This is a genomic window from Paenarthrobacter sp. RAF54_2, assembly GCF_052113945.1.
GTDB lineage: Bacteria > Actinomycetota > Actinomycetes > Actinomycetales > Micrococcaceae > Arthrobacter.
Genome location: NZ_JBFRDV010000006.1, coordinates 397925 through 455595 on the forward strand (window position 1 = coordinate 397925; position 57671 = coordinate 455595).

Annotated in this window: 48 protein-coding genes, 2 tRNA genes and 1 riboswitch (2 of these 51 running past the window's edge); of the genes, 37 read left to right on the forward strand and 13 right to left on the reverse strand. The window is 62.0% G+C overall.

What is annotated here, in order from left to right:
- The 4 genes from AB4Y87_RS08390 to AB4Y87_RS08405 all read right to left on the reverse strand — a co-directional run.
- Positions 1–286: the start of an ABC transporter permease gene (locus tag AB4Y87_RS08390; RefSeq protein WP_442003916.1), read on the reverse strand. The gene continues 800 nt to the left of window position 1, outside the view; only the first 286 of its 1086 coding nucleotides appear in the window; the start codon lies at positions 284–286; its stop codon lies beyond the left edge, outside the window.
- A gap of 3 nt (positions 287–289) precedes the next feature.
- A complete protein-coding gene (locus AB4Y87_RS08395) occupies positions 290–1084 on the reverse strand; it encodes an ABC transporter ATP-binding protein (protein WP_442003917.1) in 795 nt (264 codons plus the stop codon).
- Between the two features lie 105 nt (positions 1085–1189).
- Positions 1190–1903, reverse strand: coding sequence for a response regulator (locus AB4Y87_RS08400; protein WP_442003918.1), 714 nt, complete (start codon positions 1901–1903; stop codon positions 1190–1192).
- A 3-nt stretch (positions 1904–1906) separates the two neighbouring features.
- A complete protein-coding gene (locus AB4Y87_RS08405) occupies positions 1907–3091 on the reverse strand; it encodes a sensor histidine kinase (protein WP_442003919.1) in 1185 nt (394 codons plus the stop codon).
- A 123-nt stretch (positions 3092–3214) separates the two neighbouring features.
- Here AB4Y87_RS08405 and AB4Y87_RS08410 point away from each other — a divergent pair, with 123 nt between their 5' ends.
- The 10 genes from AB4Y87_RS08410 (at position 3215) to AB4Y87_RS08455 (ending at position 13789) form a co-directional block, all read left to right on the forward strand.
- Positions 3215–4267: a 3-isopropylmalate dehydrogenase gene (locus AB4Y87_RS08410; protein WP_442003920.1), complete on the forward strand. Its 1053-nt coding sequence runs from the start codon at positions 3215–3217 to the stop codon at positions 4265–4267.
- A gap of 117 nt (positions 4268–4384) precedes the next feature.
- On the forward strand, positions 4385–5497 hold the full coding sequence (locus AB4Y87_RS08415) for a branched-chain amino acid aminotransferase (RefSeq protein WP_442003921.1): 1113 nt from the start codon (positions 4385–4387) through the stop codon (positions 5495–5497).
- Between the two features lie 299 nt (positions 5498–5796).
- The gene (locus AB4Y87_RS08420; RefSeq protein ID WP_442003922.1) at positions 5797–6633 is read left to right on the forward strand and encodes an MBL fold metallo-hydrolase; all 837 of its coding nucleotides are present in this window, start codon (positions 5797–5799) and stop codon (positions 6631–6633) included.
- 39 nt (positions 6634–6672) lie between these two features.
- On the forward strand, positions 6673–7449 hold the full coding sequence (locus AB4Y87_RS08425) for a fumarylacetoacetate hydrolase family protein (protein WP_442003923.1): 777 nt from the start codon (positions 6673–6675) through the stop codon (positions 7447–7449).
- A 120-nt stretch (positions 7450–7569) separates the two neighbouring features.
- A complete protein-coding gene (gene gltX / locus AB4Y87_RS08430) occupies positions 7570–9090 on the forward strand; it encodes a glutamate--tRNA ligase (protein ID WP_442003924.1) in 1521 nt (506 codons plus the stop codon).
- 12 nt (positions 9091–9102) lie between these two features.
- On the forward strand, positions 9103–9831 hold the full coding sequence (locus AB4Y87_RS08435; RefSeq protein WP_442003925.1) for an HAD family hydrolase: 729 nt from the start codon (positions 9103–9105) through the stop codon (positions 9829–9831).
- A gap of 137 nt (positions 9832–9968) precedes the next feature.
- A tRNA-Gln gene (locus AB4Y87_RS08440) sits at positions 9969–10040 on the forward strand.
- A gap of 127 nt (positions 10041–10167) precedes the next feature.
- Positions 10168–10240, forward strand: a tRNA-Glu gene (locus AB4Y87_RS08445).
- 133 nt (positions 10241–10373) lie between these two features.
- On the forward strand, positions 10374–12173 hold the full coding sequence (locus AB4Y87_RS08450) for a dynamin family protein (RefSeq protein ID WP_442003926.1): 1800 nt from the start codon (positions 10374–10376) through the stop codon (positions 12171–12173).
- Positions 12170–13789 carry a GTPase gene (locus tag AB4Y87_RS08455; protein ID WP_442003927.1) on the forward strand — a complete coding sequence of 540 codons (1620 nt, stop codon included), beginning with the start codon at positions 12170–12172 and terminating at the stop codon, positions 13787–13789. The genes AB4Y87_RS08450 and AB4Y87_RS08455 overlap by 4 nt, the downstream gene beginning before the upstream one ends.
- An 8-nt stretch (positions 13790–13797) precedes the next feature.
- Here AB4Y87_RS08455 and AB4Y87_RS08460 read toward each other — a convergent pair whose 3' ends face one another.
- Both AB4Y87_RS08460 and AB4Y87_RS08465 read right to left on the reverse strand, forming a co-directional pair.
- A complete protein-coding gene (locus AB4Y87_RS08460) occupies positions 13798–14334 on the reverse strand; it encodes a DUF1697 domain-containing protein (RefSeq protein WP_442003928.1) in 537 nt (178 codons plus the stop codon).
- Positions 14335–14361: 27 nt separating this feature from the next.
- On the reverse strand, positions 14362–15081 hold the full coding sequence (locus AB4Y87_RS08465) for an IclR family transcriptional regulator (RefSeq protein ID WP_014922101.1): 720 nt from the start codon (positions 15079–15081) through the stop codon (positions 14362–14364).
- 166 nt (positions 15082–15247) lie between these two features.
- Between AB4Y87_RS08465 and leuC the strand changes: the two genes are divergently transcribed.
- The 6 genes from leuC (at position 15248) to AB4Y87_RS08495 (ending at position 21873) form a co-directional block, all read left to right on the forward strand.
- Positions 15248–16699, forward strand: a complete 1452-nt coding sequence (gene leuC / locus AB4Y87_RS08470) for a 3-isopropylmalate dehydratase large subunit (RefSeq protein ID WP_442003929.1) — start codon at positions 15248–15250, stop codon at positions 16697–16699.
- A gap of 9 nt (positions 16700–16708) precedes the next feature.
- Positions 16709–17308 (forward strand): 3-isopropylmalate dehydratase small subunit, encoded by a 600-nt coding sequence (leuD, locus tag AB4Y87_RS08475; protein WP_431115552.1) that lies wholly within the window; start codon positions 16709–16711, stop codon positions 17306–17308.
- Between the two features lie 206 nt (positions 17309–17514).
- The gene (gene murA / locus AB4Y87_RS08480) at positions 17515–18840 is read left to right on the forward strand and encodes a UDP-N-acetylglucosamine 1-carboxyvinyltransferase (protein WP_216923873.1); all 1326 of its coding nucleotides are present in this window, start codon (positions 17515–17517) and stop codon (positions 18838–18840) included.
- Positions 18841–18851: 11 nt separating this feature from the next.
- Positions 18852–19685 carry a lysophospholipid acyltransferase family protein gene (locus AB4Y87_RS08485; protein WP_442003930.1) on the forward strand — a complete coding sequence of 278 codons (834 nt, stop codon included), beginning with the start codon at positions 18852–18854 and terminating at the stop codon, positions 19683–19685.
- Positions 19682–20734 carry an NAD(P)H-dependent glycerol-3-phosphate dehydrogenase gene (locus AB4Y87_RS08490; RefSeq protein ID WP_442003931.1) on the forward strand — a complete coding sequence of 351 codons (1053 nt, stop codon included), beginning with the start codon at positions 19682–19684 and terminating at the stop codon, positions 20732–20734. The genes AB4Y87_RS08485 and AB4Y87_RS08490 overlap by 4 nt, the downstream gene beginning before the upstream one ends.
- Positions 20734–21873 carry a D-alanine--D-alanine ligase family protein gene (locus tag AB4Y87_RS08495; protein ID WP_442003991.1) on the forward strand — a complete coding sequence of 380 codons (1140 nt, stop codon included), beginning with the start codon at positions 20734–20736 and terminating at the stop codon, positions 21871–21873. Before AB4Y87_RS08490 ends, AB4Y87_RS08495 begins: the two co-directional genes overlap by 1 nt.
- A gap of 27 nt (positions 21874–21900) precedes the next feature.
- On the opposite strand, the gene AB4Y87_RS08500 is transcribed toward AB4Y87_RS08495, so the two are convergent.
- Positions 21901–22410 carry a DUF3515 family protein gene (locus AB4Y87_RS08500; protein ID WP_442003932.1) on the reverse strand — a complete coding sequence of 170 codons (510 nt, stop codon included), beginning with the start codon at positions 22408–22410 and terminating at the stop codon, positions 21901–21903.
- 134 nt (positions 22411–22544) lie between these two features.
- On the opposite strand from AB4Y87_RS08500, the gene thiL reads away from it, so the two are divergent.
- The 4 genes from thiL to rsmD are packed head-to-tail and all read left to right on the forward strand — an operon-like array spanning position 22545 to position 27583.
- Positions 22545–23591, forward strand: coding sequence for a thiamine-phosphate kinase (gene thiL, locus AB4Y87_RS08505; RefSeq protein WP_442003933.1), 1047 nt, complete (start codon positions 22545–22547; stop codon positions 23589–23591).
- Positions 23592–23613: 22 nt separating this feature from the next.
- The gene (locus tag AB4Y87_RS08510; protein WP_442003934.1) at positions 23614–24717 is read left to right on the forward strand and encodes a DAK2 domain-containing protein; all 1104 of its coding nucleotides are present in this window, start codon (positions 23614–23616) and stop codon (positions 24715–24717) included.
- Positions 24707–26962, forward strand: coding sequence for an ATP-dependent DNA helicase RecG (locus AB4Y87_RS08515; protein ID WP_442003935.1), 2256 nt, complete (start codon positions 24707–24709; stop codon positions 26960–26962). The genes AB4Y87_RS08510 and AB4Y87_RS08515 overlap by 11 nt, the downstream gene beginning before the upstream one ends.
- Positions 26963–27016: 54 nt before the next feature.
- Entirely contained in the window at positions 27017–27583 is a 567-nt protein-coding gene (rsmD, locus tag AB4Y87_RS08520) for a 16S rRNA (guanine(966)-N(2))-methyltransferase RsmD (protein ID WP_442003936.1), read from the forward strand.
- Here the strand turns inward: rsmD and AB4Y87_RS08525 are convergent.
- Together AB4Y87_RS08525 and AB4Y87_RS08530 are read right to left on the reverse strand one after the other, a co-directional pair.
- Entirely contained in the window at positions 27580–28389 is an 810-nt protein-coding gene (locus AB4Y87_RS08525) for a spermidine synthase (protein ID WP_442003992.1), read from the reverse strand. The genes rsmD and AB4Y87_RS08525 overlap by 4 nt on opposite strands.
- A complete protein-coding gene (locus AB4Y87_RS08530) occupies positions 28386–29636 on the reverse strand; it encodes an aminotransferase class I/II-fold pyridoxal phosphate-dependent enzyme (RefSeq protein WP_442003937.1) in 1251 nt (416 codons plus the stop codon). Before AB4Y87_RS08530 ends, AB4Y87_RS08525 begins: the two co-directional genes overlap by 4 nt.
- A 35-nt stretch (positions 29637–29671) precedes the next feature.
- On the opposite strand from AB4Y87_RS08530, the gene coaD reads away from it, so the two are divergent.
- The 9 genes from coaD (at position 29672) to AB4Y87_RS08575 (ending at position 36368) form a co-directional block, all read left to right on the forward strand.
- Positions 29672–30154, forward strand: a complete 483-nt coding sequence (gene coaD / locus AB4Y87_RS08535) for a pantetheine-phosphate adenylyltransferase (RefSeq protein WP_442003938.1) — start codon at positions 29672–29674, stop codon at positions 30152–30154.
- A gap of 183 nt (positions 30155–30337) precedes the next feature.
- A complete protein-coding gene (locus AB4Y87_RS08540) occupies positions 30338–30865 on the forward strand; it encodes a YceD family protein (protein WP_224090813.1) in 528 nt (175 codons plus the stop codon).
- A 33-nt stretch (positions 30866–30898) separates the two neighbouring features.
- The gene (gene rpmF, locus AB4Y87_RS08545) at positions 30899–31102 is read left to right on the forward strand and encodes a 50S ribosomal protein L32 (protein ID WP_011775139.1); all 204 of its coding nucleotides are present in this window, start codon (positions 30899–30901) and stop codon (positions 31100–31102) included.
- Positions 31103–31125: 23 nt separating this feature from the next.
- Positions 31126–31836, forward strand: a complete 711-nt coding sequence (gene rnc, locus AB4Y87_RS08550; RefSeq protein ID WP_442003939.1) for a ribonuclease III — start codon at positions 31126–31128, stop codon at positions 31834–31836.
- A gap of 19 nt (positions 31837–31855) precedes the next feature.
- Positions 31856–32812 carry a bifunctional DNA-formamidopyrimidine glycosylase/DNA-(apurinic or apyrimidinic site) lyase gene (gene mutM / locus AB4Y87_RS08555; RefSeq protein WP_442003940.1) on the forward strand — a complete coding sequence of 319 codons (957 nt, stop codon included), beginning with the start codon at positions 31856–31858 and terminating at the stop codon, positions 32810–32812.
- A 46-nt stretch (positions 32813–32858) separates the two neighbouring features.
- Positions 32859–33293 carry a hypothetical protein gene (locus AB4Y87_RS08560; RefSeq protein ID WP_442003941.1) on the forward strand — a complete coding sequence of 145 codons (435 nt, stop codon included), beginning with the start codon at positions 32859–32861 and terminating at the stop codon, positions 33291–33293.
- Entirely contained in the window at positions 33290–34006 is a 717-nt protein-coding gene (locus AB4Y87_RS08565; protein ID WP_442003942.1) for a hypothetical protein, read from the forward strand. The genes AB4Y87_RS08560 and AB4Y87_RS08565 overlap by 4 nt, the downstream gene beginning before the upstream one ends.
- Before the next feature lie 86 nt (positions 34007–34092).
- The gene (locus AB4Y87_RS08570; RefSeq protein ID WP_442003993.1) at positions 34093–35334 is read left to right on the forward strand and encodes an MFS transporter; all 1242 of its coding nucleotides are present in this window, start codon (positions 34093–34095) and stop codon (positions 35332–35334) included.
- Positions 35331–36368 carry a hypothetical protein gene (locus tag AB4Y87_RS08575; RefSeq protein ID WP_442003943.1) on the forward strand — a complete coding sequence of 346 codons (1038 nt, stop codon included), beginning with the start codon at positions 35331–35333 and terminating at the stop codon, positions 36366–36368. Before AB4Y87_RS08570 ends, AB4Y87_RS08575 begins: the two co-directional genes overlap by 4 nt.
- A gap of 139 nt (positions 36369–36507) precedes the next feature.
- Here the strand turns inward: AB4Y87_RS08575 and AB4Y87_RS08580 are convergent, their stop codons facing one another.
- A complete protein-coding gene (locus AB4Y87_RS08580) occupies positions 36508–41394 on the reverse strand; it encodes a DUF4082 domain-containing protein (RefSeq protein ID WP_442003944.1) in 4887 nt (1628 codons plus the stop codon).
- Between the two features lie 366 nt (positions 41395–41760).
- Here AB4Y87_RS08580 and smc point away from each other — a divergent pair, with 366 nt between their 5' ends.
- A complete protein-coding gene (gene smc / locus AB4Y87_RS08585) occupies positions 41761–45342 on the forward strand; it encodes a chromosome segregation protein SMC (RefSeq protein ID WP_442003945.1) in 3582 nt (1193 codons plus the stop codon).
- 20 nt (positions 45343–45362) lie between these two features.
- Positions 45363–46571, forward strand: coding sequence for a signal recognition particle-docking protein FtsY (gene ftsY, locus AB4Y87_RS08590; protein ID WP_442003946.1), 1209 nt, complete (start codon positions 45363–45365; stop codon positions 46569–46571).
- A 65-nt stretch (positions 46572–46636) separates the two neighbouring features.
- Here the strand turns inward: ftsY and AB4Y87_RS08595 are convergent, their stop codons facing one another.
- Positions 46637–47857: an MFS transporter gene (locus AB4Y87_RS08595; protein ID WP_442003947.1), complete on the reverse strand. Its 1221-nt coding sequence runs from the start codon at positions 47855–47857 to the stop codon at positions 46637–46639.
- 224 nt (positions 47858–48081) lie between these two features.
- Here AB4Y87_RS08595 and AB4Y87_RS08600 point away from each other — a divergent pair, with 224 nt between their 5' ends.
- A complete protein-coding gene (locus tag AB4Y87_RS08600) occupies positions 48082–49410 on the forward strand; it encodes an ammonium transporter (protein WP_442003948.1) in 1329 nt (442 codons plus the stop codon).
- Positions 49407–49745 carry a P-II family nitrogen regulator gene (locus tag AB4Y87_RS08605; RefSeq protein ID WP_442003949.1) on the forward strand — a complete coding sequence of 113 codons (339 nt, stop codon included), beginning with the start codon at positions 49407–49409 and terminating at the stop codon, positions 49743–49745. Before AB4Y87_RS08600 ends, AB4Y87_RS08605 begins: the two co-directional genes overlap by 4 nt.
- A gap of 80 nt (positions 49746–49825) precedes the next feature.
- On the opposite strand, the gene AB4Y87_RS08610 is transcribed toward AB4Y87_RS08605, so the two are convergent.
- Positions 49826–51226 (reverse strand): glucose-6-phosphate dehydrogenase, encoded by a 1401-nt coding sequence (locus tag AB4Y87_RS08610; RefSeq protein ID WP_442003950.1) that lies wholly within the window; start codon positions 51224–51226, stop codon positions 49826–49828.
- Between the two features lie 171 nt (positions 51227–51397).
- Between AB4Y87_RS08610 and ffh the strand changes: the two genes are divergently transcribed.
- Complete coding sequence (gene ffh, locus AB4Y87_RS08615) at positions 51398–52975, forward strand: signal recognition particle protein (RefSeq protein WP_442003951.1); 1578 nt, start codon at positions 51398–51400, stop codon at positions 52973–52975.
- Between the two features lie 108 nt (positions 52976–53083).
- A complete protein-coding gene (locus AB4Y87_RS08620) occupies positions 53084–53806 on the forward strand; it encodes an alpha/beta fold hydrolase (protein WP_442003952.1) in 723 nt (240 codons plus the stop codon).
- On the opposite strand, the gene thiC is transcribed toward AB4Y87_RS08620, so the two are convergent.
- Entirely contained in the window at positions 53789–55648 is a 1860-nt protein-coding gene (gene thiC / locus AB4Y87_RS08625) for a phosphomethylpyrimidine synthase ThiC (protein ID WP_442003953.1), read from the reverse strand. The two genes, AB4Y87_RS08620 and thiC, sit on opposite strands and share 18 nt — an antisense overlap.
- Positions 55644–55751, reverse strand: a riboswitch (TPP riboswitch). It overlaps the preceding gene by 5 nt.
- Positions 55752–55826: 75 nt before the next feature.
- On the opposite strand from thiC, the gene AB4Y87_RS08630 reads away from it, so the two are divergent.
- Positions 55827–56921 carry an amidohydrolase family protein gene (locus AB4Y87_RS08630; protein WP_442003954.1) on the forward strand — a complete coding sequence of 365 codons (1095 nt, stop codon included), beginning with the start codon at positions 55827–55829 and terminating at the stop codon, positions 56919–56921.
- Between the two features lie 66 nt (positions 56922–56987).
- Positions 56988–57671, forward strand: the 5' portion of a protein-coding gene (locus AB4Y87_RS08635) for a VOC family protein (protein ID WP_442003955.1). The gene runs 189 nt beyond the window's last position; the window shows 684 of its 873 coding nt (coding positions 1–684); it begins with the start codon at positions 56988–56990; its stop codon lies off the right edge, out of view.

Genomic DNA, 57671 nt, shown 5'->3' on the forward strand with positions numbered 1-57671 from the left:
CCACGAACGTCACGTAGGTGGATCGCTCGGCGTAGTGGTCCTTGACTGCGGGCGCGGACGCCGCGGCATCCACCGCGGCCTGGCTGAAGGCCTTACCGTTCTTGGATGTAGCAATAAGATCCGCGTTACGGTAGGCCTCGCCGATACTGGCGCCAAGTGAAGCATTGGTGCTCGCGCCCACCATAAGCGTGGCGGCGAGGAACATAACAGACAGCATCACGGCGAGCCCGATTGCGACGAATCGGCGGAAGTGCGTCGTCACTTGGGAGAGAGCTACGCGCAGCATGCCCTATGCCCCCAGCTTGCCGAGGGCCGTCAAAACTGAGTCTGCTGTGGGCTCCTGGATCTCGCCTACCAAGCCGCCATCGCTCATCAGCACCACGCGGTCGGCGTAACTTGCGGCGACGGGATCATGGGTCACCATGATGATGGTCTGGCCCATCTCCTGGCTGCTGCGACGCAGGAGCGCAAGCACTTCACCGCCGGCTTTGGAGTCCAGGTTGCCAGTCGGCTCGTCGCCAAATACGACGTCGGGACGCGTCAGCAGCGCTCGGGCTACGGCGACGCGCTGCTGCTGTCCGCCGGACAACTCGTGTGGTCGGTGCTTCAGCCGGTCCTTCAACCCGAGGGTGCTGACCACGGTATCCAGCCACCCGGCGTCGGCGGTTGTTCCCGCCAAAGCGAGCGGCAGCGTGATGTTCTGCTCCGCTGTCAGGGTGGGCACCAGATTGAAGGCCTGGAAGACGAAGCCAATGCGCTCGCGTCGAACGGCGGTGAGCTGGCGGTCGTTGAGCCCGGTGAGCTCTGTGCCGCCCAGGACGATCCGTCCGGAGTCCGCCGTATCAAGGCCGGCGAGGCAATGCATGAGCGTGGATTTGCCCGATCCGGAGGGTCCCATGATTGCGGTGAACTTGCCGGCGTCGAACCCCACCGATACCTCGTTCAGGGCCATGACACGTGTAGCGGCGCGTCCATAGCTCTTTGTCAGTGCGAACGCTTCGACTGCTGTGCGTGGCCTGGCTGCATCGGATTCAGCGGGACGGCCGTTGCCTGTTGGGTGGGGGAGGGGCGTGAAAGTTGTCATGTTTTCACGCTATGTGCCGGGATGCGCTGCTGGATCGGGCCAGGGACCCATTCCAGGCAAGGTCAGCTCATACTGTGGTCTGAGACCGAGGCTTAAAGCGATGCGCTAGCTTCCGGGGGCGACCACACCTGTCTCATAGGCGATGACCACCACCTGCACGCGGTCCCGGGCTCCAAGCTTGGCCAGAATGTGGCCGACGTGGGTCTTCACCGTGGCCTCTGACAGAAACAATCCTGCGGCTATTTCCGGATTGGACTGGCCCTGGGCGATCAGTTGGAAAACCTCGCGTTCACGCGCGGTGAGGCGTTCCACCGCGGCCGCGTGCCCGCTTTGTTCCGACGTCTGCTTTCTAAGCAGCGGAGCCACATGGTCCAACAACCTGCGCGTGGTGGATGGGGCGATCACCGCGTCGCCACGGTAGACCGTCCGGATGGCCTCCAGCAATTCCTCCGGCGGAGCGTCTTTGAGCAGGAACCCGCTGGCGCCTGCTTGGATCGCAGCCAAAGCATATTCGTCAAGGTCGAAGGTGGTGAGGACCACGATTTTGACCTCCGCCCGCTGGGAGCCCGACGGCTGGCCGGCTGCCTGTTCCAAAATGCGTCTCGTGGCTTCAATGCCGTCCATGCCCGGCATGCGCACATCCATCAGGACCACATCCGCCGTGGTGGCACTGAGGGCCTGGACTGCTTCGATTCCGTTGCCTGCCTCTGCGACCACCTGGAGATCGGGTTGGGAATTGATCAGCATGCCGAACCCCGAGCGGACCAAGTGCTGGTCATCGACGAGCACCACCCTGATGGGTGCGGGGTGTTCAAGCATGGCTTAGGCCTCCGAATAGGGAATGAAAGCGGACACACGGAAACCGCCGCCCTGCAAAGGGCCTGCGGTCAAGGAACCATCGTAAAGCGAGATGCGCTCGGCCATGCCCCGGAGGCCGTTTCCCCCACCTGAGGTGGGCGGATCAGCGGCGGCGCCCCGGCCGTCGTCGGCGATGTTCAGCTCTAAGCCGCGACTCTGCCATGTGAGAATCACACTCGCATCCGCCTGCGGTCCGGCATGCTTCACGACATTGGTGAGGGCTTCCTGAATGATCCGGTAGGCCGTGAGTTCGGCACCTGCCGGCAGTGCCCGGCGAGGCGTGCCGAGTTGTTCGAAGGAGACTTTGAGCCGGGCAGCGCGGAAGCCCAGAAGGAGTTCATCAAGATCGGAAAGCCTCGGTTGGGGCCTTGTCGGCGCCTCCTGGTCCGAGCGCAGCACGCCGAGCAGCCGTCGCATCTCACTTAGGGAATCCCGGCCCGTCGCAGCGATCGTGGCCAGCGCTTCGGTGGCCAGTTCCGGCTTTGCGGCGGCAGCGTACCGGGCACCATCGGCCTGGGTGATGATGACGGACAGGGAATGCGCCACGATGTCGTGCATTTCCCGAGCAATATGGGAGCGTTCATCAGCTGCGGCCAATTGGCGCTCTTGTTGCTGCTCGATTTCAAGGCGTCGGGTTCGGTCCTCAAGGGCCTGGAGCTGGAGCCGCCGTACTCGGGTAAGGTCGCCCAGCGTCCAACTGACCAGCACCAGCATCCAGATGAGGACTGTGTAGAGGGCCCCGATCGTTAGGCCCATGATGCCGGACTCCGCGGGGCTCGAGTATTCGCGCGTGGTGAGCATGACGCCGCCCAGCAATCCAAGCAGCAGGACCGTCCGGCTCGCCCACGCCGGTCCATAGGCAGCGGTGGCATAGATGACCAGGGGAACCGCGATTTGGCCGGCCACCGGCTCCGCGCCAACCGCCCACTGGATCAGGCACACCAAAACCACGACGGCGGCCGCGACCACGGGACGCGTGCGTCGCCACGCCAGGGGCAACAGCAGGCCGCAGGAGATGAAAAAGAGCAATGGGCGGTCGGCCACAAGATAGACAGGTCCGAATAAGAGGACCAGCAAGCACATGGCCGTCATGTCTACCTTGAAGCGGTTGATCCGGAACCATTCGTATATCTCGTGCCTTCTATCCACGGTAAGACTCTATGTGCTGGCTATGGGCCCGGGCGTCATGCCCTGGTCTGATTCGCTCCACTAGAATGTTCGAGGAGTGAGACGATTTTGACCAGCATGTGGATTGCTTGGCTAGATAGACCTATGAGTGCATCCTCCATCAATCTCGCTGTCATCCCCGGCGACGGCATTGGCCCCGAGGTCATCGCCGAAGCCGTCAAGGTCCTCGAAAAGGCTGTCGCCGCAGAAGGTGTAGCCCTTGAGCAGACCCACTACAAGCTCGGTGCCCAGCACTGGCTTGAGACGGGCGAGACCCTGCCGGACGAGGTCCTCGCAGACCTCCGCACGCGTGATGCCATTCTCTTTGGTGCAGTGGGAGCCGCTCCGGGTGACACCAGGATTCCCTCCGGCATCATCGAGCGCGAGATGCTGCTCAAGCTCCGCTTCAGCCTGGACCACTACGTGAACCTGCGCCCGTCACGCTTGTACGGAACCGTCGGGAGCCCACTGGCAAACCCCGGCATCATCGATTTCATTGTTGTCCGCGAAGGCACCGAAGGTCCCTACGTCGGCAACGGCGGCACCCTGCGCGGTGGCACGCCGCATGAGGTTGCCACGGAAGTCTCCCTTAACACTGCACACGGCGTGGAGCGCGTGGTGCGGGATGCATTCCGCCGCGCCAGCGAACGACCACGCAAGCACGTCACTCTTGTCCACAAGCACAACGTCCTGGTCTTCGCCGGACACTTGTGGAAGCGAACGGTTGAAGCAGTGGCCCAGGAATTCCCCGAGGTCACGCACGACTACCTGCACATCGATGCTGCAACCATCTTCATGGTTACCGATCCCTCGCGCTTCGATGTCATTGTCACCGACAACCTTTTCGGCGACATCCTGACCGACCTCGCAGCTGCCGTTACGGGCGGCATCGGCTTGGCGGCATCGGGCAACATCAACATGGACCGCACAGCACCGTCCATGTTCGAACCCGTTCACGGCTCAGCACCGGATATCGCCGGACAGCAAAAAGCCGATCCCACCGCGGCCATCCTCTCCGCAGTGCTCCTCCTGGACCACCTTGGCTACACCACGGCGGCCCGCAAGATCGAGGCGGCAGTGGTCGCCGACGTCGAAAGCCGCACCGGCGAGCCGCGCACTACTGCGGCGATCGGCGATGCCATTGCGGCCGCACTTTAGGCCCATTTCTCAGGCGTAAGCTTGTGTTGAATTATTTACCTGCTTCCCTGGTCCACCGCTGAACCGCTTCCTCCGGGACCCGTTTCGCGCCACCAGGTAGCTGACTGTGGAGGAAACATGACTCAGACTGCCCACGGCGTCGAATTCAGCCAGCAGCTTTCGGAAACCCCGAAGTCTGCTGAGGAGCGTGCAGCCGTCCTGGCGAACCCAGGCTTTGGCGATTACTTCACCGACCACACCGCCGTCGTCGACTACAAAGTTGACGCCGATGGCAATGGCGGTTGGCAGAACGCCCGGATCGAGCCCTACGGACCTATCTCCCTGGATCCCTCGGCTGCAGTGCTTCACTATGGCCAGGAGATCTTCGAGGGTCTTAAGGCATACCGCCACGCCGACGGTTCCGTGTGGACCTTCCGGCCGGAAGCGAACGCCGCGCGCCTGAACAAATCGGCCCGCCGGCTGGCCCTCCCGGAACTGCCCGAGGAATACTTCCTGGGTGCTATCCGCGAACTCGTGCAGGCTGACAAGGAATGGGTTCCTTCGGGCGACGGTGAAGCCCTGTACCTGCGCCCGTTCATGATCGCCACCGAGGCCTTCCTCGGTGTGYGGGCGGCCCGGGAAGTATCCTTCCGTGTCATTGCTTCTCCCGCCGGTAATTACTTCGGTGGCGAACTGAAGCCCGTTTCCATCTGGATTTCCCGTGAGTATGCACGCGCGGGCCGCGGTGGAACAGGTGCAGCCAAGTGCGGTGGCAACTACGCCGCCTCCCTCATTGCCCAGCAGGAAGCTGAGGCCAACGGCTGCAAGCAGGTACTTTTCCTGGACCACTTCAACGACGACGCCGTTGAAGAACTCGGTGGTATGAACGTCTTCTTCGTCATGAAGGACGGCTCGCTGGTTACCCCTGCCCTTACCGGTACCATCCTGGAGGGTGTGACCCGTTCTTCCGTGATCCAGGTTGCGAAGGACATGGGCCGCGAGGTTTCCGAGCGCAAGATCACGCTCGATGAGTGGCGCGAGGGAGTTGCTTCAGGCGACATTGCTGAAGTCTTCGCTTGCGGTACGGCAGCTGTGATCACCCCGATCGGTGTCCTCAAGGACGCCACGGAATTCATCGGATCCGAGGACGCAAAGGCTGGCGAAACCACTATGGCCATCCGACAGCAACTCCTGGGAATCCAGACCGGCACAGTGGAGGACACCCACGGCTGGCTGACCCGCCTGGTTTAGTCCGGGACGCAACTTAAGCGAACGACGGCGGCCCTCCTGCTTGGTGACAAGCGGAAGGGCCGCCGTTGTCATGCCCCGATGTTCTCTCACATCCTGACCGTTCCACCGGGATCTTCTCTCACATCCTGACCGTTCCACCGGGATCTTCTCTCACATCCTGATATGGGGACATCAAAGACGCGGCCGCCGTCGAATTCGAACTGACGGGGCATCGGTGGAAAACGGTTCCGATGTGAGAGAACATCGCCGGAAAAGGCCCCGGATGTGAGAGTGGATCGGAAGTGGTGCAAGATGGGACAGTGACTTCAGAATCAATGGAGACTTCCAACGACTCACCTGCCGGCGACTACACCTCTTCACGTGCCGGCACCTCTGCGCTGCAACGGAGCAGCGGCCTCACCCGCTTCCGGCTGGCACCGAATCCTGGCCCGATGAGCCTGGATGGCACCAACTCGTACGTCATCGGCACCGCCGATTCCGGCCACGTTGCGGTGGTGGATCCTGGCCCGGAAGACGAAGGGCACTTGGCCGAGCTGGCAGCGTCAGGCGTGGTGGACGTCGTGCTTATTACGCACCGCCACGCTGACCACACAGCCGCGTCAGCCAGGTTCCATGAACGGACAGGTGCTCCGGTCAGGGCTGCTGCCGCGGAGTACTGCCACGGCGGAGATCCCCTCGTGGACGGCGAAGTCCTCCACGCCGGCGGAGTGGAGATCCGTGTCCTGGCAACGCCTGGCCACACATCGGATTCCCTCTGCTTCCATCTCCCCGCAGACGGTCCCACAGGCTCCGTCCTCACCGGCGACACCATCCTGGGCCGCGGCACCACGGTGCTGGACTACCCCGATGGCCGCCTGGGCGATTACCTCGCCAGTCTGGACCGACTCGAATCGCTGGGCCCGGCTACGCTCCTTCCCGCCCATGGCCCGGTGCTCGCTGCCCTGGACGCCAAATGCCGCGAGTACCGCGAACATCGCCACCAGCGGCTCGACCAGATCCGGGCTGCCCTTGCACAGCTCGGCCAGGACGCGCCGATTGCCGCAGTCACGGATGCGGTGTATCCCGACGTCGACCCTTCCGTCAGATGGGCGGCTGAGACTTCGGTTGCGGCGCAGTTGGATTACCTTCGAAGCTAGCGGGCAAACGCCCAAGCGCTGGACGGTAGGCTTGAGCCCATGCGTATCGCCCGGTTTGTAGTTGATTCTGATCCCCTTTATGGCGTTGTTGAAGGCGAGCCCGGCAGTGAGGAAATCACTGTCATCAACGGCGACCCCTTCTTCAATGGCGTCGAACGTACCCACACGAAGCACAAGCTTGAGGATGTGCGGCTCCTTGCGCCGATCATTCCGCGGAGCAAGGTGATCGGCGTTGGACGTAACTTTGCCGAGCATGCTGCTGAGCTGGGCAACGAGGTTCCGCAGCATCCATTGCTCTTCCTCAAGCCGAACACCTCGGTCATCGGGCCAAACGATCCGATCGTCCTCCCGGAGTTCTCCGATGAAGTCTCCTTCGAAGCGGAGCTTTGCGTCATCATCGGCCGTATCTGCAAGGACGTCCCTGAGGAACGTGCTGACGACGTCATTTTTGGTTACACCTGCGGAAACGACCTCACTGCCCGGGACGTCCAGAAAACGGATCTTCAGTGGGCCCGTGCCAAGGGCTTTGACACTTCCGCTCCGCTGGGCCCGTGGATCGAAACCGATCTCGACCACGAAGACTTGTCCATCCAGGGCCGGCTCAACGGCGAACTCCGACAGGACGGCAGCACCAGCCAGATGATCCGGGGCGTGCGCGAGCTCGTCTCGATTGTTTCGCACGCGTTCACCCTGCTTCCGGGCGACGTCATCATGACGGGAACCCCGGCCGGTGTCGGCCTGGTCAGTGAGGGCGACCGCTTCGAAGTGGAGATTGAAGGCATCGGGCGTTTATCCAACCCGGTGGTTCGCCGCTAGCGGCCGCACCAGAGCATAAGCCCGACGGCGGCACGAGCCTTTCGCACGGAAGGCGCGGGCCGTCGTCGAGCCTTTCCTGCGGGGAACAGGGCCTATATCAAGCGGTAAAGTTGAAGCACTATGACTACTGCTTCTGCGTCCAACGCTGCCTCCAGCGCCATCCCTGCCGTCAACGCCGAGACTCCAGTCCGCGTTCGTTTCTGCCCGTCGCCTACGGGAACGCCGCACGTTGGCCTGATCCGGACCGCCCTGTTCAACTGGGCTTACGCGCGCCACACCGGTGGCAAGCTGATCTTCCGCATCGAGGACACCGACTCTGCCCGCGACAGCGAGGAGAGCTACCACCAGCTGCTGGATGCCCTCAAGTGGCTCGGCATCGACTGGGATGAGGGCGTCGAGGTAGGCGGGCCGCACGAGCCGTACCGCCAGTCACAGCGCGGAGACATCTACCAGGACGTCATCGCCAAGCTCACGGCCGGGGGACACGTCTACGAGTCCTACTCCACGCCGGACGAGATCGAAGCCCGCCACCGGGCAGCTGGCCGCGACCCCAAACTTGGCTATGACGGCTTCGACCGCCACCTGACCGAGGAACAGCTTGCCCAGTTCAAGGCCGAAGGCCGGGAAGCCGTGCTGCGCCTTCGCATGCCGGACGAGGACCTGACCTTCAACGACCTCGTCCGTGGCGAGATTACTTTCAAGGCGGGCTCCGTTCCCGACTTTGCAGTGGTTCGTGCCAATGGTGCTCCGCTGTACACGCTGGTGAACCCGGTTGACGATGCCCTCATGGGCATCACGCACGTGCTTCGCGGGGAGGACCTCCTGAGCTCCACCCCCCGGCAGATCGCGCTGTATCGGGCGCTCTACGCCATCGGAGTGGCGGAGTACATGCCGGAGTTCGGTCACCTGCCCTACGTCATGGGCCAGGGAAACAAGAAGCTTTCCAAGCGGGATCCGGAATCCAGCCTCTTCCTGCACCGCGAGCGTGGCTTCATCCCCGAGGGTCTGCTCAACTACCTTTCCCTGCTGGGCTGGTCCTTGAGTGCGGATGAGGACATCTTCACCGTGGCGGAGCTTGTGGCCAACTTCGACATCCACGATGTCCTGGGTAACCCCGCGCGCTTCGACCTCAAGAAGGCCGAGGCCATCAACGGGACCCATGTGCGCCTGCTCGAGCCGGAGGATTTCAAGCAGCGGCTCGTCCCCTACCTCCGCGCCGCAGGCTTCGTGGGGGAGATCCTTACCACTCGTCAGGAGGAGATCCTCGCAGAGGCGGCTCCGCTGGTTCAGGAGCGCATTACCCTGTTGGGCGAAGCTCCTGAGATGTTGGCCTTCCTTTTCAAGGCCGACGACGCGATCGATGTTGCTGACGACGCCCGCAAGGGGCTCCCGGAGAACCTGCAGGAAGTGCTTGACGCGGCACTTGCTGCGTTGGAGCCCATCGAGGATTGGACCGCTGAGAACATTCAGACGGCACTCAAGCAGGCATTGGTCGAGGACCTTGGCATCAAGCCCCGCGCCGCCTTTGGGCCGGTGCGTACCGCTATTTCAGGCCGACGCATTTCTCCGCCGCTGTTCGAGTCAATGGTGATCCTGGGTAAGGATTCCTCGTTGGCCCGCGTTCGCGCGTTCCGGGGCTAGGCGGCAAAGGTCATGGCTATTGCAAGCTCCTTCGGAACTATCCGCGGTGTTCTGTTCGACATCGACGACACCTTGGTGGACCTTGAGTACGCCATGACAACGGCTCTGCGTGATGTCAGCGAACATCTCCTGCCCGGCCTTGACCAGGCCGGGTGGGTGAAGTTCGGCCGTATCTTCACCCACGAAACAACGCATTTCTATGACCGCTACCTTGCTGGGGAATTGACGTTCAATGAGCAACGCCTTTTGAGGGGCCGGGCAGCCTTGGGCCACTTTGGCGTGGAGCTCGGAGACGGTGAGGAATCGCAGTCGTGGGTTGCTGAGTACCATCAGCGGCAGACTGCCTATGTGCGCGCTTTCGACGACGTCGCTGGCGTGCTCGATGCGCTCGACGATGCGGACATTCCGTATGGCGCTGTCAGCAATAACGTTCATGACTACCAGCGGGCAAAGTTGGATGGGGCGGGCTTGTCCAGGATCAAGATCCTGGTAGGAACGGATACGGTGGGCGTGCCGAAGCCGGATCCTGCCATCTACCTGGAGGGCGTGCGGCTGCTGGGGACAGAACCCGGCGAAACACTCTATGTCGGGGACAACCGGCTTCTTGACGCCGATGGCGCGACGGCGGCCGGCCTGATTGGCGTCTGGCTGAACAGGACCGGCGAAGAGGTCGAAGGGTTCGATGGGCGTCAGGTGGATTCGTTGTCGAGACTGCTCGTTACGGCACCTTCGGCAGCCTGACATCCATGTGATGCAGGTAACGGCCCAGCGATTTGTGCAGGTGACAAGACTCCGGTAGAGTCATTACTCGTGCTGAGGGGCACGGAGGAAAAAGCCAAGGGAAACCACGGCGACGAACTCCGGTCCGAAAGTCACTTTGGGATATGGTGTAATTGGCAACACTACGGTTTCTGGTACCGTCATTCTAGGTTCGAGTCCTGGTATCCCAGCTCTGAAATTCCGCGTTATTGCAGCGGAAAATCGGAATTTCACATCGCATAGTCGATTTGGAAGAGAGCTGAAAGTATGAAATACTCATTCAGCTTGTTCGCCGGAAACGGCGACAAAAAAGTGCAAGGCCCCATCGTATAGCGGCCTAGTACGCCGCCCTCTCACGGCGGTAACGCGGGTTCGAATCCCGCTGGGGTCACAAACAATTCCCCCGGAACTTCGGTTCCGGGGGAATTCTTGGTTTAAGCGCATTTTCTCCTATAACCCGACATTCACGTTAAGTCGAGCCCCGGCTGACCCGCTGACAGTCTGCGGGCTGGCATGATGATGCTGTGACCGCACATGAAGAGCCGCCAAGAGCAGGGGTCAGTCCTGTCACCAGTAAAGCCCAGGCTGATGCTGTCAACACCCTTGAAGCTGCGCGGAAGGAACTTGCCGGCGTTGCGTTGCCCCTCTCCCTGCCCGACGCCGAAGAGGGGCGCCACTGGATCCGGGAGACCCTGGCACAGCTCGACGACTACGTGATTCCCCGGTACCGCAGCCTGGACGCTCCACTGTTGGCCGTCGTCGGCGGTTCCACTGGCGCCGGTAAGTCGACGCTGGTCAATGCCCTTGTGGGTTACCCGGTGACACGCGCCGGGGCCATCAGGCCCACGACGCGCCAGCCCATCCTCCTTCACCACCCGCAGGACGCGGAGTGGTTTGAGGGCCAGCGCATACTTCCCAACCTGGACCGCGTCAGGGGCCGAGTGTCCGCGGATCCGCTGCCTGCACGTCAAGCCGGTGTCACACCGGATGCCCAGTCGATTGCCTCGCTGGTGCTCCTGGCACACGATCAGGTACCTCGGGGCATCGCGATTCTGGATGCGCCCGACGTCGACTCGATTTCAGATGACAACCGAAGGCTCGCAGGCCAGTTGCTGGCCGCGGCCGACCTTTGGGTGTTCGTGACCACGGCCAACAGATACGCCGACGCCGTGCCTTGGCGCCTGCTCGTGGATGCGGCGTCGCGGGACATCACGGTAGCCGTGGTGCTGGACCGCGTGCCACCGGCAGCGGAGGAAGAAGTCACGACGGACCTTAAGGCAATGTTGGACCACCAGGGACTGGCTGGTGCGGAACTCTTCGTGGTGCAGGAAAGCGATTTGGACGATTTGGGAATGCTGCCGGCCGAAGCTGTCAGCGGCTTGCGTCTTTGGCTTGCGAACCTGGCGGCGGATGCCGCCGGGCGGACGGAGGTCGCGCGCCGCACGCTCAATGGTGCCGTTAACGCCGTGAGTAACCGGTTTGAACGTATTGCAGCTGCGGCTGCGGCCCAGGATGCTGCGGCCCGCGAGCTGCGCTCCGTCTGCGTTCACGAATACGACGACGCCCTACTGCGCATTCTGGAAGCAACCAAGGACGGTGCGCTGCTCCGCGGGGAAGTGCTCGCTCGATGGCAGGATTTTGTGGGCACGGGTGAATTCTTCCGTGCGCTGGAGCAAAACATAGGGCGCATGCGGGACCGGATGGGAGCATTCTTCAGAGGTGAACCAGCCCCGGCTGTGAAAGTCGAGACCGCGATCGAAACAGGTTTGCAAGCCGTGATTCTTGATGAGGCCGCCAATGCCGCAGAAAACGTGGACCGGCGCTGGCGCTCGGATACGGCAGGCCGCCAGCTCCTGGGTGTGGCAGACCTTTCCGGCACCAGTCCTGGCTTTGACGCGAAGGCCGCTGCCGCCATCCGTTCCTGGCAGGAGGGACTCATGGAACTGATCCGCACCCAGGGCCAGGAAAAACGCACCCAGGCCCGTTGGCTCTCCTTCGGCGTGAACGGGCTCGGCGCAGCGCTGATGGTGGTGGTTTTCTCCATGACTGCCGGTTTGACCGGATTGGAGCTAGGCATTGCCGGTGGAACGGCCGTTGTTGGACAGAAGCTGCTTGAAGCTGTCTTCGGTGAAGATGCCGTGCGTCGACTGGCCCAGCAGGCCAGGGCCGATCTCCATACGTACTGCCAGCGCCTTCTCGACGAGGAGCGGGGCAGGTTCCTTGGCCGGCTGGAGGCCACTGGTCTGGACGCTGACACCGTGCATAGCGGCATGGACCTCGCCCGCCACGCCAAGTCCCTCCGCCGCTTGGCTGGGGCCGCATGAGCCGGCACAGCCAAATCCGGGAATCGTCTCAACTCCAGCGGCGGCTTGAAGCGCTGAATGCAGCACGCGAACTGGCCGAAGGGGTGCTGCCCGAGCAGGAACTGGATTCGGTGTATGAAGTCCTTGAACGGGCCACGTCCAGACGCTCGTTGTCGGCAGGGCACACTGTGGTGGGCTTTTTCGGGGCCACAGGAAGTGGCAAGTCATCCTTGTTCAATGCCGTTTCCAGCAGCAATCTCGCAACCGCGGCAGCCCGTCGTCCCACGACGTCCGCGCCGTTGGCAGGAATCTGGGGCGAGGAAGGCAGCGGGCCGTTGCTGGACTGGCTCGGTGTGCAGGAGCGGCACAGCCTGCCTGGGATGCCCGGCCTGGCCACTGCGGAGAGCGGCCTGATCCTGCTGGACCTTCCCGACTTTGACTCAACGAAAGTGGAGAACCGGGAGGTAGTCCAGCGAATGGTCGGGATGGTGGACGTCCTGGTCTGGGTGCTGGACCCACAGAAGTATGCAGATGCCGCCGTGCACAACGACTTTCTGCGCCCGATGGCCACCCATGGAGCAGTCACCCTTGTTGTCTTGAACCAAATAGATAAGCTCAATCACGCCGACACCGCTGATGTGCTTCATTCCCTGAAAGGCATCCTGCAGCGCGACGGTCTGGATAATGTTCGGGTCCTGGGCGCCTCAGCACTGACTGGCGACGGCGTCGACGCCGTCCGTAGTGCTATCAGGGACGTCGTGGTCCAGCGGGAGGCCGCGACTAAGCGCCTGGCTGCCGACGTCGCCAAGTCTGCTGCGGAACTGGCCCAGGTGTCAGGCAACGGCGAGGCCCGCGGCGTCAAGGCAAACACCAAAGCCAAACTCGCGAATGAATTGTCGACGGCGGCCAACGTACCTCTGGTGGTTGACGCGGTAGCGCGATCCTTCAAGAGGGAATCGGCGCGCAGGACTGGATGGCCCGTGACGCGCTGGTTGCTGCGCTTCCGGCCTGATCCCCTGCGGAGGCTGAACCTGGGCAGGCAGGACACCAAGCCCGAGCTCAACCGGACTTCCTTGCCGGTAGCGGGTGCACCTGAACGGGCGAGGACAGATGCCGCCGTGCGTGATTTTGTGGATGAGGCTTCCGAAGGCGCACCGTGCCCGTGGCGGGCGTCCATCCGTGCTGTGGCGAGGGAAGGCCGCGAGCACCTGCCGGATGCCCTGGACCAGGCCATCGCCGGGACGAATCTCAAAACGTCGCAGCGCCCGTTCTGGTGGCTGTTGTTCAACACACTTCAATGGCTGGCACTTCTCCTGGCAGTCGGCGGCCTCGGCTGGCTTGGGGTCTTGGCGGCGCTCGGCTATTTCCAAATGCCCGTCCCGGAGGTGCCCCGGACCGAGGGGTGGCCCTGGCCTACGTTGATGGTGGCCTGCGGAGTGGTTCTGGGGATTGTTCTGGCAGTCTTGGGCAGAATCATCGGCGGCTGGGCCGCGCGTCTGCGCGTCAAAGGCGTGGCCAAACGACTGAAGGCAGGAATAGCAGGCGTAGCTGAGCAGCGCATCGTGGAACCGGTAGAGGTGGAGATTGCGCGCTTGGCCGCATTCAACGCGGCATTAAAAACCGCGCGCGCAGGATAGGGATACATCTAGAGATCGGCCGCAGCGTCCCTGACCTTGATAAGGGTCCGAAGGTTCCGCGTAGTGGTGCTGGCCTTGTACCGCGGTTTGGCGGACAGTTTGCTGAAAGGACTTTCCAATGTGCCTCCGGCGGGTGCAAGCCACGCCGAAGCTTCCGGCCCAAGCCGCACCTGTTCCACGCCACCAAGGGCCTCTCCGGACTCAAAGAGTTCGTCCAGCATGGCTTCGTCGGAGGTGAGCGTGATGTAGCTGTGCGTGGCCTTGTCATCGGCGGGGTACGGGCATGCATCCACGAGTTCGGCCACCCGTGAAGAAGTGAGGACAACAACCCAGGCGTCGTAGCCGAAGGATTCACGCAGGCACTTTTCGAACTGGGCCTTTACATCCGTGATGCTCAAATCACTCTTCAGGACAACGTTTCCACTCGCCAGAAGCGTCTTGACGTCAGAGAATGGGTAGGCCTTAAGAGCTGATTTCAGGTCCGCCATCTTGATGTTGATCCCGCTGACGTTGATGYCCCTGAGGAATACGGCATAGGTGTTCATGGATGTCCCCCTTCAAAGACAGAAGCCCTAGTCGTTGTTCTTGCGCAAGGCTTCGGTCAGTACCCGTGCGGCATTGCAGACGACCTCCGCATGCAGGCGTCCCGGCTGACGCGTGAGGCGCTCAATCGGACCTGAAATGGAAACGGCGGCTATGACCCTTCCGGACGGCCCACGGACCGGAGCGGAAACTGAGGCGACCCCAGGCTCGCGTTCGCCCAGGCTCTGACCCCAGCCCCGGCGTCGTACTCCTGCCAGGACGGTGGGCGTAAAGCGGGCGTTCTGGAGTCCTTCCAGCAGCCGGTCGTGGTCTTCCCAAGCGAGGAGGACCTGCGCTGCGGAGCCGGCTTTCATGGACAATTGGGTTCCCACCGGAATGGTGTCGCGCAGGCCGATCGGCCGCTCCGCTGAGGCAACGCACACGCGCCAATCGCCCTGCCTGCGGAAAATCTGGGCGCTCTCGCCGGTAGCGTCCCGCAGCTGGATAAGCACTGGCCCCGCGGAAGCGATGAGCCGGTCTTCACCAGCGGCAGATGCGAGTTCCACGAGCCGGCTGCCCAGGACGAATCGGCCCTGGATGTCACGGCTGACCAGGCGGTGGTGGACCAGGGCCAGCGCGAGCCGGTGAACGGTCGGCCGGGCAAGGCCCGTAGCCGCTACAAGTTGTGCGAGTGTCGTCGGGCCGGCCTCGAGGGCATCGAGTACTTGGGCCGCTTTATCAATGACACCGACTCCACTAGAATTGTCCATGTAATGATATTGCCGTCTCAATATCTGAGATGCAAGTTGTTTCACTGGCTTATTTTGTGGCCCTGCTGCTTCAGTGGTTAGAAGAGCTCAGTGCGTCAGAAGAGTTCAGTGGTTAGAAGAACAGTTCAGTGGATGAACATCCAACTTCAGTGAAGGGAGCAAGGCCGTGGGAAAGACACTGGCCGAGAAAGTCTGGGACGCACACGTAGTGCGCAAGGGTGAAGGCGAAGGAGCCAATGCCCAGCCCGACCTTCTTTTCATTGACTTGCACTTGGTCCACGAAGTGACCTCCCCGCAGGCTTTCGAGGGGCTCCGCCTGGCTGGCCGCAAGCTCCGCCGCACCGACCTCACCATTGCCACGGAGGACCACAACACTCCCACGCTGGACATCGACAAGCCCATTGCGGACCTCACCAGCCGCACCCAGATTGAAACCCTGCGCGCCAACTGCAAGGAGTTCGGCGTCCGCCTGCACTCGCTCGGCGACAAGGAGCAGGGCATCGTGCACGTCGTGGGTCCGCAGTTGGGTCTCACCCAGCCGGGCATGACGGTGGTGTGCGGCGACTCGCACACCTCTACTCACGGCGCCTTCGGTGCGCTGGCCATGGGTATCGGAACCTCTGAAGTCGAGCACGTCATGGCAACCCAGACACTGTCTTTGAAGCCATTCAAGACGATGGCCATCAACGTTGAGGGGACGCTCCGCCCTGGCGTTACGGCAAAGGACATCATCCTGGCCGTCATTGCCAAGATCGGTACCGGTGGGGGACAGGGCTACGTCCTGGAATACCGTGGATCCGCCATCCGGGCGCTATCGATGGATGCCCGCATGACCATCTGCAACATGTCCATCGAAGCCGGCGCTCGTGCAGGCATGGTGGCTCCGGACCAGATCACCTACGACTACATGCAGGGACGTCCGCATGCGCCCGAGGGTGCTGACTGGGACGCCGCCGTCGAGTACTGGAACACGCTGCACACTGACGCCGACGCGACGTTCGACGTCGAAGTGGACCTCGATGCGAACACCCTGGAGCCGTTCGTCACCTGGGGCACCAACCCCGGCCAGGGCGTTTCGCTCTCAGCCAAGGTTCCGTCCCCCGAGGACTTTGGCGACGAAAATGCCAAGGCTGCCGCCGAGCGCGCCCTCCAGTACATGGGTTTGGCAGCCGGCACCCCCATGAAAGACATCCGCGTGGATACGGTGTTCCTGGGCTCCTGCACCAACTCCCGTATTGAGGACCTGCGTGCTGCCGCTGACATCATCCGTGGCCGCGAGAAGGACCCGGATATTCGCATGCTCGTAGTTCCGGGCTCTGCCCGTGTCCGCCTCGAAGCCGAAGCCGAGGGCCTGGATAAAGTCTTCAAGGATTTCGGTGCCGAATGGCGTTTCGCCGGTTGCTCGATGTGCCTGGGCATGAACCCGGACCAACTGGAACCGGGAGAGCGCTGCGCATCGACGTCCAACCGCAACTTTGAGGGCCGCCAAGGCAAGGGTGGCCGTACGCACCTTGTCTCACCCGTGGTGGCTGCCGCGACAGCTGTTCGCGGAACGTTGAGCTCGCCGTCGGACCTTGAGCCGGCTTCTGCTGGCACATTGACCGGAATCGCAGTCTAGGAGGATCCCATGGAAGCATTCACCACCCACACCGGCATCGGTGTTCCGCTGCGCCAGAGCAACGTGGATACCGACCAGATCATCCCCGCGGTCTACCTCAAGCGCATCACGCGCACAGGTTTCGAAGACGCCCTTTTTGCGGCATGGCGCAAGGACGAATCGTTCATCCTCAACCAGGCACCGTTCAAGTCCGGCTCCGTGCTGGTGGCGGGCCCCGATTTTGGGACGGGTTCCTCCCGTGAGCACGCTGTCTGGGCGTTGAAGGACTACGGCTTCAAAGCTGTGTTGTCCTCGCGTTTCGCCGATATTTTCCGCGGTAACTCAGGTAAGCAGGGACTGCTGGCAGCCCAGGTGGCACAGGATGACATCGAGCTCATCTGGAAGGTCCTGGAAAACAGCCCTGGCACTGAGGTCAAGGTAGACCTGGTCTCCAAGACCGTGGAATGCGGCAATGTCGTGGCTCCGTTCGAGATCGACGACTATACCCGCTGGCGCCTCCTGGAAGGCCTGGATGACATCGGGCTGACCTTGCAGCACGAGGAAGACATCACCGCCTATGAGGCCACGCGGCCTTCCTTTAAACCGAAGACACTTCCGGCGAAAAGCTGACAAATTCGTCGGCGGCTGAATGCTGCGGAACCAGGACCGGTGGGCCCCTTAGGGTGGGCTCACCGGTCCTTTTTTAGGAGGATTGATGGGCACCGGATCTGCCCGGCACGCGGTGGCTCCATTTCGGTTAGGTAACCCGAGCTTCTATGCTTAGCTGGAGCCTTTGTAAGTATGGGGGGCGAGTAGTCGTGAGGAAACCGGTATAGATGAGTAGTGTTCTGACAATCCGCGGTGGCGTCCCGTTGACAGGGCGAGTGACCGTTCGCGGTGCCAAGAACCTTGTGCCCAAGGCCATGGTGGCGGCGTTGCTGGGCAGCGAACCATCAGTGCTTCGGAACGTGCCGGAAATCAAGGACGTGGAGGTTGTTACCAGCCTGCTGAAGCTCCACGGGGTGACGGTGGTCAAGGACCCCGCCACGGGCGATCTGACCTTGAATCCCAAAGACGCCAAAACGGCATCCAGTACGGCCATTGACGCGCATGCCGGGGATTCGCGCATTCCGATCCTGCTGTGCGGCCCCCTGATCCACGCGATCGGAGAGGCCTTCATTCCGGACCTTGGTGGCTGCAAAATTGGCGATCGACCTATCGACTACCACCTGAACGTCCTGCGCCAGTTTGGGGCGGTTGTGGAAAAACGACCCGGCGGCATCCACATCTCCGCGCCCAACGGCCTGCATGGCGCTAAGATCTCCCTCCCGTATCCGTCCGTCGGCGCCACCGAGCAAGTATTGCTGAGTGCTACGCGTGCGGAAGGAATCACGGAACTCAGCGGCGCGGCAACGGAACCGGAGATCATAGACCTCATCGCAGTGCTGCAGAAGATGGGCGCCATCATCAGCGTCCAGACTGACCGCACCATCCGCATCGAGGGTGTCAAGGACCTGGGTGGCTACAACCACCGGGCGCTTCCGGACCGGAACGAGACGGCGTCCTGGGCTTCGGCCGCGTTGGTCACGCGTGGCGACATCTTTGTTGAAGGTGCTTCGCAGCGGGACATGATGACTTTCCTGAACACCTACCGCAAGGTGGGGGGCGGCATGGATATTGGAGACGACGGCATCCGTTTCTACCACCCCGGAGGCAAGCTTTCCCCGCTGGTCCTGGAGACGGATGTTCACCCCGGCTTCATGACTGACTGGCAGCAGCCCCTGGTGGTCGCTTTGACCCAGGCGGAGGGCGTGTCGATTGTGCATGAGACGGTCTATGAGAACCGTTTCGGGTTCACCGATGCCCTGGCCCGGATGGGTGCAAACATCCAGGTCCACCGTGAGTGCCTTGGCAGCGTCCCCTGCCGCTTCGGCCAGCGGAACTTCCTACATTCTGCCGTGATCTCCGGTCCCACGCCGCTGCGGGGGACCGAGATTGACATCCCCGATCTTCGTGGCGGCTTCAGCCACCTCATTGCAGCTTTGGCCGCGACCGGCACCTCCAGGGTCACGGGCATCGATATCATCAACCGCGGATATGAGCGCTTTACGGAGAAGCTCGCTGGCCTGGGCGCCGATTTCGACATCATCACCACCAAGTAGCGGGGGACCCTTTGAAGGAATCGGCGAAGAGCCGGGCTACGTTCATGCTCCTGGCGGGCATGGCGCGTCCGTTGATGAACCTCCTGATGGGCAAGAAGTGGGAGGGCACTGGGAAGCTCCCCGCGGGTGGATTCATCGCAGCACCGAACCACTGCACTGAAATTGATCCCGTCGTGATCGGGCACATGCTCTACAACCTGAAGCGTCCTCCGCACTTCCTCGCGAAGGCAGGCCTCTTCAAAGCACCTGTGTTGGGAGCCTTGCTGCGGGCGACGAACCAGATTCCGGTTGAACGCTCGACGGCGGGAGCGAACCGCTCGCTGCAAATCGCCAAAGAGGTGGTGGACGCCGGAGGCGCCATCATTATCTACCCCGAGGGAACCCTGACCCGGGATCCGGACCTGTGGCCGATGAAGGGGCACACCGGCGCTGCCCGCTTGGCATTGCAGACAGGTGCACCGGTTGTTCCGATGGCCCACTGGGGTGCCCATGAGGTTTTTCCCAGGTACGCCAAGCGTTTCCATGTCTTTCCTCGAAAGACCGTCAGGGTTCTGGTAGGTGAGCCCGTGGATCTGAGCGCTTTCGCGGACCGGCCCATGGACCGGGCCACGCTGTCCGAAGCTACAGACGTCATCATGGAGGCGGTCACCGAGCTGCTGGCAACCCTCCGCGGTGAGCAGCCGCCCGCCGAACGCTGGGATCCGGCCGTTCATAAGCAGGCCAAACATGGCCGGTTCGTGGAGCGCGGTTCAAACGCTGCACGGGGTGCCGCGCCTGAAAAGGCTGCAGAACCCGCTGACAAGGAAGCATCTCTTGAGGATCCGGAATCGGAGGGCGGCAAATGACGGTTATTGAAAGCCCTCTCCCCGCTCCGGACACCGTAGCTGTACTTGGCGCAGGTTCTTGGGGAACTACGTTCGCCAAGATCCTTGCCGATGCCGCTGCCACTGCCGGGGTGGAGCGGAGGATTCGGATTTGGGGGCGCCGCGCCCGAGTCGTGGATCAGATCAACGCGGATCACCGCAATGAGCAGTACTTGAAGGACATCGAACTTCCCCACGCAGTCACCGCCTCGACGGATGTTGCTGAGGTTCTGCAGGATGCCGGCCTCGTGGTTCTGGCCGTGCCGGCCCAATCGCTGCGGCCCCAGTTGGGAGAGTGGAAGCGCCTGCTCGCACCGGACGCAATTGTCGTGTCGCTGATGAAGGGCCTGGAACTGGGGACTGACGCACGCATGAGCGAGGTGATCGCCCAGGAGCTTGGCATCCCGGAATCACGTGTGGTGGTGGTCTCCGGACCCAACCTCGCCATGGAGATTGCCAGGGAACAACCCACTGCGTCTGTGGTTGCTTGCAGTGACGCCGATACCGCCGCCGCAATCGCACTCTGCTGCACCGCACCGTACTTCCGTCCTTACACCAGCACCGATGTTGTGGGCGTAGAGATCGGCGGGATCGTCAAGAATGTGATTGCCCTGGCTGTGGGCATTTGTGAGGGACGCCAGATGGGTGACAACACCAAAGCGTCAGTCATCACGCGGGGCCTCGCCGAGACCTCCCGCCTTGCCCTTGCCCTGGGAGGCGAGGCTCACACCATGGCCGGTCTGGCGGGGCTCGGCGACCTCGTTGCGACATGCTCCTCTGCCCTCTCACGAAACCACACAGCTGGAAGGCTGTTGGGCGAGGGGCTGAGCCTGGAGCAGGTGGCCGAACAGATGACGCAAACCGCAGAAGGCATTAAATCCGGCCCTGCCGTGCATGAATTGGCGGGCAAACTGAACGTCGAAATGCCCATTACGGCCGCCGTTGTGGCGGTGCTTGAAGGCAAAATGTCCGTTGATGACCTGGGGCCGCGATTGCTGGCCCGGGCCCTGAAGTCCGAAGGCGACTACTGATTGTGACTGAAGAATCCACCCCCGTAACCGGCCGTCGACCCCGCGTGGCGGTCCTGTTCGGCGGACGTTCCAGCGAGCACGCTGTTAGTTGCGTGACGGCGGCAGGCGTCATGGGTGCCATTGATAAGAGCAAATACGACGTCGTGCCCATTGGTATTGCCAAGTCCGGACAGTGGGTCCTTGCATCGGGGGACACCAGCCAGTGGTCCTTGAGCTCGTCGGCACTTCCTGAAGTATCGCCGTCGGACCGGACTGTCACCTTGGCAGAGGTGGGCGGCGAGCATCAGCTCATCGTGACCGCGCCGAATGCCATTCCCGAGGAACTCGGTTCCGTGGACGTCGTCTTTCCTTTGCTCCATGGCCCTTGGGGCGAGGATGGAACGGTCCAGGGCCTCCTGGAGCTATCCGACACACGCTATGTTGGTGCCGGAGTGCTCGCCTCGGCAGTGGGCATGGACAAGCACTTCATGAAGGTAGTTTTTGAAGCCGCTGGACTGACAGTGGGGCCCTACATCGCCGTCACGGACCGCGAATGGCTCACGGATGCCGAGGCTGTCCGCAAGCGGGTGGACAAGCTCGGTTTCCCGGTCTTCGTCAAGCCTGCCCGCGCTGGCTCTTCCATGGGAATCTCCAAAGTGGATTCCTTGGAGGGCCTGGATACGGCCATCGAGGAAGCCCGCCGCCACGATTTGAAGTTGGTCATCGAAGCCGGCATCGTCGGGCGCGAAATCGAGTGCGCTGTCCTGCAAGGCCGGGGCACAGACGCGCCCCGTACGTCCATGCCCGGCGAAATCGCGGTGGCTATCGGCGAACACCAGTTCTACGACTTTGCTGCCAAATATGTCGACGACGGTGCTGCTGCGCTGAGTTGCCCCGCTGATATGCCGGATGAGGCCATTGCCCGCGTCCGGGAATTGGCCGCTGCCGCCTTCGACGCCGTGGGCGCGGAGGGCCTGAGCCGTGTGGACTTCTTCTACACGCCCGCGGGGGAGCTGATCATTAACGAAATCAACACCATGCCAGGCTTCACCCCCAAGAGCATGTATCCGCAGATGTGGGCGGCTTCCGGCTTGGCGTATTCCGAGCTGATCGACGAACTCATTCACTTGGCCCTGACCCGCAAAACGGGCCTGCGGTAACCCCAACAAGTAGCGGCAGAGTACCCGCTACTTGGTGGTCGGCAGGTTCTGCAGGTCTTCCTGGCCTACGCAGTGGCGCGTGGCTTTGATCTTGCCAGCGGCGGCCGCAAGTTCGGTGAGGACTGTGGCGGAGCTGATGTTGGCGGCTTCCAATTTGACCGGATCCACGAGGATTTCCGTCGCCGGCTCGCGTCCAAAAGTAGTCAGGGTGTAGACGCCATCGTCTTCTTTGATCACCCAGTCGATGTCATTCACGCTGACGCAGCGGTCAGTGGTTGGCCCAGGGACGTTGACACCGCAACGCAGGATGATCTGGGAGGGATCGCCCCACGCAGCAGTGGCCTGGCTGTTGGTCTTGCGGAGTGCGGCATCTCCGATCTTGTCCGGGAGCGCCACCATCATGGGGGCGCAGGCCGGATTGGCGGCGTCGGTTGCCGGCGTGACGTCCACAATGGGGGCGCAGGCTGATACTGCGAGGACGGACGCTGCGGCCAAGCTGAAGGCCACGGCTGTCCGCGGGAGGGTCTTTCGGTGCATCAGTCCAGCCTATCCCGCCCACGCTGCCGCCTGGCGTGCGGTTGGTGCACCAGTTGCGAGGGTCACATTGCCGGTGGTCCGTGCTGTACAGGCTGCGTCACTGTTTTGTCGGTGTGCCGCGATAGCGTAGAGCCGTGCCCCCAAAACAGCCATCCGACGTAAAACATCCATACGAAGAATGTCCAACAGTCGCGGATCTCTCGGAGTCCGAGCTCCTTGCCCGGATCTTCCCTCGCCTGAACAGCAGCCCCAGCGTCCTGCTGGGTCCTGGCGACGACGCCGCCCTGGTTGCCGTCCCGGACGGCCGCGCACTGATTTCGATCGATACCCAGACCCAGGACCAGGACTTCCGGCTGGAGTGGAACAACGGCTATCGAACCACAGGATACGACGTCGGATGGAAGTCTGCGGCGCAGAACCTTAGCGATATCAACGCCATGGGCGGAACGGCAACCTCGCTGGTGGTGAGCCTGACCATGCCGCCCGCTACATCAGTGGAGTGGGTTGAGGACTTTGCGGATGGCCTCACCGCTGGAATTATCGGGCTGGGGGTTCCTGATTGCTCCGTCGCCGGGGGAGACCTGGGCCGTGGCCGGGAGATCGCGGTGACTGTCGCCGTCGTCGGTACTTTGGCTGGACGGGCGCCCGTATTGCGTTCAGGGGCGAAACCGGGAGACGTTGTGGCAGTGGCAGGCACTCTCGGGCGTGCTGCCGCCGGTCTGGCGCTGTTGGAAAGCGATGTCACCTTAACCGACCTCTCAGCTGAACAGCGTGCCCTGTTGGATAGCCAATGCCGGCCCTTGCCGCCGTTGGCCGCCGGGCCGCTTGCCGCACGTTCGGGCGTAACAGCAATGATGGACATTTCGGATGGGTTGCTGCGCGACGGCGGAAGGCTCGCTGCTGCCAGCGACGTCATCCTGGACTTTGACGTCCTTGCTTTGAAGACGCACGCACTTCCGCTGGAACCAGCTGCCGCCTTGCTGGGCGTTGATTCCATGCCGTGGGTTCTGGGCGGGGGAGAAGACCATGGACTGCTGGCTACGTTCCCAGCGGGAATTCAGCTGCCGCAGGGCTTCACTGCGATAGGCTCAGTTCAAGCCGTTGTCCAGTCTCAAGGCAGCGGCGTCCGGATTGCCGGGCAAGCTGCTGACACCGTGGGATGGGATCATTTTGCAGACTAAGATCGCCGCGAATGCGCACGCCATGAAACGTTGGCTCGGCAAGACAGAGGTGGTCCTTGGCAACCATAGCGACCGCCTGAACGCGATCAACATCTTCCCCGTCGCCGACGGCGATACTGGAACCAACCTTTACCTCACCGCGCGCGCGGCTGTGTCCGCGTTGGCCGGCACCGCTCCTGACGCCATCGAGGCCGGTAACGACGTCGGTGCTGTGCTGTCACGCGCTGGTCAGGCCGCCATGGAACAGGCAAGGGGCAACTCCGGCACCCTTTTTGCTGTCTTCCTGTGCGCTGCGGCGGAGCCGCTGGCCGGAAAAGCGCGCCTGAGTGCCCCGCTGCTGGCCACGGCCCTTAATAGGGCCCAGATCCGGGCATGGTCGGCCTTGAGCGAACCGGTCTCCGGAACCATGCTGTCCGTCCTTGAAGCAGCAGCCCATGCAGCCCAAGCGGCGGATTCTGCGCAGAACGGTGATGACAGCAACCACGCACTGGGCCTCGCCTTGGATGCTGTGGTGGAAGCTGCCTTTCAAGCCGTCGTACGCACAGAGGATGAACTCGCACCCCTGCAGGCGGCGCATGTGGTGGACGCCGGCGGTGTAGGTATGTTGCTGGTGCTGGACTGTCTCCGTTCCGCAGTGCTCGGCGAAGAACTGCAGGATGAGCTCCTTGATGGCCTCCACGGCTACCAGTTGCAGGATCCGCACATCCACCAGCAGATGCCGGCCGACGACGGCGTGGAAGTCATGTGTACCATCAGCCTTTCGCCATTGGACGCGGCCGTGCTGCGCCAACGCCTGGACGAGATGGGTGATTCCGTCATCATGAGCCAGGTTGGCAATACAGGCCACCATCCCGACGACGACGACGAATCCACTGCTGAAGCCAGTTATCGTTGGCGGGTTCATGTCCACGTACCTGATCCCGCGCCGGCAGTGGCGCTCATCCGGTCTCTGGGGGAGCCAACGGACATTGCCGTCAGTCAGCTTGCCCTACCTCGTGACTCTGAAGACGGGTCCCGGGATTCTGAAGACGGGCACCGCGATTCTGAAGACGGGCACCGGCATCAGGAAGCAACACAAACTGCAGAACCCAGCAGCATCCCGGGCCAGTCACGGCATGAATACTGAGCTGGAACTGCCTCTGGAACGCAGGATCGGCAAGCGTTCGGCATCCGTCATTGACAAGCACCTTGGCCTCAAGACAACCGGCGCCCTTCTGAACTACTTTCCGCGCAGGTATTTGAGCCGGGGCGAACTTACTCCCATCAGCAACCTTCCCCTGGACGAGGAAGTCACGTTGATTGCGCGGGTTCTGTCCAACAGCACCCGTCAAATGCGTGCCCGGCGGGGTTCCATCACTGACGTCGTGGTGACCGATGAAGCCGGTGGAAGCCACGTTCCTGGCACTTTGAAAGTCAGTTTCTTCAATGGATTCCGGGCCAAGGCGGAGCTCCTTCCGGGACGCCGTGCAATGTTTTCCGGGAAGGTGACCCGATACGGGGGCGCCTTGGGGCTGACTAATCCGGACTTCCTGTTGCTGGATGAGGATCCGGATGCTGACGGCTCCATGGACCCGGAAAAGCTGGCAGCCATGCCTATCCCTGTCTATCCCGCAACGGCAAAGCTGACAAGCTGGTCCATCCACAAAGTGATTACGGCGTTGCTGCAAACTTTGGACCTCGACGCCCTGGCGGACCCGCTCCCGGAGTCAATCGTCAGCAGGGACGGACTGCTCAGCGTGGCTGATGCTTATCGCCTGATCCACTCGCCTGAGACTGCCAAGGACTGGCAGCGGGCGCAGGAACGGTTCCGCTACCAGGAGGCGCTGGTGCTGCAGGCGGCATTGGCGAGACGCCGTGCCCAGCTTGCTGCAGAGGAGGCCACTGCCCGACGTCCGGTCAGCGGCGGCCTGCTGGAAGAGTTTGACCGGAACCTGCCTTTCACGCTCACTGCTGGCCAGACAGCGGTGGGAAAGACGCTTTCCGAAGAACTTGGCCAGGACACCCCCATGAATCGGCTCCTGCAGGGTGAGGTCGGCTCGGGAAAGACTATTGTCGCGCTGCGAGCGATGCTGCAGGTGGTTGATGCAGGAGGACAGGCGGCACTCCTGGCGCCCACTGAGGTTTTGGCCGCACAGCATTTCGATTCCATCCGCAGGACCCTGGGTCCACTGGCCCGCGATCATATGTTCGGTGGTGCCGGCATGCTTGGTGCCGATGCCGGCAAGGCTGGCGTCCAGGTGACCCTGCTGACCGGGTCCATGCCTACGGCGGCGCGAAAGCAGGCCATGCTCGACGCCGCTTCAGGGAACGCCGGCATCGTGATCGGCACCCACGCTCTGTTGAGCGACAAAACCAGTTTCCAGGATCTCGGCTTGATCGTGGTGGACGAGCAGCATCGCTTCGGCGTGGAGCAACGTGACGCCCTGCGCGCCAAGGCCCAACGTCCGCCGCATCTGCTGGTTATGACCGCTACGCCGATTCCCCGCACAGTGGCGATGACCGTGTTCGGCGATCTTGAGACCTCCATCCTCGATGAACTCCCCGCTGGGCGGGCACCCATTTCCACTCATGTTGTGGGGCTTGCGGAGAACCCCGGCTGGGCGGATCGAATCTGGAAACGATCGCGGGAAGAAGTCGACGCCGGTCATCAGGTCTACGTTGTATGTCCCAAAATCGGGTCCGATGACGACGGCGACTTCAGCCCAGGAGAGTCGGAACCAAGTGATGCCGAACTCTCGGACGAAGGTCCGGCCCGCGAGCTCGCTTCGGTGACGGCCGTCGTCGAAAGCCTGATGCAGGAGCCGTCCATGGCCGGGGTGCCCGTGGCGCCCCTCCACGGCCGTCAGGAGCCGCTGCTTAAAACCGAAACCATGGCATCGTTCGCGGCAAACCAGACCAAGGTGCTGGTCTCCACCACGGTCATCGAGGTGGGTGTCGATGTTCATAATGCCACCCTGATGGTCATCCTGGACGCCGATCGTTTTGGTATTTCCCAACTCCACCAGCTTCGCGGCCGGGTTGGCCGTGGCGGCCTGCCAGGGACTTGCCTGCTGGTCACTACTTTGGAGCCGGGGCACCCGAGCCGTCGAAGACTGGACGCTGTTGCGTCCACCACCGACGGGTTCGAGCTCTCCCAGGAAGACCTGAAACTCCGCCGTGAGGGCGATATCCTCGGCGCCTCACAATCAGGTGGGCGGTCCACGCTTAAGCTGCTGCGTGTCCTGGAGCATGAAGATCTGATTGCCCGTGCGCGTGCAGACGCACAGGACATGGTGGCCCAGGACCCGGCATTGGGACACCAACCGGTCCTGGCCGCGGCCATTGAAGAATACTTGAACCCTGAAAAGGAGGCGTTCCTTGAACGCGGTTAGAGAATCCCCAGATGGTATCGGCGACCAGTCGGGCATCGGCAGCGGAGAGGCCCTGTGAGCCGGATTATTGCCGGGGTTGCTGGCGGCAATCCGCTCACGAGCGTGCCCGGGACCGCAACGCGGCCCACGACGGACCGTGTTAAGGAAGCGCTGTTTTCCCGGCTGGAGTCCTTGGCTGTCATCGACGATTCCCGGGTGCTGGATCTCTATGCGGGCTCCGGAGCCCTGGGTGTGGAGAGCGCCAGCCGGGGTGCCCGCAGCGTGGATCTGGTGGAATTCGATGCCAAGGCCAGCGACTCTTGCCAGCGCAACGCGGACTTGGTCAACCAAATCCTGGGCGGCAAGAAAGTGTCAGTCCATCGATCCAAGGTGGAGTCTTTCCTGGAGCGCGCCACAGGGCGCGATGTGTGGGACCTGGTGTTCCTGGATCCGCCATATCCGCTGGACGAACCAGCATTGAGTGCCGTGCTGGCCAAATTGTCGCCCCATCTGGATGAAGGCGCAGTTGTGGTGGTGGAGAGGTCCTCCAGGAGTCCCGAACCGGCCTGGCCTGAAGCGCTTGAATGTTTCGCTGACAAGAAGTACGGCGAGACCAAGCTATGGTTCGCTGAACCGTCCTAGTCCGAAATTCTGTCCAGGTCCACGCCGTGGAGAACTGTTGCCGGGTGCGGGCCTCGCGCGAGTAATGCGCTGCTCCACGCTGCCGGCCATGGCGTTCGGGTGCCCACCAGGATGATGTTGCCGGGGTAGCGCCCGGCGAACATTCCCGTCTCGGCAAATGCGACAACGTCAGCCATGGCCTGCCGAAGTGCTGCTACCTGGCTACGCACCAGCGTTAGCGCCGATTCATCGCCTACGTTCACAATCAGTACGCCGTTGGGCAGGAGGCGGGCTGCAGCCTCTTCATAAAACTCCCTGCACGCGATGTGGGCTGGTGCTTCTGGCCCGGAGAAGATATCAAGGATGACGACGTCGAACCTCAGGTTCGCGGGAAGTTCGGCCAGTGCCTCGCGTGCGTCCCCTATGTGCGTGTGCAGCCGCGTGCCCTCCGGCACGGGGAGCTTTTGCAGGACGAAGTCCAGCAGTTCGCGTTCGAGTTCCACGGCATACTGGTCCGAACCTGGCCGCGTGGCCTGGATGTAACGGGCCAAGGTCAGGGCGCCGGCGCCGAGATGGAGCACGGAGAGTGGCTCACCCGGCTCTGCAGCCAGATCCACCACATGACCGATCCTGCGAAGATATTCGTAGAAGATCTCCCTGGGGTTGGCCAGATTCACATGGGATTGTTCAGCGCCACCGATGCTGAGGATATAGCTGCCTTCAATGAGCGTATCGGCATCAACAGTTGCGTGCTGCCCTGTGGTCCGCAGGAAACGCGTGGCGTGATGGCTGCCGGAGTCCTTGCGGCCGGCGTCGTTGCGGTTCAGAGCAGGTCCTTGAGCGTGGCCAGTCGTTCGGCCGCTTCTTCGAGGACACTGGTTTTTTTGCAGAAGGCGAAACGCAACAGGCTGCGGGTCCGTTCTGCTCCTTCCGGATGGCAAAAAACGGGCACCGGGATCGCGGCGACACCTACCAGGCCGGGTAACCGGCGGGCCAGGTCCACGGAGTCCCTGATGCCCAGGGGTTCTGTGTCGACGTTAACGAAGTACGTACCGTTCGGCGTGAAGACGTCGAATCCTGCAGCGCGAAGGCCCTCGGAGAGGATGTCACGTTTGCGTCGCAGTGTCTGGGCTATATGCGCGTAAAAGGTGTCAGGAAGCGCAAGGCCCACGGCGATGGCACTCTGGAACGGCGTGCCCGAGCTGTATGTCAGGAATTGTTTGACGGTGCGGACCGCTGCAACCAGGTCCTCGGGTCCGCTGAGCCAGCCAATCTTCCACCCTGTGAAGGAAAAGGTCTTTCCTGCAGAAGAAATTGTGAGGGTCCGTTCGGCAGCACCAGGAAGGGAAGAGACAGGAATATGCGTTACGCCGAAGGTGAGGTGCTCGTAGACTTCGTCGCTGACAATGATGGCGCCGTACTTTGTGGCCAGCTCAACCACCTTTGCCAGGACCTCCTGGGGGAAAACGGCGCCGGTGGGATTGTGCGGGTTGTTCAGGAGCACCACCTTGGTGCGTCTGCTGAAGGCCTCTTCCAGTCTGGAGAGGTCCGGAAGGAAGTCCGGAGCGAGCAGGGGAGCGGTGACATGTTGCGCTCCCGTCAATCCGATGATGGCTCCGTAGGAGTCGTAGAACGGTTCGAAGGTGAGGACTTCGTCGCCGGGCTGGATGAAGGCCAGAAGTGACGCAGCTATGGCTTCCGTGGCGCCCGTCGTAATGATGATTTCCGTCTGCGGATCCGGAGCGAGCCCATAAAAGCGGTGTTGGTGTTCCGCGACGGCTTCCCGCAACTCCGTAATGCCCTTGCCGGGCGCGTATTGGTTCGCTCCTGCGGCGATGGCTGCCTGCGCTGCGGCTTTGATCTCCGCGGGGCCGTCCTCGTCGGGGAAGCGCTGTCCGAGGTTGATGGCGCCGGAGGAGATTGCCAAGGTGGTCATCTCCTCGAAGATGGTCACTCCGAGGTTTCCGTCAGGTGAAAGCAGGTTCGCGCCAGTGGCGGCCCGCTGCCATGGTGCGGAGGCATGGGCCGTTGTGTTGAGCGGTAAAGTGCTGCCTGCTGGTGACATGTCAGCCATGGTATCCCGGTGAAGCTATGGGGTAGGTTCGTGTCATGAGACGTGCGGTATGCCCTGGATCCTTTGACCCTATCCACAACGGACATCTCGAAGTCATCGCGAGGGCAGCGGGGCTGTTTGACGAAGTCATCGTGGCCGTGTCCACCAATTACGCCAAGAAGTACCGCTTCAGCCTCGAAGACCGGATGGAGATGGCCCGGGAGACGCTGGCGTCCCTGCGAGGCATCATCGTTGAGCCAATGGGGGAGGGACTGTTGGCCGAGTACTGCCGGCATCGGGGTGTTTCGGCCATCGTCAAGGGCCTCCGCTCGTCCTCGGACTTTGACTACGAATTGCCGATGGCCACCATGAATCGTCAGCTTACCGGCGTCGAAACTGTCTTCCTGCCGGCAGAAGCACACTACGTGCACCTTTCCTCCACCTTAATCAAAGAGGTCAGTGTATTGGGTGGCGACATTTCCGATTTCGTACCGAAATCTGTGTTGAAGCGCCTCCTCGCTGGCGAGTCTGGAACGTAAGCCTCCCGGAAGGGGGTAGTCTTGATAGGTACCTCGCAGCTTCTTGCGGTGGATCCCAGCTGAAACCATGGCGCTCTTCGCGCGCCCGGCGCCGGTTTGAGTCCTCAGGCTTGATCAGGCTAAGATGGTACGTCGGTCATATGTTCTACAGGAGTTCTCATTAAGCGAGATGCAAGTTCGCCCTTGGCGCTGGTAGTCAAGGACCTTGGACGCAGTCCAGGGACCATGCGGACACTCAACGAACATGTACCTGCGCCAAGTGACCTTGGTGTGGCGCTCATTGGCGTGAAGGAAGGCTCGGATGTCGAGCTGGATCTTCGCCTTGAGGCCGTACACGAAGGAATTCTGGTATCAGGATCCGTAATCGTCGAAGTAACCGGCGAATGCGGTCGATGCCTGGATCCCCTTGCGTATGACCTTGAAGTCAATGTGCAAGAACTTTTCTTCTATGAAGGCGTTGAGCTTTCGGACGAAGAAGACGATGAAGAGCAACGTCGAGTCGAGCACGATCTGATCGATCTTGAGCCGGTGTTGCGGGACGCAGTTGTCACTATGCTGCCGTTCCAGCCGGTGTGCCGGGAAGACTGCCAGGGCCTTTGTTCCGAATGTGGAGCACGCCTGGAAGACGAGCCGGGGCACCACCACGAGGTCATTGACCCTCGCTGGGCTGCCCTAGCTGATCTGGCTAAGACTGACCGGCAAACTGATTAGTAAGTGTTGGACTAAGAGAGAAATGAGATAGCCGTGGCTGTTCCCAAGCGGAAAATGTCTCGCGCAAACACACGCGCCCGCCGTGCCCAGTGGAAGGCAACTGCCCCCAACTTGGTCAAGACCATCGAAAACGGTCAGGTTACTTACAGCCTGCCGCACCAGGCAAAGGTCGTCACTGACTCTGCCGGCACCGCGCTGTTCCTTGAATACAAGGGCCGCAAGGTAGCAGACGCCTAATCTGCCCAATAGGCTGACAAAGGATGTCTTCAACTGAAGAGCTTCTGAAGCGTCTCGGTGTCTCCATTGACACCGAGACGCTTCGTCTTGCTCTGACACATCGCTCATACGCATATGAGAACGGTGGGATTCCCACCAATGAACGTCTCGAGTTCCTTGGCGACTCCATTCTGGGGTTCTCTGTGACCGATTCGCTCTACCGCGAGAACCCCGCGCTGCCTGAAGGTGAGCTCGCAAAGCGGCGATCCGCCGTCGTGAGTACTCGTGCCCTCGCCGGCATTGGGCGCGAGCTTGGCGTGGGCGAGTTCATTTACCTCGGGCAGGGCGAGAAGCTTACGGACGGCAAGAACAAGGCCTCGATCCTCGCGGACACGATGGAAGCGCTCATTGGCGCGACATACCTCTCCAACGACATCGAGACGGCACGAAAGCTGGTGATGCGCCTTGTGGGCCCGCTCCTGAAGGATGCCGGCGCCCTTGGAGCCGGTACCGACTGGAAGACGAGCATCCAGGAGCTGACTGCCAGCCGCCAGCTCGGAGCAATCCACTATGCCGTGGAAGGCTCGGGACCGGACCATGCCCGTACGTTCGAGGCCGTCCTGAACATTGGCGGGACTCCTTATGGTCGCGGCGCTGGGCACTCGAAGAAGGAAGCCGAGCAAGAAGCTGCCGCTGATGCCTGGCGTGCCCTGACTGCCCTGGACCAAGCTCCTGCTGGACCTGCTTCCGCCTGAAGCGGAGTCCACAAATCCCATGCCTGAACTTCCCGAAGTAGAAGTCGTTCGCCGTGGCCTGGCCCGCTGGGTCCGTGGCCGCACCATTACTGGGGTTGACGTCCTTGACCCCCGTTCGATCCGCAGGCATGGCCTTGGCACAGAGGACTTCATTGGGAATCTTGAGCACGCCACGGTGATGGACGTCGTCCGCCGGGGCAAGTTCCTCTGGATGCCGCTGGCCATGGACAACTCGGATTCCGTTGACAGCACGCTACCCAAGGTAGCGCTGATGGCTCATCTGGGCATGAGCGGACAACTGCTCATGCAAGACCCCCATGTCCCTGACGAGAAGCATCTCAAAGTCAGAATTTGCCTTGGCGCCGTGGAGGGCATGCCTGAGCAACTGCGATTTGTGGACCAGCGCATTTTCGGCGGCCTGTTCGTGACGTCCCTGGTGCCAACTCCCGACGGCGGCCCTGGAGGCTTGGGCGAAACGCCCCTGCCCGAGATCGCCGAGGAAGCCGCCCACATTGCCAGGGACCCGCTGGACCCCTGCTTTTCCTTCGACACGTTCTACCGCAAGGTCAAGAGCCGAAAAACAGGCCTGAAGCGGGCGTTGCTGGACCAGTCGGTGATTTCAGGGATCGGCAACATCTATGCGGACGAGGCCCTCTGGCGCGCCCGCCTCCATTACGCAAGGCCTACGGACACGTTGCGACGCGGTGATGCCGCCCGGCTTGTGCAGGCTGCCCAAGAGGTCATGGAGGCGGCATTGGCCGCTGGAGGCACGAGCTTTGACTCCTTATATGTCAACGTCAACGGCGATTCGGGGTACTTCGCTCGCTCGCTCAATGCCTACGGACGCGCCGGCGAGTTGTGCAGCCGCTGTGAAGCAGCAGGCCTGCACTCCATCATCAAACGTGAGCAATTCATGAACCGATCTTCCTACACGTGTCCCGTTTGTCAGCCACGGCCGAGAAACGGGCGTTGGTAAGGCCGAAACTGTTCCGGAATCCGGATCGCAATGGCAGACTGTCCCCATGAAAAGCTTGGCGGTTCGGATCGCCATCGCATTGGTTTTCAACGCCATCACGTTGTGGGTGGCGTCAGTTCTTCCCGGAGTCCGTTTGGGAGCCGGGTTTCTTTGGGCCGTCGTGGTGTTCACGGCGGCCACTCTTTTCGTCAAACCCTTGATTCTGGCCCTTTTCCACCGTCGCCACGAGCAGCGGGCGGACAGGCGCACGTGGATCCTCAGCAAGGCCCTGACGGTGGCTGCGGGACTCCTGGCCACCCTGGCAATTCTTCTGGTAACAAGCATCTTTTCCAACGGTTTCACCATCAACGGCATCTTCGGCTGGATCGGCGCTACCGTGGTGATCTGGTTGGCATCCTTCATTTACGATTTCGTCGATGACGGGCTTGAGGCGAAGGCCCACGAGTTCCTCGGCGGCGCGGCAAGTCCGGGCAAGCCATGATGGCGCGGCGCCTGGTGATCGCGGGCATCTGCCTCGCCGTCCTCATCGCCGCGGTAGCTCTCGTCCTGGACCAGATGGCCTCCAAACCCGGACCGGCAACTGCCCAGAGCTCGGCATCTCCGAGTCCTGGCGGGGATCCCTCGAACGGCAACTCTTCCGGCAACGCCAGTGCGCCTCCCTCCGGCAGCCCGACGTCGGGCAGTTCGGCAAGCAGCCCAACGGGCGGTGCGGGTGACGGTTCAGGTAACGGTTCAGGCGACGGCGGAACAGCAGCCAAGCCGCTGGAGGTCCTGCCGCCCGTGACAGCCACGCCCACCGGGCTCCCGGTGCCGTCTGCACCGGCCCCACTCATCACTGGTCCATTGCCGAAACCGGGCACAGCGAAGGGCTCGGTGGTAGAGGGCTGGCCCAGCAGCGTTGTGACCATGCCAGCCGGGACCACGGTGGGCTCCACCAGCATCTCCACTTCAGGCAATGTCCTGCAGCTGACGGCGGACGGGATCGTGGGCACGTCCCAGGAGGACGTTCTGGGAGCCTTCCGCCAGTCATTGGTCGGGCAAGGCTTCTGGTCCGAGGACGCGCCTGCGCCTGACGGAGCTGTCGCCGCGAGGTTCGTGCGTGGCACGGACACCGTGACGGTGTCAGTTTCGGTGACGGGAACGGGCGTTTCACGCTTCCAGCTTTTGGGCACCCTGCACACGACGGCGGACTAGGGGCGCGTATGTACATCTCACTTTCGGATCGTAGCGGTGGCAAACGGGAAAAACCCCGGGGAGCCACAACGGCACTATCCAGCGAGGTGCCGTTTCGTTTGTCCCCGGTCATCTTGTGGCTCGGCCTGGTCAGCATGGTGACGGATGTGTCATCGGAGTCTGTAACGGCAATCCTCCCGCTGTATGTGACAGGATTCCTGGGCCTTTCAACCATCGCCTTCGGATTCATCGACGGCATTAACCAAGGCGCAAGTGCAATTGTCAGGATCGCGGCGGGCTGGGCCGCGGACCGCAGCGGACATCCGAAACGCATCGCCTTGGCCGGCTACGGGTTGTCCATGCTCGCCAGGATAGGTTTCCTGTTCGCAGGAGGGTTCTGGGCGGTAGCGGCCATTGTGACCGGAGACAGGATCGGCAAAGGCATTCGCACGGCTCCACGTGATGCGCTCATCACTGTTTCAGCGCAACCCGAACACCTGGCCCGTTCCTTTGGCGTCCACAGAATGTTGGACAACATCGGGGCCGCCGCAGGGCCAATGATTGCCTTCCTCGTGCTGCTGATGATCCCCAATGGCTTCAGCACCGTTTTTGTGGTGTCCCTGGCTTTTGCGATCATCGGCGTTGCAGTTCTGGGGCTGGTGGTGCCGGACCTTCGGGCGGATGGGCTGAGAGGGATCAAAGCCACCACCGACGCCGAACAAACAGCCGACTCCCGGAAGCAACGGCCTCGGATCTTCGCGTTCTCGTGGAGCCACCTGCGGGAGCCGGGCCTGGGCAAGTTATTGATCTCTGCGGGTCTCCTTGGCTTGCTGACCATTGGTGACGGTTTCATCTACCTCGTGCTGCAGGACAGGGATTCCTTTGCGGTGCAGTGGTTTCCGTTGCTTTTCGTCGGAACCAACATTGTGTTCCTGGCGTTTGCGATTCCACTGGGGCGGCTGGCCGACCGCGTGGGCAGGGTCCCGGTCTTCGTGGGCGGCCACATTGCCCTGCTTGCCTGCTACTTCCTGGCTGCGGCGCCTTTCGGTGGCCTATGGAGCACTGTGGGCTGCCTGATCCTTCTTGGCGGATTCTACGCAGCAACTGACGGGGTGCTGGCGGCCTTGGCCAGCCAGTTGACTCCTCCAGGGAAGCTGGCCACAGGTATCGCCTCCGCACAGACCGTGGTTGCTTTGAGCAGGATGACGGCCTCGGCCGGTTTTGGCGTTCTCTGGTACGCAGTAGGTGCCTCCACAGCCATGGTTGCCGCGGGAGCGTTGTTGGCATGTGCAGTAGTGGCAGTCGCCTTCATTCTGCCTGGAGCCAGGCCCAAGCTGGCCAACGAATGAGCGCTACCTTCATTGGCGGAAGGCTACGGTGGGGCATTCTCCTTGCGGTAACGGCAGTTGTGCTTGCGGCGGCGGGTATTTATGCAGTTGGCGCCTATCTGCGATTTGAGGAGAGCCGCACTGCCGCCCCGTCCGTAGGGGTCAGCGCCGGCCAGCCGTTGCCGGCTGTTCCGTTCGTCCTTTTTCGGAACACGGCAGGCGGACAGGGCTACGGTAATGCCGCTACCGTACCGTTGTCCTCTCCCGACGGCACACGCGCAGTGAGCGAGCAGGCCTGCGACAGGGTCTACGGCACCGCGTCCACGGTAATTTGCCTCAAAACGAACCGCGGCCTCGTGACTGCCTTCGAAGCCGCTGTCCTGGATCGCGACTGGCAACAGCAGCGGGCGTGGCCCGTTCCAGGAATACCGAGCCGAACGCGGATCAGTCCGGACGGGTCCATGATTGCCACCACTGTCTTCGTCACAGGCCATTCTTATGCGACTGCCGGGTTCTCCACCGCTACTGAAATCAACTTCACTGCAAGTGGTTCAGGTGGTTCGGGGAATCTGGAGGACTTCGCCCTGATAGTCAACGGCGAGCGCTTGCAGGCTACGGACAGAAACATCTGGGGGGTTACCTTCGTACCCGGACAAAGTGACACTTTCTACGCCACTGCGGCGTCTGCCGGGCGTATCTGGCTTGTTCGCGGCAGCTTGTCGGCCAAGACCCTGACTGCGGTCCACGATAACGTCGAGTGTCCGTCCATCTCACCGGATGGCACACGGATTGCCTACAAAAAGAACGACGGCGGGCCGTTGACTGCGCACTGGAAGGTAGCACTGCTTGACTTGGCTACAGGACAGGAAACTGTCCTTTCCGAGAAGCGAAGCGTGGATGACCAAATCGAATGGTTGGACAACCAAAACGTGCTTTACGGATTGGCCGACGAAAACACCCCCGGCGACAGCAACATCTGGAAGCTGGCGACTGATCCGGCATCACAGCCGAGCCTGTTTATCCCCCATGCGTGGTCGCCCAGCGTAGTCCGCTGACCGTGATGGTGAGAGGCGGGCGTGCTGTGCCCGTGCAAGTGCCGAGGTTAACTCTGACGTTAAATGCTAACGTCCGGCCCTGAAGTTCAGGGGGCCGGACGTTAGCAGTTCGGAGGCGTGTTAACGCGTCAACAGATCCTCAGCAGATCCCGAGAAGGCCGCAGACCAAACCACCTGACTGGGTGGGAGTCGGGGATGGGCTGGGTGTGGGAGTCGCAGTCGCGGTTTGAGTTGGGGTTGGAGTTGGAGTTGCTGTCGCAGTGGCTTGCGTCTGTGTCTGCGCTTGTGCCGGAGCGGCAGCCGTGGAGTACACCACGTCCACGAAGTAGTTCGTGGCATTGAATGAGTTCGCGGGCATCACACCTCCGGAACCGTATCGGTACACGCCGTTATTAGGTCCAGAAGCCGTAAACACCCCACTCGTCCAGGTCTGGTTGAAGAAGCCAGACGTGTAGGAGTAGCGGCCGTTGGGTGCGCGGTAGGACACCACGTAGGTCTGGCCGGTCGACAAGGCCACCGGAGCCGACAACGTAGCAGTTTGCCATCCCGTAGCGGTCTCGTTGGTAAAGGTCACCTGTGCCAGTCTGGTGCCAGCCGAGTTCCACAGCGATCCTACGTGCGTACCTGTGTTCCCGGTGCCCTTGTAGAAGCGGATACCCGTTACGTTGCCTGCTTGCGAAACGCTGAACGCCGTTCCGAGCTCCACGGACTTCGTCTCGGATGCCGCCGCAACTTGCGGCAGGAGCGAACCGAAGATGGTGCTCTGCTGCACTGTTGCCGCCGCAGTAGTGAACTGCCAGGTGGTTGGCGGAAGGGTCTGTCCCTGGGGTGTCGCTACATTGGAGGCAGTGGCCGTGATCACAGTGCTGGCAGGCAGTGCAGCTGCAGGTGTGAAGGTGATGGTCCTGGAATCTGCGGACAATGCTGCTGTTCCCGCTACCGACGCTCCGCTGGCGTTGAGCGTGAAGGACGCGCTGGGGTTGATGGCGGTGGAGAACGTGATGGAGGGTTTCACATCAGTGGGGATCCCGGTTGCTCCAGGTGCCGGCACCTGGGCCGTGACGCTCAGTGGCTGCGGAGCCAGAGCGAAGACCAAGTCCACCATATAGCTGGCAGTGGATGCCGTATTCGGGAAGTCGCCGCTATACGAGTAGGCTCCGGAATCGGTAACCACCCGCAGAGGACCGCTCGCAAAGCCGTCACCGAATCCGCCTGCAGTGTATGAGTACGTGCCGGTGGGAGCTTTGTAGGCTGCTACGTACTCAGTATCCGCCTGGATGTTGACGGGTTGACTGAAGGTTGCCGTCTGCCAGCCCATGCTTGATTCGTTGGTGAACGTAACAGTGGCGAGTTGTTGTCCGGCAGTCGTGTAGAGGGAACCGGTGTGTGTCCCGGTGTTACCGCCAGACTTGTAGAAGCGGATTCCTGTTACCTGGCCCGCCGTATCACTGGTGAACCTGACGCCCAAGGCCAGTGCCGCGCCGTCGTTCACTTCGGGAGTGGTGGGGGTGGTGGTGTCCTGATACAGCGTGCAGGGGCATACGCCCGGGGTGCGCGGTGCAGGGACGGTGGCGAACGTCCAGGTATTTCCTGAGATCGGCGTCCCGGACACGGCAGTTGCGGTTACGGTGGCCGTGTAGCTCGTTCCAGCAGCCAGCGGGGCGCTGGGAGTGAACGTGACCTTGCGTATTGATTGGTCGTACGCTGTGGCGCCGGCCACCGCAGCGCCACCTGCAGTCTTTAATGAAAGCGCGACGCTGGAAGTTACGGCAGCCTCGGAGAGCACACCGCTGACGGTCGTATCCAACGGCACACTGGACGCGTTTGGCAGCGGAGACTGGTTACCCACAGTAAATGGCGGTGCGGAGACCATGACTACGACATCCACGAGGTAGCTGGCCGTAGAGCGGGAGCTCGGGAAATCGGTGCTATACGAGTACGCGCCCGCATCGGACACTGTCCGCAATGGGCCTACACTCATACCCGAGCCAAAGCCGTTGCTGGTAGCGGAGTAGGCACCCGTCAGCGACTTGTACGAGGCGATGTACTCCGTGTTGGCAGCCATTTGGACAGGTTGGCTGAACATAGCCGTCTGCCAACCCGCACTGCTCTCGTTGGCGAAGGTCACTGTCGCCAGCTGTTGTCCGCTGGAGGAGTACAGGGCACCAGTGTGAGTGCCGGTGTTTCCTGCCGACTTGTAGAAGCGGACTCCTGTCACCTGCCCCGCGGACACGCTGGAGAAGCGGACACCCAGTGTCAAGGGAACGCCGTCCTGGATCTCGGCGATGCCGGGGGTGACACTATCGTTGTACAGGCTGCAGGGGCAGGACCCTGGGGGTGGAATGGTGGCAGCAGTCGTGAACGACCACGTACCTCCCGAGGTTACTTGCCCGCCGTTGGTAGCCGTGGCGGCAAGCGTCGCCGTGTATTGGGTACTGAACGCCAGTTGGGACGTCGGTGTGAACGTCGCCTTCCGGGCCACGGCGTCGTAGGTGGTGGTGCCCGCAACCCCGCCGGCAGAGGACTGTACGGTCAATTGGACGGTGGTAGCAGTGACGGCCTTCGAGAAGACACCGCTCACCGTGGTCGAAACGGAGACACTCGAGGAAGAGGGGATGGGTGTTTGTCCGGAAACAGTCAGTGGTGAGGTGTCTGTGGTGCTGAACACCGCGTCCACAAAGTAGTTGCCGCCGTTAAAGCTCGAGGTGGGGAAGCCCTGCGATGTGTTGTACACACCGGCCGCTTCAGCGCCGAAGCCACCTGCCACTTTCAACGGGGGGTCGTTGAATCCTGTGTAGGCCCACTGGAAGTCCTTCGTGGAGTAATGCCCCTTGGGCGCCCAATAGGAGACCGTGTATTTCTGGCCCGCAGTCACGGGGACGGGTTGGCTGAACAGCACAGTCTGCCAACCGGACGCTGTCTCACTGGCGAAGGTCGCGGTAGCCAGGCGGGTGCCGGTAGCGCTCCAGAGGGATCCCGTGTGCGTTCCGGTGTTGGCCGTGCTCTTGTAGAACCGGACACCCGTGACGAATCCGTCAACGGAGGGAGAGAACCGCAGACCCATCTCGTACGCGCCGGCGTCGCCGGAGTCCAGCGTTGGCGGGACCGTTTGCCCAAAGACGCTGTAAGGGCCGTTCAAGCTGAGGTTTCGGGTGGCCACAGCACCGATGTTGGCGCTGTCGTCGATGCCACGTACTTGAATTGTCGCGGTAGCAAGGCCCTTCTGAATGTAGCTGTAAGTCCACGTCGCTTTACCGCTGGCTGGGTGCCACGTGGCACCGCCGTCCGTTGAAACTTCGACGCCGGCAACCACACCACCGACGTCAGTTGCAGTTCCGCTGACAGTCACGTTGGTTCCATGAGCCAGTGAGGCACCATCGGCTGGTGCGTTGATGGTGACAGTCGGGCCGGTTTTGTCCCCGCTGGCCGCAGTTGCAACGAGCCCTGCAGCAAGGGAGGCCGGCGAGGCACCCATGTCTGCAAGCAGGTTCACTTGGGCCTGCCTCATACGGGCATCGGCGGGGGCGCCGGCGCCGTCGTGTTCCTGGTCCAGTCCCCACGTCCACTGGACGCTGCCGGCAGAGAACACCAGTGCGCCGCTGGGAGCCCGGTAGAGGGTCAGGTGATGTGTCGTGGTGCCGGGCTTGGTTGTGTTTCCGAAATCCTGGAGGTATTCGCTGACGGCTCCAGTGGTGGTTGACAGCTGGATCTGGCCCGCTGGCCGGAAGCCGTTATCCAAGTCTTCGTCGGATTCATAACCTATGGTGTGCTGAGCCAGCACTGCCGAAGAGCCTGCTGCAAGTGAGGCCAAGGACGTGTTCCGCCACAGGCGCGTCTTTCCCTCCGCAGCAGAGACAGTCACGGGAAGATCAGTGAAATTGGACATGTAAAGCGTGCCAGTCACGCCGTTTTCCGGGAGGCCACCACCATTCGCCTGCGAGGCGAACCGCGGATCCCTCCAGGTTCCCGTCCATTGGGCAGTGGGATCGATCTTGGCGTTTGACCAGGTCTCCTTGTAGCAGGTCAACGTCCTGCCTGCCCCACCATCAACACTGGACGGTTCGAATCGGGTGCGCCAATACATTTCGTTGCCGGAGAGGAATTGGAGGTTGACGCCCGCGTCCCGTGCAGCAGTGACATTGGCGCGTTGCGGGCCGGACCAGTATTCGTCATGGCCCACGGACAGGAACACCTTATGGTTGAGCAATTCGGCTCCGTTGCGGTCCGAGTCGAGGCCGCTGATGTAACTGACGTCGTATCCGTTTTGCTCCAGAAAACGCACCATGGGGTATTCATTGGCGAAATAGAAGTCGCGGCCACCAATCCCGTCCCGGGTGGCTACAGGACGGTTGTAGCTGACTTTATAGGCCCGGCCGTTGTTGGCGCCCTGGTAGAAGTCTGAACCGCCGTACGTGTTGTAGGCCTGCCAGGTTTCGTCGGCAGTCTGGAAGACGACAGCGGAGTGGTTGCCGTCGCTGCGGACAATAAAGGTGATGTGGCTCTGCCCACCTGTGTCAGGTCGCGTGAGGAGCGCGATGTAGACGCCGGAGACTGCCGTCGAAGGAACTTGCCACGTCGCCGAAACGGCCCACGTGCCGCAGTCATAGAGTTCCGTTGTGAGATCGCTCCGGCAAGCTGGTTGGGTTTGGCGGAACGCCGAGGGCGTGACATCGGCGATCTTGCGTGCTCCGTTGCCGCCATACCAGCCGGTGCGGTAGATGGCGATGGTGTAACTCGGAGCTCTGGTGTCGATCTTAAACTTGATTGCCTGCCCCGCATTGACGCTGATTTCCGTGGAGAAGCCTTGGATGCTGTCGTCACCGGCACCATCAATGTCCCACTCTGAAGGTGGACTTCCGGGTTTGGAATTTTCACACACCACAGGATTCATTCCGGGGTCGCATGGTCCCGCTGCGACGGCCGCCGGGGCAGTAAGAGGCAGCAAAGCTGCAACCATGGCAATCACCAAAGGCAAGAGAAAGCCTTTGAGGACTTGCTGTGGTCGGGTAGCTGAAGGACCGGTCATCAGAACTCCTGGAGTGGTACGCCAATTGCGAATATGGGTCCGCGTTTAGCGCACGGTCCCTGCTTGCCGCTCCCCAGCCAGGGTCAAACCAAGATCTTCAGTTATGGAATACGGGTTCTGCACTTGGATGATCGTTTCCGAATATCTATACCGTATCCAGCCTTTACCCGAGGGACCTTCAGGTAGAAGCCGGATCACCGGAGCGAATCCGCCAAGTAACCCTTGGCAGGAGTGTAGGGGTGCGGCATCCCTGCCGCAAGGCTTTCCCGTTACAGATCCATGGATTTCGGCCAAACGGCAGTAGATTTAGGGAGACACAGCCGCCCGCAGGGGCTGACAACGGGCCATCCAGGAGAACCAACCACCTTGCATTTGAAAAGTCTGACTGTCCGCGGATTCAAGTCGTTTGCGTCGGCCACGACGTTCGACTTCGAGCCCGGCGTCACCGCGGTCGTCGGTCCGAACGGCTCGGGTAAGTCCAACGTCGTGGATGCCTTGGCATGGGTCATGGGCGAGCAAGGCGCCAAGACGCTGCGCGGTGGAAAGATGGAAGATGTCATCTTTGCCGGCACATCGGGCAGGCCTCCGTTGGGACGCGCCCACGTTTCCCTGACCATCGACAACGCGGACAACGCGCTTCCCATTGAGTACAGCGAAGTCACGATTTCCCGGACACTGTTCCGGACAGGAGGCTCCGAATACGCCATCAACGGTGCGCCTTGCAGGCTCCTGGACATCCAGGAGCTTTTGTCCGATTCCGGACTGGGACGCGAGATGCACGTGATAGTGGGCCAAGGCCAGCTGGACCGGGTACTGCACGCGACGCCTGAAGACCGTCGCGGTTTCATTGAGGAAGCCGCAGGTATCCTCAAGCACCGGCGCCGCAAGGAAAAAACCGTCCGCAAGCTCGAAGCCATGCAGGCCAACCTCGCCCGACTTGGCGATCTCACCGCAGAGATCCGCCGCCAACTCACCCCCTTGGGCAAGCAGGCAGAAATCGCCCGGCGTGCACAAACAGTCCAATTCGATGTCAGGGATGCCCGCGCCCGGCTCCTCGCCGACGACCTCGTTGCACTGACATCGAGCCTGGAACAGGATGTCGCAGACGAAGCCGCCCTCAAGGAACGCCGGCAGGTGGTCGAGGCAGAACTGGGCCATGGCCGACGACGCCAGGCCGCATTGGAGCAGCAAGCAGCCGAAGCAACCCCCCGGCTCAATGCAGCACGGGACAACTGGTACCAGCTGTCAGCAGGCCGTGAGCGGCTCCGCTCGCTGGGTTCCCTGGCAGCCGAGCGTCGTCGGCTGCTGGGCTCATCAGAAGCCTTGCCGGACGCCGGTCGGGACCCCGAACAGCTGGAGCGCCAGGCGGCGAAGGTCCGCGAGGAACAGGCCGTCTTGGAACACGACATCCTTGCCAAGCAGGCCGCCCTCCTGGAAGCAACAGTGGCGAAGGATTCTGCGGAGGCGCTCGCAGCCGCCGAGGACAAACGGCTGACGGCCATGTTAAGGGCAGCAGCTGACCGCCGCGAAGGGCTCGCCAGGCTCGCGGGCCAGGTCGCGGCCGCACGCTCCAGGGCAGAAGCGGCGGAGGCGGAGCGTGGCCGACTCCGCGAATCATTGGCCGCGGGCAACGAGCGACGCCGCCACGCCCAGAGCGAATTCGCAGCACTCGAATCCCAGGTTGCAGGGGTTGAAGACGGCGAAGAGAGCCTTGACGCCGAGTACGAGAATGCCAATGAGGCCCTGGACGCCGTGCTGGCGGACATCGAAGAGCTGAAATCGGCAGAACGGGAAGCACTTCGCCAACGGGATGCCCTGACCGCCCGCCGGGACGCTCTCCTTTTGGGTCTCAACCGCAAGGACGGCTCGGAGCGCCTGCTCTCCGGAGATGTCCAAGGGATCCTGGGGCCGCTTGCCGGGATGCTGGCCATTGAGCCAGGTTATGAGGCCGCGATAGCAGCCGCGCTGGGCTCTGCTTCGGACGCGCTCGTGGTCGGGGACTCCGCTGACGCCGTGGCCGCGATCCAACTGTTAAAAGCGGACGACGCCGGCAGGGCCGCGCTGCTGTTGGCTGACGTTTGGCCTGGGTCTACTGAAGCGTCCTCCTTACAGCTCCCGGCTGGCTGCAGATGGGCGGTGGATGTCCTCAAGGTCACGGAACCGGCTGCCCAAGGTGCCTTGGCCCTGCTGGCCGGGGTCGCCGTCGTCGATGATCCGGCAGGTGCTGCAGCGCTGATTGGTGGGCACCCCCAACTCAAGGTGGTCACCCGCGCAGGGGATGTTTTCACGTCGCTGACCGCCCAGGGCGGCTCAGCCACCGCGCCCTCCCTGCTGGAGATCCAGGCAGCAGTGGACGAGGCTGTTGCCGGACTTCAGGAGGTAACTGCCCGATTGGAACGGGGCCGGTTTGCCCTGGCTGGCGCTGAAGCCCGCCGGGCCGAGGCGCAAGACCGGGCCGATGCTGCCTTGGAAAGGCTGCATGAATCCGATGCCCGCCTTGCCGCCGTGGCAGAGCGCCTGGGGCACTTGAACTCACTTCTGCGAAGCGCGGTCGGTGAAAGCGAACGCCTGGAGTCTTCGCTGGCGCGCGCGGAAGCGAACATTGCAGAAGCCAGGTTGGACCTTGAAGTCGCGGACGAGCGGCTCGCCGCCGCCCAGGAAGCTCCGGACGAGGAACCCTCCACCGACCAGCGGGATGAACTCGCGGCGCAGGCGAGGTTGGCTCGTTCCAACGAAATGGAAGCCCGGCTTGCCCTGCGCACGGCAGAAGAGCAGTTGGGGGCCATCGCTGGCCGGGCGGCCTCCCTGGAACGCGCAGCAGCTACGGAGCGGCGGGCCCGTGAAGAAGCCGCACGCCGGGCGCAGAGACGGCGAGCCCAAGCCCAACGTGCTGGTGCAGTGGTGTCGGCCGTTGAGCAAGCGCTTCGTTTCATCGATATATCAGTGGATCTCGCGGCCCGTGAACGCGACGTTGCCGAGCAAGCACGCGAGCAACTGGAGAGGGAACTGTCCGGCGTACGCTCCGGCAACGAGTCGCTGGCAAAGGAACTCGCCGAACTTACCGACTCTGTGCACAAGGATGAGATGGCCAGGACCCAACAGCGTCTTCGCATCGAAGCGTTGGAGGCCCGCTCCGTCGAGGAACTCGGATTATCGGCCGAACAGCTCGTTGCAGATTACGGCCCAGATCAACCTGTCCCACAGCCGGCAGCCGCAACCACGGACAAATGGGCGGAACTCCGCGCACCGGTAGACGAAGCGGGTGTACCGCTCGTGGAAGGAATTCCCTTCGACCGGGCGGAGCAGGAGAAAAGGCTAAAAAAGGCCGAGCGTGAATTGGCGGCACTGGGCAAAGTCAACCCCTTGGCGCTGGAAGAGTTTGCCGCCCTTGAGGAGCGTCACCAGTTCCTCAGTTCCCAACTGGAGGACCTCAAGTCCAGCCGGAAGGACTTGCTGGACATCATCAAAGAAGTCGATAACCGCGTCCAACAGGTCTTCACCGAAGCCTTTGCCGATACCTCAGCGCAGTTTGACCGCGTCTTTGCACGGCTCTTCCCCGGAGGCGAGGGCAGACTGGTCCTGACGGATCCGGACGACATGCTGACCACTGGGATCGAGGTGGAAGCCAGGCCGGCAGGTAAGAAGATCAAGAGGTTGTCCTTGCTCTCCGGCGGCGAACGATCACTCACAGCTGTGGCACTGCTGGTGGCGATCTTCAAAGCCAGGCCGTCACCCTTTTACGTCATGGACGAAGTGGAAGCGGCCTTGGACGACACCAACTTGAGCCGGCTCATCACGATTTTCGAAGAGCTTCGGGAGTCCAGTCAGTTGATCGTCATCACGCACCAGAAGCGCACCATGGAAGTCGCGGATGCCCTCTACGGCGTCACGATGCGTGGCGACGGGGTGTCCACCGTCATCAGCCAACGGCTCGGTGCCGGGGCATAGCTTTATGAGAAGGTAGGGGAGTGAACGATTTCCTACCCATAATTCTGTCCATTCTCGCTGCGCTCGTCGTGGTCGGCGGGCTGGTGCCGGTACTGATGAAGGCCCGGAAGTCCGGCGCCAACTACCCTGGAACGCGGGACGCTAATGACCCCGTTCAGTCATCGGCCGCAGGCAGCGGAACCCTTGTGGAGGACCGGCCGGACGCCGTTACAGCACCTCCTGCCCCAACCTTCGACGGACGAGTCGAAGGTGCCGATGTTCCGGATGACGCCGCCGGCTTGGAGACCATCGCAGTAGAGACGCCGGCGCCTGTGGAAGGCCGCCTCACTCGCCTCCGCGCCCGTTTGGTGAAATCGAACAACATTCTGGGCAAGGGTCTGCTGGCTCTGCTGTCCGGGGACAAAATTGATGAGAACGTGTGGGACGAGGTTGAGGAGACACTGCTCCTTGCCGATCTCGGCACCGAGCCCACCATGCAGTTGGTTGATGCCCTCCGGGAACGCGTGAAGGTGCTGGGCACCCGCAGTCCCGAGGATGTCAAGGCCATGCTCCGTGAAGAACTCATCAAGCTCGTGGATCCCACCATGGACCGTTCCCTCAACGTCGAGCGCAAGGGTGACCGACCCGCCGTCGTGCTTGTTGTTGGTGTCAACGGTGTGGGCAAGACCACAACGGTTGGCAAGCTGGCGCGCGTGCTGGTGGCCGAGGACAAGGACGTGCTGCTCGGTGCTGCGGACACTTTCCGCGCCGCAGCTGCTGAGCAGTTGGCCACATGGGGCCAGCGTGTCGGCGTACCCACCGTTAAGTCAGACATCGATGGCGCCGATCCTGCCTCCGTTGCCTACGAAGCTGTCAAAGCGGGCATCGACCAGGAGGTCGACGTCGTCATGGTGGATACCGCCGGACGCCTGCAGAACAAGACCGGCTTGATGGACGAACTCGGCAAGGTCAAGCGAGTCATCGAGAAACTGGCCGAGGTGGACGAGGTCCTGCTGGTCCTGGACGCCACCACGGGTCAGAACGGTCTGAACCAAGCACGCGTCTTTGCTGAAGTGGTCAACATCACCGGCATTGTGCTGACCAAATTGGACGGCACGGCCAAGGGCGGCATTGTGGTCGCTATCCAGAAGTCCCTCGGTGTGCCCGTCAAGCTCATCGGCCTCGGCGAAGGTCCCGACGACCTCGCACCGTTCGATGCTGAGGGCTTTGTGGACGCCCTGCTTAACTAGCGCCGGCGCCCAACTGACTTGCAGTAGTGGTTGTTTTGAGTGATCAAAGCAACCACTACTGTCAGTCAGTTTTTGCTTTTAAGGGGTTCGCGCGCAAGGAGCCATGCCAGGGCCGTAAGCAGCAGCACTCCGCCGGTGACAGCAAATGCAAGTCCGTAGCCGAAGCGATCGGCGAGGATTCCAGCCACGACGGGCCCGATGATGGCTCCGGTATCTGCGGCCATCTGGAAGACTGCCAGCACCTTGCCACCGGAGCGCCCCCGGCCAATGACGTCAGCGACAGCAGCCTGCTGCGCCGGGCCCAGCAAGCCGGAACCGAAGCCGGCCACAGCGGAAGCAGCGAAGAATGCCGGAAGATCCGTCGTCAAACCGATGATTCCAGTGGCGAGGCCAGTGATGACAAGGCCGGGAATGAGCAGGGGCTTCCTTCCCCAGGCATCGGCGAGGCGCCCGGAGAACGTCAAAGCGAGGGCATTGCCTACAGCAAAGACGGCCAAAGCCCATGCCGCGGTCTCCGGTCGCGACTGAAGTGCCGCGACGGCAAAGAGCGGAATCGTGGCCATCCGCACACCAAAAGTCACCCAACCATTACCAAAACTGGAAAACACAGCCGCCCGGTACGCTGAATCCGCCAGCGCCTCCTTTAACGTCATGGGCGGAGCGTGGGTGGCATCCTGGCCGGGCGTACCCTCGCCGCTGAGCATTGTGCGGACCACCAGTGCTGCAACGAGCAAGGCCGCCGCGTAGGCAAGGAACGGTACCCGAAGGCCGAAGCCAGCCAGCAGGCCACCAACAACCGGGCCCAGGACACTCCCAATCAGAAAGGCCGACGCGTATGCGCCCGAAACACGGCCTCTTCGTTCCGGCGGTGCCAAACGGATGAGCAGCCCCATGGCGGCGACTGTAAACATGACGGAACCCGCTCCGCCGAGCCCCCGGAAAATCAGCAGCTGCCAATAGTTCTGGGCGAAAGCGCAGGCGGCAGTGGAAGCGGCAACGATCAGCAGGCCGGACACATACACGTTCCGTTCGCCGAAGCGTCCGATGAGCGAGCCCCCTGCCGGGGCGAAAACCAACCGCATGAAAGCGAAAATGCTGACAATGATGGCGGCAGCGGTGGCTCCGACGTCGAAGGTGGTGGCGAATTGAGGGAGTACCGGTGCTACCAGCCCAAAGCCCAGCGCAATTAAGAACGCTGCAGCCAACATCACCTTGATGTCGCGGGGCAGCGGTTGCTTCTCCCGCCGGATCCTTGGATCTTCAACGGATCTGGGCGACTCAGTCATGTGGTGCGGGTCCTTCAATTCTGTGTATTTGCGGGGAAGTGTGACGCATGAAACATATCCGTAACAACGGTGATATGCACCATTTACGTTGGGGAGGTTGTTGTAACGAGCCTGCAATGTAAAACCTGCGCAGGCGAAACACTGCGCCGCGAAACTCTTATGTAGAACGCAAATSCGTTGRCACAGGCGGCTTAGCCCGCATCTTAAGCAGAGAGGACGCAGACATGGACTTCACCGCCGGTCTCGTTTGGCTCCTGGTCGCTTCAGCATTAGTGCTGTTCATGACCCCGGGCCTGGCATTCTTTTATGGTGGCATGACCCGCGCCAAGGCCGCCTTGAACATGATGATGATGAGCTTCATCGCCATCGGCACGGTGACAATTGTCTGGGTGCTGTGGGGCGCGTCAATGTCCACCAGCAACACGGACAATTTCTTCCAGATCTTCGCGAACCCGTTCAGCCACTTCGGACTGCACAACTTCACGGATCCCGCGGACCTCCTTCACGTTGGCTACGCCGCAACCTTCGCGATCATCACCGTGGCTTTGATCTCCGGCGCGATTGCGGACCGTGCAAAGTTCTCGGCTTGGACCCTTTTCACCTTGATCTGGGCCACGCTGGTATACGCACCCATGGCTTTCATGGTGTGGGGCGGCGGGCTCTTCTCCAAGGACGGCTGGTTCGGCCAGACGTTTGCACCGGTCATCGACTTCGCTGGTGGAACGGTAGTGCACATCAACGCCGGTGTTGCGGGCCTGATCCTCGTTCTGATCATCGGCAACCGCAAGGGCTTCGGCAGGGACCCCAACCACCGTCCGCACAACGTACCCCTGGTCATGCTCGGTGCGGCAATCCTCTGGTTCGGCTGGTTCGGCTTCAATGCCGGTGCGGCTGCTACCGTGGAGCAGGCTGGCCTCATCTGGATCAACACCCTCGCCGCACCGGCAGCAGCCATGCTCGGCTGGTTGATCGTAGAGCGCATCCGTGACGGCCACCCCACCTCCCTCGGAGCAGCTTCGGGTGTCGTTGCCGGACTCGTTGCGATCACCCCTGCCTGCGCCAACGTTTCCCCGCTCGGCGCCATTGCCCTCGGCGTCGTAGCCGGCGTCGCCTCTGCCCTCGCTGTCGGGTTGAAGTTCAAGCTCGGATATGACGACTCCCTGGATGTGGTGGGCGTGCACTTGGTGTCCGGCGTCATCGGCACAGTAGCCATCGGTTTCCTCGCTACCCCGACCCAGGGCCCCGCCGGTCTGTTCTACGGCGGTGGAACCACCCAGCTGGTTGCACAGTGCCTCGCGGCGCTTGGCTCGATCATCTTCACCGGGGTCATGACGTTCATCATCGCCTTCCCCATCCACAAGCTCATGGGCTTCCGTATCAGCGAACGCCAGGAGATTGCCGGGGCGGACCTCAGCCTCCACGCTGAAACGGCCTACGAATTCGGCATCGGCGGACACGGCGGCAGCTTCCAGCCCCTTCATGACCTCATCACCGGCAAGGCACCGGCCGATTCCGAAGCAGCAGTATCAGGCAAGGAGAGTGTCCAGGCATGAAGCTCATCACAGCGATTGTCCGTCCGGAAAAGCTTGAAGCAGTCCGGGAAGGCCTGGAAGCGTACGGGGTCCAGGGCTTGACGGTCAGCGCGGCAAGCGGCTACGGCCGGCAGCGCGGCTACACCGAGGTGTACCGCGGGGCCGAATACAACGTGGACCTGCTGCCAAAGATTCGCATTGAGGTTCTTGCCACAGACGAGCAAGCAGACGACATCCTGGATGTCCTGATCGCAAGCTCGAATACCGGACGAGCCGGAGACGGCAAAGCCTGGACCGTGGACGTCTACGAAGCAGTTCGAGTCAGGACCGGGGAACGCGGCTCTGCCGCCATCTAAGTCCTGAGGTCACAATCCTGACATCGCACTCCTGACGCGAAAGCGGGCCGGGTACCAGCCAAGGTACCCGGCCCGCTTTCTCAATTCACGACGGCGGTGGGCCAGTCCGCCGGCCCCGCGCCACCGGCGTCGTACTCCTCCAAGGGGACCGTATCCCGTTCCCAGGCGCGAAGGACGGGCTCAACGATCCGCCAGCAGTCCTCGGCTGTGTCACCCCGGACGGAGAGCAAGGGATCGCCCGTGAGCACGCCTTCAAGTACTTCACCGTAGGGAAGCATGTCTGCCGCGTTGAGCTCTGCGACGAGGCTGGCCCGGTCCAGTGTGAAGATGTCGCCTGGACCATTCACGTCGGCGTCGAGTTGGAGGACGTCCGGCCCGAATCCAATCCGCAGTTGGTTGGGGGAGTCCACGCCGGAGAATCCGGTGGGCAGGTGCGGTACCGGGCGGAAGGTGATCACGGCTTCCTTCCTTCGGCTCCCTATGGCTTTACCGGAGCGGAGGAGGAAGGGAACGCCTTTCCACCGCCAGTTGTCAATGTCTACGCGGACTTCGGCCAGGGTCTCAGTATTGCGGGAAGGATCGACGCCTTCCTCGGCGGTGTAATCGGGCACCGTCCGTGCCCCGAGGGTTCCTGCCGTATAACGGGCCCGGCGCGTTGAATCGTGGTAAGGGGCCTTGATGCTGCTGGCCCTCAGGACCGTAGCCACGGCGTCACGGAGGTCACGTTCATGAATGCTGGCTGGTGCATCGATAGCGATGAAGGCCATGATGTGCAGCAAATGGCTTTGGATCATGTCACGTAACGCACCGGCGCCGTCGTAGTAGCGTGCCCGTCCTTCAAGCGCGAGGTCCTCGTCGAAGACGATTTCCACCTTTTCGATGTGGTCGCGGTTCCACACAGGCTCAAGGAACCGGTTGGCGAACCGCAAGCCAAGTATGTTCAAGACAGTGGCCTTGCCCAGGAAGTGGTCCACCCTGTGGATGTGGTCCTCGGGCACCAGCGTGGCCAGGGTTTGGTTGAGTTCGCGTGCAGATTCGCTTCCGGAACCGAAGGGCTTTTCCATCACCAGGCGAGTACCTGCGGGCAATTGCTCGCGGCGCAGGACTTCACAGGCTTTCTGGCTGATGTGGGGCGGCAGGGCGAAATAGATAGCTATCGGCCCTTCCAAGTGTGCCAGGAGGTCCGCCAGGGGCCCATCGGCAGTCACGTCCACTTGGTGGTACTCGGTGGATGCTGCCACAGCTGCCAAGGCGTCGCGCCCACTTGCATCGGCGGCCTTTGACGCAGCCGCAAATGCTCCATTGACCCGTTCCTGCCACTGTTCGGGCGCCCAGGGGTCGGACCCGGCTCCCACCAGCCGCAACCCGGATGCCCGACCGGTGGCGAGCAGCCCTGCAAGTCCAGGGAGGAGCAGCCTGCCGGTCAGGTCACCGGAGGCGCCAAGGATAAGCAACGTTTTTACAGTTGTTTTGCTCGTCATTGTGCCAGCATGCCATCTTGCAGGTGCGACTTGGTACCCTAGATAGTCGAGTCCCTTGGTTGACGCAGATTTGTTGGGGTTGAGACAAATTTGTTGGGGCAAGAACAAGTCAAGACTCTGGCGTGCCGCACTGGCCGCCAATCGCAGACCATCGAAAGAAGTGCACGGCGCGTGTTCAATTCACTCTCTGACCGGTTGACAGCAACCTTCAAGAACCTCCGTGGCAAGGGCCGCCTCTCCGAGGCTGATGTCGATGCCACCGTCCGGGAGATCCGTCGTGCCCTCTTGGACGCGGACGTTGCCGTTTCGGTGGTCCGCGAATTCACGTCCCGCATCCGTGAGCGGGCTCTTGGTGCCGAGGTTTCCGGTGCGTTGAACCCGAGCCAGCAGATCGTCAAGATCGTCAATGAGGAACTCGTGGAGATCCTCGGCGGTGAAACCCGGCGCATCCGCTTGGCCAAGACCGGCCCCACCATCATCATGCTGGCCGGCCTCCAGGGTGCAGGCAAGACCACCCTCGCCGGCAAGCTGTCAAAGTGGCTGAAGGCGCAAGGCCACAGCCCCATGCTGGTTGCCTGCGACCTCCAGCGGCCCAACGCCGTAACGCAGCTTCAGGTTGTCGGCAAGCGCGCAGGCGTTCCCGTCTTCGCGCCGCACCCGGGAGCAACCTCGGAGCTGGATCACCCTGCTGGTGACCCTGTGGCGGTCGCCAGCGCAGGTGTGGAAGAAGCGCGCCAGAAGCTTCACGATGTCGTGATCGTTGACACCGCCGGCCGCCTCGGCGTGGATGCCGAGATGATGGATCAGGCACGCCGGATCCGTCAGGCGATCATCCCGAACGAAGTCCTCTTCGTCATCGACTCCATGATCGGCCAGGACGCCGTCAACACGGCCATGGCCTTTGACGAAGGCGTCAACTTCACCGGCATCGTGCTGTCCAAGCTCGACGGCGATGCCCGCGGTGGCGCCGCACTTTCGGTTGCGTCGGTCACGGGTAAGCCAGTCATGTTCGCGTCCACTGGTGAAGGCCTGGACGACTTCGAACTCTTCCACCCGGACCGTATGGCGTCGCGCATCCTGGACATGGGTGACGTCCTGACCTTGATCGAACAGGCTGAGAAGGCCTGGGACAAGGACGAAGCTGCCCGGATGGCGAAGAAGTTCGCCGACCAGGAAGACTTCACCCTGGACGACTTCCTGGCCCAGATGCAGCAGATCCGCAACATGGGTTCCATGAAGAAGATGCTCATGATGATGCCGGGTGCCCAAAACATCCGCCAGCAGCTGGAGAACTTCGACGAACGTGAAATCGATCGCGTTGAGGCGATCGTCAGGTCCATGACTCCGCATGAACGCGTTGCTCCCAAAATCATCAACGGCTCCCGCAGGGCCCGCATTGCAAAGGGTTCAGGTGTGCACGTTTCGGAGGTCAACGGCCTCCTGGAGCGCTTCGCCCAAGCCCAGAAAATGATGAAAAAGATGGCCCAGGGCGGCATGCCCGGCATGCCGGGCATGCCTGGAATGGGCGGCCCAGGCGGCGGCCGCAAGGGTGGCAAGAACGCTCCCAAGAAGAAGGCGCGCTCCGGCAACCCGGCAAAGGCGGCCCAGGAACTCCGCGAGGCTGAGGCCAAGCGTGCCAACGCGGCCTCGGCAGCTCCGACGGGTGCGGCGTTTGGTCAGGGCGCTGCGGACTTCGATCCGTCCACGCTGAACCTCCCCAAGGGCTTCGAGAAGTTCCTGGGTAAGTAAGCGGAACCTCCGAATCAATACTGTGACAGCTGGCGCCGTTGTGAATGTCCATAACGGCGCCAACTGCTTTTTGGCTGGGATGTCAGAGCTCTGGACTAGGGTGAATCCATGCACAAGCAGCGCGTAGTCTTCGTCCACGGACTGGGGAGCTTTGGCGCCTCGGCATGGCCCAAGCAGCACGGTATGGCCCTGTCGTATGACGCACTTTTCCTCCGCCGGCACGGCTTTGATCCCGTGGCTGAACCGTTGGAATCCGACGTCGCTGCGGATGTAGGCATCGTAGTGGCTTCGCTGGTGGATTCTGGTGGAGGCCATGTGGTGGCGCATGAGCAAGGTGCAATTTCTGCCATGCTCGCAGCAGTTGAACGCCCGGACCTGGTGCACTCGCTGACACTTGTTGAACCGGCTTGTTTATCCTTGACGGCCGAGCTGCCTGCCACGACATTCCATCGTTCGCTCATGGAGCCGCTGTTTGAGGTGCGGAGCAAGGTTAAGGACGCCGACTACGAACGCGAATACTTCAGGCGTGCATTTTCGGCCGAAGCCAGCGGGCTGGACACACCCGAAGCGCGCCGTTCCGCACGTCGCCTCCGGCTTCAGGCGCCTCCTTGGGAGGCGCCCCTGCACATTGTTCCTGGCGTTCCTACCCTTGTCCTGACAGGCGGGTGGGAGCCACTGTACGAAGAAATCGCCGGGTACCTGGAGGACACCGGTGCCCTCCGACGCGTAGCAGCGGGAGGGCACCGGCCCCAGGACTCGGTAGATGGAGACCGGATTATTCGCTCTTTTGTAGCCGATATTGTCCGGACGAGGTCAGTTAAGGTTTCCTGACGCTGCCCTCTTGGTGGAGGACATCCGGGTAGTGGGAAGCTGCAGCTCCGGCAGGTACACCTTGCCGCCCGACGCCAGGAATTCTTCGCTCTTTTCCCGCATGCCGTCGTATATCCCTGCAATGGCGGCCTGCGCGTCGGCGGAACCGAACTCGTCCCTGATGTCTTGGCTGATGCGCATCGAGCAGAATTTGGGTCCGCACATCGAGCAGAAGTGCGCCGTCTTGGCAGGTTCGGCAGGAAGTGTTTCGTCGTGGAAGGCTTCGGCAGTAACCGGATCCAGGGACAACGCGAACTGGTCCCGCCAACGGAACTCGAACCTGGCCTTGGACAAAGCGTCGTCGCGTTCGTTTGCGCCCGGGTGTCCCTTGGCGAGGTCCGCTGCGTGCGCTGCGATCTTGTACGTGATCACACCGGTCTTCACATCATCCTTGTTCGGCAGTCCCAGGTGTTCCTTGGGCGTTACGTAGCAGAGCATGGCCGTGCCGTACCGCGCAATTTCCGTTGCGCCGATTGCCGAGGTGATGTGGTCATAGCCAGGAGCAACGTCCGTGACCAGCGGTCCCAAGGTGTAGAACGGGGCGCCTTTACAGAGTTCCTGTTGGCGCTCCACGTTCTCGCGGACCAAGTGGAAGGGAATGTGTCCGGGTCCTTCAACCATCACCTGCACATCGAATTCCCAAGCCCGCTGGGTCAGCTCGGCAAGCGTATCGAGCTCAGCGAACTGCGCGGCGTCGTTGGCATCGGCTGTTGCGCCCGGGCGCAATCCGTCGCCCAGGGAGAATGCGACGTCGTACTTGGCGAAGATTTCACAGAGGTCATCAAAATGCGTGTAGAGGAAGTTCTCCTCGTGGTGCGCCAAGCACCATCCAGCCATTATCGAGCCGCCACGGGAGACGATGCCTGTCACACGGTTTGCCGTCAAGGGCACGTACCGCAGGAGCACTCCGGCGTGGATTGTCATGTAGTCAACGCCCTGCTCGCATTGCTCGATGACCGTATCGCGGAAAATTTCCCACGTGAGTTTGTTGGCTTCGCCGTTGACCTTCTCCAGTGCCTGGTAAATGGGAACAGTGCCGATCGGAACGGGGGAGTTGCGGATGATCCACTCCCTGGTGGTGTGGATGTCGTCTCCCGTGGACAGGTCCATGACAGTATCGGCACCCCACTGGGTTGCCCATTGCAGCTTGTCAACTTCCTCGGCGATGGAACTGGTGACGGCGGAGTTTCCGATGTTGGCGTTGATTTTGACCAGGAAGGCCTTGCCAATGATCATGGGCTCGGACTCGGGGTGGTTGATGTTGTTGGGGATGATAGCGCGCCCGGCAGCCACTTCGCTGCGAACCAGCTCAACGTCGCAGTTCTCCCGCAGCGCCACAAACTGCATTTCCGGCGTGACGATGCCTTGCTTGGCATAGTGCATCTGGGTGACGGTTTTGCCTTCGACGGCGCGGCGGGGCACCGGTTGCGCCCCCTTCCACTCCTGGGATGCTGCGCCGCGGCGTACCGCTGATTTGCCGTCGTCGAGCAGGTTCCTCTCCCGCCCGGAGTATGCCTCGGTGTCTTCCCGGGCTTCGATCCATCGGGTGCGGAATGGCTCCAGGCCCACCACGGGATCGCTGCCCGGTCCGGCAGTTCGGTATACCTGCAGTGGTTCGTTCGCCTCACCGTTGGGGGAAGGCTCCAGAGCAATTTCCGTGACGGGGACCCGGATGCCATTCACGGGATCTTCCAGCCAAGCCAGCGAATGGGATTTCAGCGACTGTGTGACGGGTTCCGCCATGTTTTCGCTGTGGCTGATCTGGTTTTGGGCAGAGCTGTGCTGTGTTTCGGTGGTGCTCAAAGGATTACTCACTTCCTTCGCCGGCATTACCCGGACAGGTTCAACGGTCGCAGACTGCTTCAGTCCGATCTCAGCCCCTGCAGGGGCCCCCGTGTGGTCGTAGACGAAGCTACCACAGCTTCGATCGGGGTCCCAGTCATACGCGTCCGGGAGGTTGGTGGCACACTAGGCTTTTGCCATGGCCAACATCATCGAATTCACCGGTCCTGTGCTTGTGGCAGGAGACGACCAACGGCACGGGTTGTGGTCCGTCGATGGCAAACTGACGTTCGAACGCCCCCTTGCTCCACCCGATTCCGTGCTGGACGGATGGGTCCTTCCTGGTTTTGTTGACGCCCACTGCCACATAGGGCTTGGCGTCGGCGGAGCGGTTGATGAGCTGACAACTCTTGCCCAGGCGCAGGCCGACCTAAAAGCCGGCACGTTGTTGATCCGCGACGCCGGCTCACCAAGCGATACACGTTGGGTTCAGCGGCGGGACGACCTCCCACGGCTCCTTCGTGCCGGACGCCACATCGCCCGGAGCCGGCGTTATCTGCGTGGCTTGGGCCATGAAGTCGAGCCGGACGAACTCGTGGAGACGGTCCGCAAGGAAGCCCGGGACGGGGACGGTTGGGTGAAACTCGTGGGGGATTGGATCGATCGCGGTGTGGGTGACCTCTCCGCTTCCTTCCCTCGGAACGTCGTGAGGGATGCCATTGCGGCCGCCCACGACGAAGGAGCGAGGGTGACAGCCCACTGCTTCGGTGAAGACACCATTGATGACATGCTCGACGCCGGGATCGACTGCATTGAGCACGCCACCGGTCTTTTGCCCCGCCACATTCCCCGTCTTGTGGAGCAGTCCGTACCGATTGTTCCCACGTTGGTTAACATCGCGACTTTTCCGGATATCGCCGCCCAGGCTGCCCCGAAGTTTCCTGTCTACGCCCAGCACATGACCCGTCTTTGGGAGCGACGCCGTGAACGGGTGTTGGAGGCTTTTGAAGCTGGCGTCGGCATCTATGCGGGCACGGATGCAGGGAGCGTGATCAAGCACGGCAGGATCGCGGACGAAATGAAGGAACTTCACGACGCCGGCCTGCCGCCCACTGCCGTCCTGGGCGCCGCCACGTGGGGCGCGCGGAAGTGGCTGGGAGCCGAGGGCATCAGCGAAGGGGCAAGTGCCGACGTCGTGCTGTGCCGGGATGATCCAAGGAAGAACCTCGCAACTGTGGCGAGCCTGAACCATGTAGTCCTGCGCGGGAAACTGGTCCAACTAGGAATAAATTGAAGCTTCAAGTAATTTACATAGGTAGAACGTGCCGAAGGGCGGCCATCTATGAATCGGGAGCTTCACATGACGACGACATCCAACCAGGATCTCCTTCCTGCCGAACTCACCATGGGCACCGTCATGCTCAAGGTCGGCGATATGAGGGTGATGAGTGACTACTATCAGCGTGCCCTGGGCCTTGAGATCGTGGCCGAGCAGGATGGCGGGCTGTACCTGGGGCGCCTGGGCAAGCCTGTAGTCCACCTCGCTCCCGCTGCCRGCCTGCAGATTCCAGGCCGTGGGGAAGCCGGGCTTTTCCATACAGCCATCCTGTTCCAGGACCAGCCTTCCCTGGCGGCCACCATCGCCACGGCCGCAGAGTATGAGCCGCGCGCTTTTGTGGGCAGTGCCGACCATTTGGTGAGCGAAGCCTTCTATTTCACGGATCCCGAAGGTAATGGCATTGAGCTCTATTACGACAAGCCTCGCGCTGTCTGGCAGTGGGATGGCAAGAATGTGGTGATGGACAATGTTGCCCTGCCGCCCCAGCGTTTCCTCCAGCAGCACTTGAATGAGGCTGCCGTGACTGGCCAGCGGGAAGCAGTTGCCGGCGTCGGGCACGTGCACCTTCAGGTAGGCGACGTGCAGACTGCCCAGGATTTTTATGTGGACACCCTCGGTTTTGAGAGGACGGCGGGCTGGCACGGGCAGGCGTTGTTTGTTTCTGCGGGCGGCTACCACCACCACATGGCGATGAACGTGTGGAAC

Excerpts from the sequence above, each read along its gene's own strand:
- AB4Y87_RS08395 (WP_442003917.1), bottom strand. The coding sequence starts at position 1,084 with ATGACAACTTTCACGCCCCTCCCCCACCCAACAGGCAACGGCCGTCCC.
- AB4Y87_RS08400 (WP_442003918.1), bottom strand. The coding sequence starts at position 1,903 with ATGCTTGAACACCCCGCACCCATCAGGGTGGTGCTCGTCGATGACCAG.
- AB4Y87_RS08410 (WP_442003920.1), top strand. The coding sequence starts at position 3,215 with ATGAGTGCATCCTCCATCAATCTCGCTGTCATCCCCGGCGACGGCATT.
- AB4Y87_RS08425 (WP_442003923.1), top strand. The coding sequence starts at position 6,673 with ATGCGTATCGCCCGGTTTGTAGTTGATTCTGATCCCCTTTATGGCGTT.
- gltX (WP_442003924.1), top strand. The coding sequence starts at position 7,570 with ATGACTACTGCTTCTGCGTCCAACGCTGCCTCCAGCGCCATCCCTGCC.
- AB4Y87_RS08435 (WP_442003925.1), top strand. The coding sequence starts at position 9,103 with ATGGCTATTGCAAGCTCCTTCGGAACTATCCGCGGTGTTCTGTTCGAC.
- AB4Y87_RS08455 (WP_442003927.1), top strand. The coding sequence starts at position 12,170 with ATGAGCCGGCACAGCCAAATCCGGGAATCGTCTCAACTCCAGCGGCGG.
- AB4Y87_RS08465 (WP_014922101.1), bottom strand. The coding sequence starts at position 15,081 with ATGGACAATTCTAGTGGAGTCGGTGTCATTGATAAAGCGGCCCAAGTA.
- leuD (WP_431115552.1), top strand. The coding sequence starts at position 16,709 with ATGGAAGCATTCACCACCCACACCGGCATCGGTGTTCCGCTGCGCCAG.
- murA (WP_216923873.1), top strand. The coding sequence starts at position 17,515 with ATGAGTAGTGTTCTGACAATCCGCGGTGGCGTCCCGTTGACAGGGCGA.
- AB4Y87_RS08490 (WP_442003931.1), top strand. The coding sequence starts at position 19,682 with ATGACGGTTATTGAAAGCCCTCTCCCCGCTCCGGACACCGTAGCTGTA.
- AB4Y87_RS08500 (WP_442003932.1), bottom strand. The coding sequence starts at position 22,410 with ATGCACCGAAAGACCCTCCCGCGGACAGCCGTGGCCTTCAGCTTGGCC.
- AB4Y87_RS08510 (WP_442003934.1), top strand. The coding sequence starts at position 23,614 with ATGAAACGTTGGCTCGGCAAGACAGAGGTGGTCCTTGGCAACCATAGC.
- AB4Y87_RS08515 (WP_442003935.1), top strand. The coding sequence starts at position 24,707 with ATGAATACTGAGCTGGAACTGCCTCTGGAACGCAGGATCGGCAAGCGT.
- AB4Y87_RS08530 (WP_442003937.1), bottom strand. The coding sequence starts at position 29,636 with ATGGCTGACATGTCACCAGCAGGCAGCACTTTACCGCTCAACACAACG.
- coaD (WP_442003938.1), top strand. The coding sequence starts at position 29,672 with ATGAGACGTGCGGTATGCCCTGGATCCTTTGACCCTATCCACAACGGA.
- rnc (WP_442003939.1), top strand. The coding sequence starts at position 31,126 with ATGTCTTCAACTGAAGAGCTTCTGAAGCGTCTCGGTGTCTCCATTGAC.
- mutM (WP_442003940.1), top strand. The coding sequence starts at position 31,856 with ATGCCTGAACTTCCCGAAGTAGAAGTCGTTCGCCGTGGCCTGGCCCGC.
- AB4Y87_RS08560 (WP_442003941.1), top strand. The coding sequence starts at position 32,859 with ATGAAAAGCTTGGCGGTTCGGATCGCCATCGCATTGGTTTTCAACGCC.
- AB4Y87_RS08565 (WP_442003942.1), top strand. The coding sequence starts at position 33,290 with ATGATGGCGCGGCGCCTGGTGATCGCGGGCATCTGCCTCGCCGTCCTC.
- AB4Y87_RS08575 (WP_442003943.1), top strand. The coding sequence starts at position 35,331 with ATGAGCGCTACCTTCATTGGCGGAAGGCTACGGTGGGGCATTCTCCTT.
- AB4Y87_RS08580 (WP_442003944.1), bottom strand. The coding sequence starts at position 41,394 with ATGACCGGTCCTTCAGCTACCCGACCACAGCAAGTCCTCAAAGGCTTT.
- AB4Y87_RS08595 (WP_442003947.1), bottom strand. The coding sequence starts at position 47,857 with ATGACTGAGTCGCCCAGATCCGTTGAAGATCCAAGGATCCGGCGGGAG.
- AB4Y87_RS08600 (WP_442003948.1), top strand. The coding sequence starts at position 48,082 with ATGGACTTCACCGCCGGTCTCGTTTGGCTCCTGGTCGCTTCAGCATTA.
- AB4Y87_RS08605 (WP_442003949.1), top strand. The coding sequence starts at position 49,407 with ATGAAGCTCATCACAGCGATTGTCCGTCCGGAAAAGCTTGAAGCAGTC.
- AB4Y87_RS08610 (WP_442003950.1), bottom strand. The coding sequence starts at position 51,226 with ATGACGAGCAAAACAACTGTAAAAACGTTGCTTATCCTTGGCGCCTCC.
- AB4Y87_RS08620 (WP_442003952.1), top strand. The coding sequence starts at position 53,084 with ATGCACAAGCAGCGCGTAGTCTTCGTCCACGGACTGGGGAGCTTTGGC.
- AB4Y87_RS08630 (WP_442003954.1), top strand. The coding sequence starts at position 55,827 with ATGGCCAACATCATCGAATTCACCGGTCCTGTGCTTGTGGCAGGAGAC.